This is a genomic window from Holdemanella hominis (assembly GCF_014306155.1).
Classification (GTDB): Bacteria; Bacillota_I; Bacilli_A; order Erysipelotrichales; family Erysipelotrichaceae; genus Holdemanella; species Holdemanella hominis.
In genome coordinates, this window is the sequence record NZ_JACRWH010000010.1 from 1 (window position 1) to 46,910 (window position 46,910).

At 34.8% G+C, this 46,910-nt stretch carries 47 protein-coding genes and 1 pseudogene; 42 read left to right on the forward strand and 6 right to left on the reverse strand.

Features of this window, described 5'->3' with window-relative positions; all coding sequences use genetic code 11:
* Positions 1 to 209: 209 nt before the first annotated feature.
* On the reverse strand, positions 210 to 953 hold the full coding sequence (locus H8911_RS04090) for a DeoR/GlpR family DNA-binding transcription regulator (RefSeq protein WP_186998791.1): 744 nt from the start codon (positions 951 to 953) through the stop codon (positions 210 to 212).
* Between the two features lie 140 nt (positions 954 to 1,093).
* On the opposite strand from H8911_RS04090, the gene H8911_RS04095 reads away from it, so the two are divergent.
* From H8911_RS04095 to H8911_RS04165, 16 genes and pseudogenes are all read left to right on the forward strand, one after another.
* Positions 1,094 to 1,762: a transaldolase family protein gene (locus tag H8911_RS04095; protein ID WP_186998792.1), complete on the forward strand. Its 669-nt coding sequence runs from the start codon at positions 1,094 to 1,096 to the stop codon at positions 1,760 to 1,762.
* Positions 1,763 to 1,884: 122 nt separating this feature from the next.
* Positions 1,885 to 4,437: an ATP-dependent Clp protease ATP-binding subunit gene (locus tag H8911_RS04100; protein WP_186998793.1), complete on the forward strand. Its 2,553-nt coding sequence runs from the start codon at positions 1,885 to 1,887 to the stop codon at positions 4,435 to 4,437.
* A gap of 818 nt (positions 4,438 to 5,255) precedes the next feature.
* A pseudogene (locus H8911_RS12370) lies at positions 5,256 to 6,255 on the forward strand (reverse transcriptase domain-containing protein).
* A gap of 145 nt (positions 6,256 to 6,400) precedes the next feature.
* Positions 6,401 to 7,135 carry an NAD-dependent protein deacylase gene (locus H8911_RS04110; protein ID WP_117924202.1) on the forward strand — a complete coding sequence of 245 codons (735 nt, stop codon included), beginning with the start codon at positions 6,401 to 6,403 and terminating at the stop codon, positions 7,133 to 7,135.
* Positions 7,136 to 7,179: 44 nt separating this feature from the next.
* A complete protein-coding gene (gene epsC / locus H8911_RS04115; protein ID WP_117924200.1) occupies positions 7,180 to 7,719 on the forward strand; it encodes a serine O-acetyltransferase EpsC in 540 nt (179 codons plus the stop codon).
* 8 nt (positions 7,720 to 7,727) lie between these two features.
* On the forward strand, positions 7,728 to 9,035 hold the full coding sequence (locus tag H8911_RS04120) for a hypothetical protein (RefSeq protein ID WP_186998794.1): 1,308 nt from the start codon (positions 7,728 to 7,730) through the stop codon (positions 9,033 to 9,035).
* 575 nt (positions 9,036 to 9,610) lie between these two features.
* Positions 9,611 to 10,567 (forward strand): FHA domain-containing protein, encoded by a 957-nt coding sequence (locus tag H8911_RS04125; protein ID WP_117924196.1) that lies wholly within the window; start codon positions 9,611 to 9,613, stop codon positions 10,565 to 10,567.
* Positions 10,548 to 11,873, forward strand: coding sequence for a protein kinase family protein (locus tag H8911_RS04130; RefSeq protein ID WP_186998795.1), 1,326 nt, complete (start codon positions 10,548 to 10,550; stop codon positions 11,871 to 11,873). The genes H8911_RS04125 and H8911_RS04130 overlap by 20 nt, the downstream gene beginning before the upstream one ends.
* Positions 11,870 to 13,621: a hypothetical protein gene (locus H8911_RS04135; RefSeq protein WP_186998796.1), complete on the forward strand. Its 1,752-nt coding sequence runs from the start codon at positions 11,870 to 11,872 to the stop codon at positions 13,619 to 13,621. Before H8911_RS04130 ends, H8911_RS04135 begins: the two co-directional genes overlap by 4 nt.
* A gap of 98 nt (positions 13,622 to 13,719) precedes the next feature.
* Positions 13,720 to 16,818 carry an FHA domain-containing protein gene (locus H8911_RS04140; RefSeq protein WP_186998797.1) on the forward strand — a complete coding sequence of 1,033 codons (3,099 nt, stop codon included), beginning with the start codon at positions 13,720 to 13,722 and terminating at the stop codon, positions 16,816 to 16,818.
* Positions 16,819 to 16,849: 31 nt separating this feature from the next.
* Positions 16,850 to 17,017, forward strand: coding sequence for a hypothetical protein (locus H8911_RS12375; RefSeq protein WP_222620943.1), 168 nt, complete (start codon positions 16,850 to 16,852; stop codon positions 17,015 to 17,017).
* 2 nt (positions 17,018 to 17,019) lie between these two features.
* Positions 17,020 to 17,313 carry a WXG100 family type VII secretion target gene (locus H8911_RS04145; protein WP_186998798.1) on the forward strand — a complete coding sequence of 98 codons (294 nt, stop codon included), beginning with the start codon at positions 17,020 to 17,022 and terminating at the stop codon, positions 17,311 to 17,313.
* Between the two features lie 12 nt (positions 17,314 to 17,325).
* On the forward strand, positions 17,326 to 17,610 hold the full coding sequence (locus tag H8911_RS04150; RefSeq protein WP_186998799.1) for a WXG100 family type VII secretion target: 285 nt from the start codon (positions 17,326 to 17,328) through the stop codon (positions 17,608 to 17,610).
* Positions 17,603 to 17,776 carry a hypothetical protein gene (locus tag H8911_RS04155; RefSeq protein WP_154555723.1) on the forward strand — a complete coding sequence of 58 codons (174 nt, stop codon included), beginning with the start codon at positions 17,603 to 17,605 and terminating at the stop codon, positions 17,774 to 17,776. The genes H8911_RS04150 and H8911_RS04155 overlap by 8 nt, the downstream gene beginning before the upstream one ends.
* Positions 17,763 to 18,557 carry a hypothetical protein gene (locus H8911_RS04160; RefSeq protein ID WP_186998800.1) on the forward strand — a complete coding sequence of 265 codons (795 nt, stop codon included), beginning with the start codon at positions 17,763 to 17,765 and terminating at the stop codon, positions 18,555 to 18,557. Before H8911_RS04155 ends, H8911_RS04160 begins: the two co-directional genes overlap by 14 nt.
* 12 nt (positions 18,558 to 18,569) lie before the next feature.
* Positions 18,570 to 18,842 carry a DUF4176 domain-containing protein gene (locus tag H8911_RS04165; protein WP_117924795.1) on the forward strand — a complete coding sequence of 91 codons (273 nt, stop codon included), beginning with the start codon at positions 18,570 to 18,572 and terminating at the stop codon, positions 18,840 to 18,842.
* 23 nt (positions 18,843 to 18,865) lie between these two features.
* On the opposite strand, the gene H8911_RS04170 is transcribed toward H8911_RS04165, so the two are convergent.
* Both H8911_RS04170 and H8911_RS04175 read right to left on the reverse strand, forming a co-directional pair.
* Positions 18,866 to 19,765: a peptidylprolyl isomerase gene (locus H8911_RS04170; RefSeq protein ID WP_186998801.1), complete on the reverse strand. Its 900-nt coding sequence runs from the start codon at positions 19,763 to 19,765 to the stop codon at positions 18,866 to 18,868.
* Complete coding sequence (locus H8911_RS04175) at positions 19,765 to 20,790, reverse strand: peptidylprolyl isomerase (protein WP_117924791.1); 1,026 nt, start codon at positions 20,788 to 20,790, stop codon at positions 19,765 to 19,767. Before H8911_RS04175 ends, H8911_RS04170 begins: the two co-directional genes overlap by 1 nt.
* A gap of 132 nt (positions 20,791 to 20,922) precedes the next feature.
* On the opposite strand from H8911_RS04175, the gene sufC reads away from it, so the two are divergent.
* Genes sufC through H8911_RS04215 form a run of 8 tightly spaced genes read left to right on the forward strand, consistent with a single transcriptional unit; the run spans position 20,923 to position 27,756 of the window.
* Positions 20,923 to 21,738 (forward strand): Fe-S cluster assembly ATPase SufC, encoded by an 816-nt coding sequence (gene sufC, locus H8911_RS04180; RefSeq protein WP_117924789.1) that lies wholly within the window; start codon positions 20,923 to 20,925, stop codon positions 21,736 to 21,738.
* Positions 21,731 to 22,504 (forward strand): SufD family Fe-S cluster assembly protein, encoded by a 774-nt coding sequence (locus H8911_RS04185; RefSeq protein ID WP_186998802.1) that lies wholly within the window; start codon positions 21,731 to 21,733, stop codon positions 22,502 to 22,504. Before sufC ends, H8911_RS04185 begins: the two co-directional genes overlap by 8 nt.
* The gene (locus tag H8911_RS04190; protein ID WP_186998803.1) at positions 22,491 to 23,732 is read left to right on the forward strand and encodes an aminotransferase class V-fold PLP-dependent enzyme; all 1,242 of its coding nucleotides are present in this window, start codon (positions 22,491 to 22,493) and stop codon (positions 23,730 to 23,732) included. The genes H8911_RS04185 and H8911_RS04190 overlap by 14 nt, the downstream gene beginning before the upstream one ends.
* Before the next feature lie 15 nt (positions 23,733 to 23,747).
* On the forward strand, positions 23,748 to 24,194 hold the full coding sequence (sufU, locus tag H8911_RS04195) for a Fe-S cluster assembly sulfur transfer protein SufU (RefSeq protein WP_117924783.1): 447 nt from the start codon (positions 23,748 to 23,750) through the stop codon (positions 24,192 to 24,194).
* Positions 24,178 to 25,590: a Fe-S cluster assembly protein SufB gene (sufB, locus tag H8911_RS04200; protein WP_370633230.1), complete on the forward strand. Its 1,413-nt coding sequence runs from the start codon at positions 24,178 to 24,180 to the stop codon at positions 25,588 to 25,590. The genes sufU and sufB overlap by 17 nt, the downstream gene beginning before the upstream one ends.
* Entirely contained in the window at positions 25,583 to 26,080 is a 498-nt protein-coding gene (locus H8911_RS04205; RefSeq protein ID WP_186998804.1) for a 5-formyltetrahydrofolate cyclo-ligase, read from the forward strand. Before sufB ends, H8911_RS04205 begins: the two co-directional genes overlap by 8 nt.
* Positions 26,077 to 26,697 carry a GDSL-type esterase/lipase family protein gene (locus H8911_RS04210; protein WP_186998805.1) on the forward strand — a complete coding sequence of 207 codons (621 nt, stop codon included), beginning with the start codon at positions 26,077 to 26,079 and terminating at the stop codon, positions 26,695 to 26,697. Before H8911_RS04205 ends, H8911_RS04210 begins: the two co-directional genes overlap by 4 nt.
* Before the next feature lie 15 nt (positions 26,698 to 26,712).
* On the forward strand, positions 26,713 to 27,756 hold the full coding sequence (locus tag H8911_RS04215; RefSeq protein ID WP_186998806.1) for a hypothetical protein: 1,044 nt from the start codon (positions 26,713 to 26,715) through the stop codon (positions 27,754 to 27,756).
* Here the strand turns inward: H8911_RS04215 and H8911_RS04220 are convergent.
* Together H8911_RS04220 and H8911_RS04225 are read right to left on the reverse strand one after the other, a co-directional pair.
* On the reverse strand, positions 27,753 to 28,223 hold the full coding sequence (locus tag H8911_RS04220; protein WP_117924775.1) for an HD domain-containing protein: 471 nt from the start codon (positions 28,221 to 28,223) through the stop codon (positions 27,753 to 27,755). The genes H8911_RS04215 and H8911_RS04220 overlap by 4 nt on opposite strands.
* 57 nt (positions 28,224 to 28,280) lie before the next feature.
* The gene (locus tag H8911_RS04225) at positions 28,281 to 28,493 is read right to left on the reverse strand and encodes a cold-shock protein (RefSeq protein ID WP_117924773.1); all 213 of its coding nucleotides are present in this window, start codon (positions 28,491 to 28,493) and stop codon (positions 28,281 to 28,283) included.
* Between the two features lie 215 nt (positions 28,494 to 28,708).
* Here H8911_RS04225 and H8911_RS04230 point away from each other — a divergent pair, with 215 nt between their 5' ends.
* From H8911_RS04230 to H8911_RS04285, 12 genes are all read left to right on the forward strand, one after another.
* Entirely contained in the window at positions 28,709 to 28,852 is a 144-nt protein-coding gene (locus H8911_RS04230; RefSeq protein WP_186998807.1) for a hypothetical protein, read from the forward strand.
* A 131-nt stretch (positions 28,853 to 28,983) separates the two neighbouring features.
* A complete protein-coding gene (locus tag H8911_RS04235) occupies positions 28,984 to 30,672 on the forward strand; it encodes an IS1634 family transposase (RefSeq protein ID WP_186998808.1) in 1,689 nt (562 codons plus the stop codon).
* 151 nt (positions 30,673 to 30,823) lie between these two features.
* Complete coding sequence (locus tag H8911_RS04240; protein ID WP_117924771.1) at positions 30,824 to 32,266, forward strand: leucine-rich repeat domain-containing protein; 1,443 nt, start codon at positions 30,824 to 30,826, stop codon at positions 32,264 to 32,266.
* A 100-nt stretch (positions 32,267 to 32,366) separates the two neighbouring features.
* On the forward strand, positions 32,367 to 32,783 hold the full coding sequence (locus H8911_RS04245; protein ID WP_186998809.1) for a hypothetical protein: 417 nt from the start codon (positions 32,367 to 32,369) through the stop codon (positions 32,781 to 32,783).
* A complete protein-coding gene (locus H8911_RS04250; protein ID WP_186998810.1) occupies positions 32,767 to 33,081 on the forward strand; it encodes a PadR family transcriptional regulator in 315 nt (104 codons plus the stop codon). The genes H8911_RS04245 and H8911_RS04250 overlap by 17 nt, the downstream gene beginning before the upstream one ends.
* A 1-nt stretch (position 33,082) precedes the next feature.
* Positions 33,083 to 33,970 (forward strand): DUF1700 domain-containing protein, encoded by an 888-nt coding sequence (locus H8911_RS04255; RefSeq protein ID WP_186998811.1) that lies wholly within the window; start codon positions 33,083 to 33,085, stop codon positions 33,968 to 33,970.
* Complete coding sequence (locus H8911_RS04260) at positions 33,963 to 34,433, forward strand: hypothetical protein (RefSeq protein ID WP_186998812.1); 471 nt, start codon at positions 33,963 to 33,965, stop codon at positions 34,431 to 34,433. Before H8911_RS04255 ends, H8911_RS04260 begins: the two co-directional genes overlap by 8 nt.
* Before the next feature lie 195 nt (positions 34,434 to 34,628).
* Entirely contained in the window at positions 34,629 to 36,224 is a 1,596-nt protein-coding gene (locus H8911_RS04265; RefSeq protein ID WP_186998813.1) for an ABC1 kinase family protein, read from the forward strand.
* Positions 36,225 to 36,235: 11 nt separating this feature from the next.
* Positions 36,236 to 36,730, forward strand: a complete 495-nt coding sequence (lspA, locus tag H8911_RS04270; protein WP_117924757.1) for a signal peptidase II — start codon at positions 36,236 to 36,238, stop codon at positions 36,728 to 36,730.
* Positions 36,712 to 37,626, forward strand: coding sequence for an RluA family pseudouridine synthase (locus tag H8911_RS04275; RefSeq protein ID WP_186998814.1), 915 nt, complete (start codon positions 36,712 to 36,714; stop codon positions 37,624 to 37,626). The genes lspA and H8911_RS04275 overlap by 19 nt, the downstream gene beginning before the upstream one ends.
* Positions 37,626 to 38,105, forward strand: a complete 480-nt coding sequence (locus H8911_RS04280) for a deoxycytidylate deaminase (protein WP_222620944.1) — start codon at positions 37,626 to 37,628, stop codon at positions 38,103 to 38,105. Before H8911_RS04275 ends, H8911_RS04280 begins: the two co-directional genes overlap by 1 nt.
* A gap of 32 nt (positions 38,106 to 38,137) precedes the next feature.
* Positions 38,138 to 38,617, forward strand: a complete 480-nt coding sequence (locus H8911_RS04285) for a diguanylate cyclase (RefSeq protein ID WP_186998815.1) — start codon at positions 38,138 to 38,140, stop codon at positions 38,615 to 38,617.
* Positions 38,618 to 38,653: 36 nt separating this feature from the next.
* On the opposite strand, the gene rnhC is transcribed toward H8911_RS04285, so the two are convergent.
* Positions 38,654 to 39,502, reverse strand: a complete 849-nt coding sequence (rnhC, locus tag H8911_RS04290; RefSeq protein WP_186998816.1) for a ribonuclease HIII — start codon at positions 39,500 to 39,502, stop codon at positions 38,654 to 38,656.
* 63 nt (positions 39,503 to 39,565) lie between these two features.
* On the opposite strand from rnhC, the gene H8911_RS04295 reads away from it, so the two are divergent.
* Genes H8911_RS04295 through H8911_RS04320 form a run of 6 tightly spaced genes read left to right on the forward strand, consistent with a single transcriptional unit; the run spans position 39,566 to position 46,641 of the window.
* Positions 39,566 to 41,878: an endonuclease MutS2 gene (locus tag H8911_RS04295; protein ID WP_186998817.1), complete on the forward strand. Its 2,313-nt coding sequence runs from the start codon at positions 39,566 to 39,568 to the stop codon at positions 41,876 to 41,878.
* Between the two features lie 8 nt (positions 41,879 to 41,886).
* The gene (gene uvrC, locus H8911_RS04300) at positions 41,887 to 43,644 is read left to right on the forward strand and encodes an excinuclease ABC subunit UvrC (RefSeq protein WP_186998818.1); all 1,758 of its coding nucleotides are present in this window, start codon (positions 41,887 to 41,889) and stop codon (positions 43,642 to 43,644) included.
* A gap of 35 nt (positions 43,645 to 43,679) precedes the next feature.
* Positions 43,680 to 44,720: a D-alanyl-D-alanine carboxypeptidase family protein gene (locus tag H8911_RS04305; protein WP_227402459.1), complete on the forward strand. Its 1,041-nt coding sequence runs from the start codon at positions 43,680 to 43,682 to the stop codon at positions 44,718 to 44,720.
* A gap of 8 nt (positions 44,721 to 44,728) precedes the next feature.
* Positions 44,729 to 45,196 carry a metallophosphoesterase family protein gene (locus H8911_RS04310; protein ID WP_186998819.1) on the forward strand — a complete coding sequence of 156 codons (468 nt, stop codon included), beginning with the start codon at positions 44,729 to 44,731 and terminating at the stop codon, positions 45,194 to 45,196.
* A 16-nt stretch (positions 45,197 to 45,212) separates the two neighbouring features.
* Positions 45,213 to 45,887: an LbetaH domain-containing protein gene (locus H8911_RS04315; protein WP_186998820.1), complete on the forward strand. Its 675-nt coding sequence runs from the start codon at positions 45,213 to 45,215 to the stop codon at positions 45,885 to 45,887.
* A 52-nt stretch (positions 45,888 to 45,939) separates the two neighbouring features.
* Positions 45,940 to 46,641 (forward strand): biosynthetic peptidoglycan transglycosylase, encoded by a 702-nt coding sequence (locus tag H8911_RS04320; RefSeq protein WP_186998821.1) that lies wholly within the window; start codon positions 45,940 to 45,942, stop codon positions 46,639 to 46,641.
* The last annotated feature ends 269 nt before the right edge of the window (positions 46,642 to 46,910 follow it).

The window sequence follows — 46,910 nt, forward strand, 5'->3', positions numbered from 1 at the left end:
AATCATGCAATCTAATTTTGCATTGTTTCTGTTAGTCATAGCCATTGTGATATCCTCCATAAACCCTCTATAATTATATCATTTTTGGCATAATAAATGGCAGAAACGTCGACTATTTTGGGTTTATGAAGTACGTTTCTGCCACAGATATTCTATCAGATTTTAAAAAGACTGTCGACAGTCACTTTGTCAACAGTCTGAAAGCACATTTAATGTGCTTTTATTATGTTTTCGTGTTTTATAGTATCATCTAGTTTATTATCGGTGATAATCATGTCAAAATCATCAATATTGGCTATTTTTGACATATACTTCTTATGGAATTTTGTATGGTCTGCCATACAAATTTTTTTATTGGAAGAATCAAGAATCGCTTTTTTAACTAAAGCATCACTCATGCTGGGAATGGATACGCCATAGTCTAAGTCAAGGCCTAATACGGAAATAAAGGCTTTATCGATATAATAGTTTTGAAAGAATTGAATGGTGCTTTCAGATAGAGCTGCCTGAGTTACAGGATTATAGGTGCCTGGAGCCATAATGATTTTCGCCTTGGTATTTCGATCTACATATTGAAGAATCTTCCAGAAATTTGTAAAGATTGTGATTTTTTTATGGTGTATACGTTTAAAGAGCTCAAGGCAGGTTGTACCACAATCCAAATAGATAGAATCTCCATCTTGAATGAGTGTACTAGCATAAATCGCGATTTCTTTTTTATCCGATTGTGACATACCTTCTTTGATTTCAAAGGAAGGTTCAGTTGAACTAGACTCATTGAGTGTGGCTCCTCCATAGCGCTTTGTGGCGAGTCCTTGGTTTTCTAGACTATCTAAATCTCTTCGTATGGTCATTAAGGAAACGGAGTATACTTTTGCGAGTTCACTTACTTGTACGGTTTTATCTTTTTTTAGTTTTTCATAGATTTCATATCTTCTTTGTGTTGTGTTCATAATTCTATTAAAGCACAAAAAGAAACAGAAGGGAACATGTTTATTTGTGTTCTTTTGAAATAAATTGTTTGATGTGAAAAGGTTATTGAATCAAAATTTTTCTGGTGTTAGTATACAGATGAACTTAAGGAGGATCTATTATGGAATTAATTATCGATTCATCAAATATTGAACAAATTAAAGAACTAAATGAGTTATTAACAATTACGGGTGTTACGACAAACCCTACAATATTAACAAAATCGAATAGAGAAGCAATGGATGTAGTAAAAGATCTTTGTGAGGTGTTGAGCGAAGATCAATTGTTGTTTATTCAAACGGTACAGACCTCTTTTGAAGGTATTATGGAAGAGGCAAAAATGATTTCTTCCATTCGTAATAAAAATATGTATGTAAAGATTCCGGTTACACATGAGGGCTTAAGAGCTATTAAAGAATGTAAAAAGTTAGGAATTCACACATTGGCTACTGCCATTTATACAGCGGATCAGGCTTTTTTAGCTGCAATGGATGGAGCTGAATATTTAGCACCTTATACAAATCGAATGTGTAATTATGGAGATGGTGTTCAGAATGTAAAAGACTTGATTGAAATGTTGAGAGTGAATCATATGCCGGCTAAAGTGATTGCGGCAAGCTTTAAAAATACATATCAAGTACATGAATTGATCAAGGCTGGAATTCAAGCTGTAACTGTTCCTTGTGATGTTTTATATCAAATGATTGATCATCCAGGAACAAAGATTGCGGTGGGTGAATTTAGCGTAAATTGGCAAAGAGCTTATAATCGTAATACATTGGAAAAGTAGAGAAATCTACTTTTCTTTTTAAAAAATAATTAGCACTTAAGTGTTGACAGTGCCAAAAATGGTGTTATACTATCATTAGCAATCACAAAGAGTGAGTGCTAAGCGCAAGGAGGTGCTTATTTATGAATATCGATCAAATGTCAGAGCGTTTGCAGAAGATTTTAATGGATGCCATTAATTTGGCAAAATCCAACCAACATCCAAGTGTGGATACTGTGGATATGTTGGAAACGATTTTTAAGGATGATGTATTGGACGGCTTGTTTGAGCGTATCGGCTTGGATAAAGGTCGTGCTTTACAGATGGCTCAACAAGAATCTAATCGTGTCGCAAAGAGCTCAACAAGTAATATAAATTTATCCAATGAAGTGCAGAAGTCGTTTGAAGATGCGCAAAACTGGGCGAGTCAACATGATGAAACTTATCTTTCAGTAGCTAGTGTATTCTTAGCTCTATTGTTTAATCGTTCTTATATTTCTAAAGAATTGGTAAGAACTTTTAACTTGAATAAGGATGCTTGCTACAAAGCTGAATTAGAGCGTCGTAATGGTAAAAAATTTGATACGCCAAATTCAGAAGAGAATGTAGAAGCTTTAAAGAAATATGGTCGTGATCTAGTTCAGGATGTGCGTGATGGTAAGATTGATCCAATTATTGGACGTGATGATGAAATTCGACGTGTTATGCAGATTTTATCTCGTAAGACAAAGAACAACCCTGTTTTGATTGGTGAACCTGGTGTTGGTAAGACAGCTGTTGTTGAAGGGATCGCATGGCGTATTATGAAGGGGGATGTGCCTGAGTCATTAAAAGAGAAACGCTTGATTGAATTGGATATGGGATCTTTGATTGCCGGTGCTAAGTATCGTGGTGAATTTGAGGAGCGTTTAAAATCCATTTTGGATGAAGTTAAAAAATCGGATGGACAAATCATCTTGTTTATTGATGAAATTCATAACTTGGTTGGTGCAGGTAAAACCGAAGGTAGTATGGATGCGGCTAACTTATTAAAGCCAATGTTAGCGCGTGGTGAACTACATTGTATTGGTGCAACAACTTTCAATGAATATCGTAAATATATTGAAAAGGATGCCGCTTTAGAGCGTCGTTTCCAAAAAGTACAAGTTGCTCAGCCAAGTGTAGAGGATACAATCAGTATTTTGCGTGGATTAAAAGATCGTTTTGAAAGTTATCATGGTGTACGTATTTTGGATGAAGCTTTAATTGCGGCAGCTACTATGTCCGATCGTTATATCACGGATCGTTTCTTACCAGATAAGGCAATTGACTTAGTGGATGAGGCTTGTGCTACGTTAAAGGTTGAAATGGAAAGTATGCCTCAAGAGTTGGATGAATTACAGCGTAAGATTTTACAACTTCAAATTGAAAAGACTTCTCTACAAAAAGAAGAAGATAAAAGGGCTATTGAGCGTCGTGAAGAAATTGAAAGTGAATTAGCTTCTTTACAATCAAAGCGTGATGAAATGCATTCTAAGTGGGAAGACGAAAAACATGGCTTGGCTAATGAAAAAGAGGATAAACAACGTTTGGAGAAAGCTCGTTTGGATTTAGAGCAAGCGCGTAATGAAGCTCGTTACGAAGATGCTGCTAAACTTCAATATGGCACGATTCCAGAATTAGAGGCTCGTATTCAAAAAGAGCAGGCAAGTCAAAAAGAGGATGCTTTGATTCAAGAAACGGTCAATGAAGAATTGATTGCGAAAATCGTTTCTAGATGGACAGGCGTTGAAGTGACTCGTTTGGTTGCCTCTGAAAGAGATAAATTATTGAATTTGAAGGAAGAACTTGAAAAACGTGTTGTTGGTCAAAATGAAGCTCTAGAACTTGTAACAGATGCAATCTTGCGTTCTAAAGCACAGATTCAAGATGAGAATCGTCCAATTGGATCGTTCATGTTCTTAGGTCCAACTGGTGTTGGTAAAACGGAGGTTGCCAAGGCTTTGGCTGAACAGTTATTTGACGATGAAAGACATATTGTGCGTATTGATATGAGTGAATACATGGAAAAACACAGTGTGGCACGATTAATTGGTGCACCTCCTGGATATGTAGGATACGATGAGGGAGGTCAATTAACGGAAGCTGTTCGTCGTAATCCATATAGTATTGTCTTGTTTGATGAAATCGAAAAGGCGCATCCAGATGTATTCAATGTGTTACTTCAAATTCTTGATGATGGTCGTATTACAGACTCGAAAGGTGTTACGGTAGATTTTAAGAATACAATTATTATCTTAACATCTAACTTAGGTAGCCAATATGCCTTTGAATCTGGTGATGTACATGATAAATATATGGAAGAAGTAAAGCGTCACTTTAAACCAGAATTCATTAACCGTATCGATGAAATTATTGTGTTCAACGCATTAGATGATTCGGCCTTTATTAAGATTGCCCACAAGTTTGTCGGCTTGCTACAAAAACGTTTGGCTGAACGTGACATTACATTGAATGTAAGTGATGCTGTATACAATCAGATCGCAAAGATGGGGGTAGATCCTGTATATGGTGCTCGTCCTATGAAGCGTTATATCCAAAGAAATCTTGAGACACAGATTGCCAAGGAAATGATTAAGACTGGCGCTATGCAAGGGGATGTAATCCATGTAGATTGTCAAAATGGCGAGTATACATTTGATATTCAAGGAAGATAATGAATTATCTTCCTTTCTTTTCTTATTTAGAGGTATAATAGTTTCAGGAAGTGTGCGCCAGTTCGGTGCCAAATATATAACTGGTGGGAATCCAGTCTGGTAAAACCTAGCAAGTTGCCAGTACCAAGTCCTTGGAGCACCAAAGGCTAACAACGGTGTTTAAGCGTAGGACAGGGAACAGGAACGCCGTAATGCGTAAGCGTGAAGTGATTGAGCTCCGTTAGAATTATCGATTGTGTGGGGTGGTCTACTACTTTCTTGGGTCACCAACAAGGATTAGTCGCTAAAGCGAGACTATGAAAACACACCGGAGTCCTAGAGCACGGCATACCTGATATTGTTATATTTGAAATACCTGGGAGGCCTGGATGGTTCTGTACATGAGACAGTAGGGAGTATCGGTCAATGCAATGATGAGTATGAACGAAGACCATTGAGGAGTCGGATTCGTCTATAGTACCATGGAAAGCAGTAATGACGCTAGAGGGAAGGGACGGACAATAAGTTGCTTTTGCAATCAAAACATAGAAAGCACAGGAGGCAAGTAATCTATGGAAAAAGAGAAAGCAGAAATAGCCAATCTCGTAGCAAGATATGACAGAGTACAGTCGTTAATGAAATATGTAAACAATGACACACTCAAGGAATCCTACAAAAAGCAACCGAAAGGAAAAGCGGTTGGAGTTGACGGGGTAACCAAGGAGCAATATGGAGAAAACATAGACGAAAATATTGAAAATCTGTTAATCAGAATGAAGAAATTTTCTTATAGGCCTTATCCAGTGCGCAGAGCCTTTATACCGAAAGGAAATGGGAAAATGCGCGGACTAGGCATTCCATCATTTGAGGATAAAGTTGTGCAAGGAGTCTTCAAGGAGATTCTAGAGGCAATCTATGAACCCAAATTCAAAGATTTCTCTTTTGGGTTTCGTCCAAACAGGAGTTGTCACGATGCAATACAGAGAGTGAACAAACATATCATGGCTAATAAGGTTAATTACATCTTAGACGCAGATATTAAAGGATTCTTCGACAACATCGACCATGATTGGATGATAAATTTTTTAGAGCATGACATAGCAGACAAGAATTTTATCAGATACATCAAACGATTTCTGATTGGTGGAGTTATGGAAGATGGTAAAACGACTGGCTACAGATTCAGGAAAAGTACAGGGAGGATTAATATCACCAGTACTGGCAAATGTGTATCTACATTATGTACTTGATACATGGTTCGATTATGTAAAGAAACGTGAATTCAGGGGCGAAATGTATATGGTACGCTATGCAGATGATTTTGTATGTCTGTTTCAATACGAGAATGAAGCGCAAAAGTTTTATCAGCTTTTAATAGAGAGACTAAAGAAGTTTGGTCTTGAAATTGCAGAAGATAAAAGCAGAATACTACCCTTTGGCAGATACAAGGGAACAAAGGAATCCTTTGATTTTCTTGGATTTACACATTACAATGCGAAAAGTCATTGGGGCAAATATTGTGTACTGCATAGAACAAGCAAGAAGAAGTTGAAAATGAAAAGAGAAGCCATTAAGAGATGGTTATGGGAACATATGCACGAAAGCATTAAGGATACCATTGAAGCGTTGAATGTGAGATTAACAGGACATTACAGATATTATGGAATTTATGGTAACTATGTCGGTCTACTAAAGTTCTATAAATATGTTCTAGTAGAATTGCGTAAAAGCAAGAGATGCAGAGACCAGACTAACTGGTTAACTTGGAATAAATATATAAATATCCTAAAGATACATCAACTGGAGTGTCCTAAGATATATTTAAATAGTGCTTATTAGGTGAATAATTTGTTGAAGAGCCGTATGCCTTAATAGGGCACGTGCGGTTCTGTGAGGGGCTTTTGAGACTTGAACCTCTCATCGCGAAATTATTTTATATTGATGAAAGGGGTGAAGGTCGAGACAAAGTCTACTCGACGATGTTATGTCTTTAAAAGATTGGATTCAAGAAAGTCATAATATAGTATTTTTTGGTGGTGCTGGTGTGTCTACAGAAAGTAACATTCCAGATTTTCGTAGTGATAATGGATTATATAAAAAGAAGTATCCATATCCGGCTGAGATTATGTTGTCACATAGTTTTTATTTAAGTCATCCTAAAGAATTCTTTGATTTTTATTTTAATCAGATGATTTATCCAGATGCCCAACCTAATAAGGCGCATCATGCTCTTTCAAAGCTTGAAAAAATGGGAAAGCTAAAAGGGATTGTGACACAGAATATTGATGGCTTACATCAGATGGCAGGTTCTAAAAAGGTCTATGAATTGCATGGAAGTGTTTTAAGAAATACTTGTACGCATTGTCAAACAAAATATTCTCTAGAGGATATGATGAAACTAAGAGATAATGAAGGTATTCCTAGATGTAGCAAGTGTGGTGCCATCATTAAGCCAGATGTTGTTTTGTATGAAGAAGGCTTAGATGAATATACATTGTATTCGGCTATTCATGCGATTGAGCAGGCAGATCTTTTAATTGTAGGTGGTACAAGTCTTGTCGTATATCCTGCGGCTGGTTTAATTAACTATTTTCATGGCAAACATTTGGTTTTGATCAATAAAGACAGTACAAATATGGATTCAAAGGCGGATCTTGTTATTCATGATTCGATTGGTAAGGTTTTAGATGATTCACTATGTGAAGTTTATGTGAAATAAACACTAAACTTGAAATTTAGACATAAATAAACTAAAATTTTATCATGTCAGAAAGAAACAAGAAATCTTTTATCCGTGATGGATTATATAACATAGAAAGAACAATGCAGTTAGACCCAGCAGCACATTCAAAATGGGAAGTGTTTTGGTTGTATCCACATATTAAGGCAATTGGTTTACATCGTATTGCTCATTGGTTTTGGGTGCGTAATCATACATTTATTGCGCGTTGGGTAAGTAATCGAGCAAGGCATTGGACAGGAATTGAAATTCACCCTGGTGCTGTGATTGGTCGTGGTTTGATGATTGATCATGGTATCGGAGTTGTGATTGGTGAAACGGCAATTATCGGGGATGATTGTCAGCTTTATCATGGTGTCACACTTGGTGGTACAGGAAAGCAACATGTCAAAAGACATCCAACTTTAGAGGATGGTGTATATATTGGCTGTGGAGCAAAATGTTTAGGAAATATCACTTTGAAAAAGGGATGTCGTGTAGGGGCAAATGCGGTCGTCTTAGAAGATGTTCCTGAAGGGGCAACTGCAGTAGGAATTCCTGCAAGAATTATAGAGAAGAAATAGGTGGTTGTATGTGGAAATATCGTTGTAAATCCCATTTAATAGCTTTAGTTGTAGCTTTTTTAGTTGGACTTTGCTTATGTGCGGTTGTATTTGCGAGTGGTATCGATATGAGTTCGGATATGTTGTCGAGTTCATTAAGTTCTGTACCAGGTGTAGATACAGAATCACTGAAACAGGTTTTAACGTATCTGCAAAATAATATGTGGATCTTATATGTAGGTGATGCCTTATTGATTTCAGGAATCATCAATATCATTTATATTGGACAATATGTAACAGCGCGATTCAACATCAGCCCATGGATCGTTATGTGTTTGATTTTCTTTTTACCTGAATACATGATCTATATTGGTGCCATTTTGGTTGTGCCTGCATTTGTTGTATGTATTTATGGAATGTTAAGTTTGCGCAAAAGCATTTCGAAAGAACGTCGCGAATTTAATTTTACAAGCGACGATGAATTGGTTCGTATATATAAGATTCATCATGAATTGGATGAGTCTTATAAGGATCTCGCAAAGACTTGTCGTAAAAATGTTCGTAAATTAACAGGTATTTATGCGTTAGGCATTGTTGCCTTATTTGCAATTTTAATTGCCGTAAATAATATGATGCTTCTAGCTGTATTATTGATGTTCTACTTATTTGCGTTTAATTTAGTGTTACGTTATCGTGCTGTATCCCTTTTACCAATCACAAAATTATTATATGAAGATTGTAATCCTGAGGCTTGTGCGAGTGCCATTATTTACTATTGCACAAATTCAAAGGGACATACGCGCTTGAGCCAGCATACATTGCTTGCACAATGCTTGATTTATTTAAATGATGCTGAACTTGCTCAAGATGTATTGATCAGTTATCCGCGTAAGGATGCTGCGAGTTCTTTACAATATTGGTCATTGATGTCGTATATTTATTATATGTTGAAGGATGAAGAGGCTTTATCTCGTTGTAAAGAAGAGGCGCAAAATATTCGTCTTCATTATGGACGTGCTGGTGTCATGATTCAAAGTGAAGAAATGGCGGCCATTGAAAATAAGATTCATCTTATGGATGGGGATTTGAATACTTGTAAGAAATATTATTTACAAGGTCTACAAAGAGCGAATTTTCCTTTCCAGCAAGTAGATTCATGTTACTATATTGCTTTGATCTCCTTTGTAGAAGAAGATTATAAATTGGCTCGCTTATATTTTGAAAAAGTACTTGAGCTTGGAAATCGTATGTATTTTGTGAAAAAAGCGAAAAACTACTTAGATAAGATTGAAAAGATCAATCCTGAAACATCCAGTGATGAAGTAGAATATTCGTAGTAAATGAAAAATAGATTTCGCAAAAGCCAGTAATGTGGCCAAACATAAATGTGAACACAAAACTCAATCCAATGTTGATAAAAAACAGGATTGAGTTTTTATTTAAGTGAACCGGAATATAAAGAAACCATTCAAGGATAAAACAGGCTACAAAAAGAATGGAAAGCCATACGTGAAGGTCTTTTAAAAGTGTTATATCGTTATAGGGAATACTACATGAAAGAATCATGCCTAAACAGATTAAGACATGATTTTTTTTATTGTAATTTACGTTATATTTTTCCCATATTTTTTTTGAATAATAATAAAATCCAATTGCCGAACTAAACGCCCATAGAAATAAATATATGGGGTGATGTAGTTGATTTCCTATATACGTCTGATTGTCATAGAAGATGTCAATCCAGCAAAATGGAAGGAAATTCAGGATGGTTTGAATTAAATAAACGTGAATATATGTTATAAATTTCATCATTGTTTCATTTTAGACAAAAAAACTCAAAAAATCAAAAAAATAATGAAAGTTTTCTGGAAAAAGTATTAAAAAAAACGTTTAAGAGTATGGAGGTGATGAGATGTCCGAATGGATTGAACAAGATCACATGGATGACAATCACTTGTATGTTCATTTGAAAAATCCAGAATTACTCGACCTATCCATTTTTGATCGATTATCGAACGATGATTTTTGTCTGCCTTGTATGTTGACAAACGAAAAAACGGCATCGATGGTGTATGCGATAGAAGGCTATATTCCTTTACATGATTTTTTAAGTCAGTATGTGTTTGAAAAAGAAGAAGGCTATATATTCTTGCATCAGTTATTTGAACAAGCCATCGCATCCAATCGCAATAAACCAGTTCTATTTGATCCAGACTACGTATTTGTCTCTAGTTTTGGAGATCGCTTTGCGTTTGTCGTGGTGCCCATTCAAATATCGAACTGGATGTTTCAAAAGGATATGTCAGAAAAATGGGTGGAGTATATCGCAAAAACGATGCAGACTACAACCGCTTTTGAAATTCCTGGATTTTTATTGAAGTTTTTAAAGAGTGCTGAGTTTAGTTTACCCAATCTTGTCTTAGGTCTGGATAATATACGAAATTTATATTATCCGAAAAAGCTATTTTTCTTTAAAAACAAGAGAATGCAGACATTTAAAGTCAAAGAACCCATACAAGCTTTCCATAAAGAGAAGCCTGTTGAATCTGTTTTGGAAGAAAAAACACAGCTTTTACAAGTAAAAGTAGATTTTTATGCCTACCTATTATGCGATCAGGAAAAATATGCATTGTGCAATGAAATCAATCTAGTAGGAAGAGCGATGGTATGTGATGTCCGTATACAGGATGCGAGTATATCTTTAAAACATGCCAAGATCGTATGTGAAAATGATCGGTACTATATACAAGATCTAAAGAGTACGAATAAGACGTATCTGAACGAAAAAGAAGTGAAACGCAAGATGCGATTAAAAGATGGAATGACGATAAGATTTGGTGATGTCGTGTGTGAATTTAAAGAACAATAGATATAAGGTCGTACATACCTATAATGCCAATGTTTATCGTGTTATGGATGAATTTAGTACATGTGTTTATATTTTAAAAATCTGTCCAGATTATGAAACAGAACGATATAAACATCAATTTAAAACAGAGATCAATGTGCTCTCTAACTTAAATTCGATCCATGTCCCTAGTTTGATCACTTGTTTTGAAGAAGACTTTGCACAATGTTTTGTCGAAACGTATATTCCAGGAATCAACGCAAGACAATACTTTCAAAACCATCGTTGTTTATTCAAAAAGTATCGTTTGCTAATTGATGTTTTAAAAGTCTTGCAAGACCTGCATCAGATTGGCTATCTCTATATTGATTTAAAACTTGAAAATATTATTTATTATCAGAACCATTTTTATTTAATTGATTTTAACGCATGTATTGAAAATCACTCACATGTGGCAGTGATGGCTTCAAAATCCAATTGTGCACCTGAATTATTAACATTGAGTGAAAAGGATATTCGTTGTGATATCTATGCACTTGGTTCTTTGATTCAAGAACTTTTCGGCATAAGTATGATGCCCATAGTTCTTTTGTGTCATCAAAAACAAGAGCGAAGAATATCTCGATTATCTACATTTAAGAACTTGATTTTTATACATATCATCATTCGAATCTTGCTTGTACTTTCTATATGTATTCTGTCTGTCTTCAGTACAAGTCCAAAAAGTGTCTTTGATGCGTACTACACCCATCATCAAATTGCCTTATTTGAAAAAGCGTATAAAGAGTCTGATAAACAAGATCGTTTATATACGTGGATCTCTAATGGATGGATCTTGGATGAAGTATATGTCAATGAACAAGCATCTTTATTTTTAATGGAGGAGGCAATAGCAACAAAAGATGCTACTTTGATTCGATATGTATATGATCGTGTTTCTTTAAATAAATGGCCAGAGCTTCAAGCACTTGTGCTGGTGTATTTAAATCCGGATGCCGCACATATTGATACGTGTGTTAAGCTGGTTAATTCAAATAACTTGCTTCTAAAAGATAAATTGAACGTGTTAAATCAATGTCTTCAGTTTGGTCTACATAAAGAAATCAAAATTTCGATTCAACCGATTAAAGACTGGATTGAAAGTATAAGTCCAGAGACATTAAAAACGTATCAAGCCGAATTTGAAAATCTAGGATGTAATTACTTGGAATATGTACTTTTATTACGAAATAAGGAGAGTGAAAATATGGAAATTCCAGTGGTTTTTATTGACAATTTAAAAAGTGAAAGATGGAAAGATCTTTATGAATTTTGGAGGAGTTTATGATTTCTCTACAAGATGTTGAATATACAGATTTTATATATTGGCAGGAAACAGAAAACTTTATAAATGGTGTGGCCTCTGCGACCGGGAATATTGAGTTGTTCTTTGATGAAAAAGTGGATCGAGATTCCAGTTTAGTTATTTATGATGGCAAAGAAATTGATTTAAACAACGAACATACTTTTATCGATATTCAAAAAGAAGGAATCACACAGCTTGTATATATTTTAAAAGATGTAGATGGCTATGCGTTACAGGAAGGTGAAAAGACAATTCTATTAGATACGACAATGCCAGATATTGTATTTAATACAAATAATCAAAAGATTCTGGATGTACTTCCTTTAGAAGATAAAGAAACCGTTCATGTAAAGATATTCGAACAAAATTTGAAAAGTATTGAGGTTTATTTAGATGATGAACAAATGGATTGTGAAGAACTTGAATTTGATGTGGATGTTACATCCAAAAATCAATCTTTACGAATAATCTGTACAGATATTGCACAAAATAAGTTGGAAAGAGAAATTAAAATTTTACCTATTAAATATCCTGAATGTTTATTAAATTCTGTCGTGTACACAAAAGAAAATCATTCTAACATGCAATTTGAATCTGTATGTAAACAGGCTTTTAATCTGCATGTGTATTGTGATGGTATATATTACTATTCACTTGATTTAGAAGACAAAAATCAAGTGTTGATTGATCATTCAAAAAATGGAAAGTATACATTTGAGTTAGAACATAAAGAGTATCCACAATTTAAAAAAAGTATCGAAGGCTCTATTGAATATTCCAATATTTTGCCAATAATCACATTAACTCCTTCAAGTAAGCTATCTAATGAGGATGTCATTGTGAAAGCAATCCGTAATGTATCTAAATTAGAAATAGGATATATAGATGTGGATCTCAATGGTATTAAAACGCGCTATGCGCTCAATGAAACGATTCATTTACCGGCCATACATAATCAGGATGTCATCTATTGTGTGAGTGCGTATGCCAAAGATATATATGGACATGAGGTAAGTGATCAAATTTATGTTCAAATCGATAAAAAAGCCCCTTCAAGTCAGTTGTTTATGAATAATGAAAGGGTTGTGGATCGCATGAATATAAAGAAACGCCCCAGCCTAGAATACAAGTATGATGCTTCAAATGCGTATATGCGGGTGGAATACTATTTAAATGATACTTTCATGGATATGGATTTTGAGAAAGTCTTTAATCGTATGGTCAAAGATGATGTATTAAAAATTGTGACATATACAAATGATGTGCTGATGAACCTAGAAAAGAAAGAATATGAATTTGTATTTAGTCCCGATAAAGAGATTGAAATGGTTTCAAAAAGTGAACAAGTTCTAGAAAAAGATGAAGTGGTTGAATTTGAACGTGTCTGGGTTGTAAATGACGATAATGAAGTGGTCTTAAAAAAGAATAAGAAACATATTCAAAAGGTTTCTAAGCCCAAAATTCACTATACGCGTAAAAAGAATAAGGTACAAATATGGTCTGAAGATAAGATCGAGTATGTTTTAGTCAATGGTAAGCGTGTACAGATTGAAAAAGATGTGATGGGACATGATTTTGTCGAGATTTCATTAAAAAAGAAAAAGACCTCAATTGAGGTAAAGACAAAGCATCGCAAAGTATTAAAAAAAGAAGAAATCAAAAGGTCAGCTGTGAGAATCACCTCTATACAGAAAATAAGAATGTGGCTCAAACAAATCTTTAAATTATGATCAAACTATGGCTATACACAGACAAATCCTGCCACTACTTTGACTTGAACTGCGCAAAGTCATTTTCAAAGTACTTCTTTGAAAAAAGAAGGAATGGTGTGTGTATTGTATGGAACCAATCTAAAAAAATATTGAGATATGGTGAATCGTGTATTCTAGATGAAGTTTTATTTTATTTAGAAGAAATAGAAAGTACAATGTGCCATTTTCCAATTTCTAAAAAGATAATGGTGGGAAGAAGTGAAGCATGTGATATTCAATTATGTACAAACGGAGTGTCTAGGTATCATTTTCAAATTGAAGAAGGTGTATTACAGGATTTTGATAGTTTAAACGGTACGTATGTCAATTCGAAACGAGTTAAAAGATGCAGCCTTTGTATGCAGGATGAAATCGTGTTTGCGAACATTCGCATGATTTATTTTAAAGATTATGTACTTTTGGATATGGTCAACAATCCTTATAGTAATGTAGAGCTAGATCGTAAAAATGCAACATATTATCCGTACTGTTTAAATATTGAAATGCCAAAGGTTCAAAAATTTGATATTCAGATGCCACAAATTATGCGTACAGTTCAAAAACAAAGTCTATTTAGTGCGATAGGACCGAGTTGTATGATCGCAAGTTCTGGTTTTGTCTCCTCCATTTTGATTGGATATCTTCAAAAACAAAGAATAGAATCACTCTTCACAAGTATGATCAGCTCTTTGACAATGGCATTTACTTTTATGGTGTATGGCCTTTACAACCGGAATTATCAATACAAATTAAGTGTAAAAGAGAGCAAAAAAAGTATCGATATGTATAATGCCTACATAGAGAAGATGTATGAAAAGGGTGTTATATCTAAAGGTACATTTAAAAAACAGATGGATGAATATATTACTAAATATATCGATACATACCAACACGAAAACAGAGATGTGATTTATGTAGGGTGTGCATACAATGCATGGTGCAAAATAAGTTATCGTGAAGTTTCGTATGAATATGCACTTGATGAGTTGATGCAAAAAAGAGAACAGTTAATCTCAAACTTAAATCAATTTGTACAATTTCCTATATTTTTAAGACAAGGCGAAGCTTGTTGGATTCAAGGAGATGTGAAGTCAAGTGTTATTTTATTTGAAAATTATTTGTGGTATTCCAAACAAAAACGTAAATGGGTATGGCTTCAGGAGTTTGATGGAATGAAACAAATTCTTTTAAATCCCTATTGTGCTATTTGTGAAAAAATCGATGCCGATACAATAGTCGTTGATATAGAAGGAAAATATCTTCCTAAGTCGTATTATTGTTTGATTTATGTGGGAAAACAAAAACCATCTTTCCATTATGACTACCAAATTGAAACAATTGCGATAACAGAATTAGGCTTGGATCGAAAACGATTTGTATTGCGGAATGAAGATTCAAATTTCTATGATCAACTAATCAAAATAGGTCCTGTTCGAAAATCTGAGTATGTAATGAAAGTTCCAGTAGGTATTGATGAGTCCCAACAAATTGTTGTTATGGATTTTCAAGAGTATGGGCCTCATGGCTTAGTTGCAGGAATGACAGGTTTTGGCAAGAGTGAATTTATTAGTTTTCTTTTGATGATGCTGATATGGCATAATACGCCTCAACAATTTCAATATATATTGATTGACTTTAAGGGCGGTGCCTTTGGACAACCCTTTTATGAATTTGCGCATTGTGCAGGAATTGTGACCAATTTAGATGCACAATCTATGGAACGTTTTTTTCAGAGCATGAATTATGAATTGGAGAAAAGACAGCGCTTGTTCTTAAAAGAAAAAGTATCGGATATTCATTCCTACAATAAGATCTGTACAATGTCACATTTATGGATCTTTGTGGATGAATTTGCCCAACTAAAAATGCGATTTCCACAATTTATGTCACAACTGCAGGAAATTGCTCGAATTGGAAGATCACTAGGCATCCATTTGGTTTTAAGCACACAAAAACCTTCTGGCATCATTGATGATCAAGTTTGGTCAAATACAACTTGGCGAGCTTGTTTTCATGTGAGTAGCGTACAAGATAGTCGAGAAATGCTTCAAAATGAAACGGCGTATCATTTAAAAAATCCAGGAGATATGATTCTTCAGCACCAACAAAAGAATCAATCTTGTCGAAGTTTTTATTTACAAAGTTCAATAGATGAAATATGTTGGCGTGAAATCAATGAGAAAAAAGAAGTACTGCATTCAAAACATCATGCGGGTAAGCGTGTCATGGATGTATTAAAGGATCAAATTCATGATTTAAAGGAAGCAAGAGAATGGGTGTTGTTGCCTAAAGATATTCCTGAATATGTATTTGGTGTGTTAGATCTTCCTTTTGAACAAAGACAATGTGAAATTGAATTTATGTCAATACAGTTGTTTTATACAAAAAGTCTAGATATTGTATATCGTTTGATCAAATATTTTGAAAATGAAACGATCTATGTCTATGGAACAAATATGTTGGATTCCTATGTAGATTTTAGTTTCTTTCAATCTCGCTATTTTTCAAAGATTCATGAAGGTGTTTGTATCATTTTCGAAGATGAGAATTTGAATCTTTCTGAATTGGATGAACATGTAATTTCGTTTGTGGTTACGAATAATGAAACCACAAATTTGAAATGGATCTTAAATAAGTATGTATTTGATATAGAGAGTTTAGATGATAAACGGATATTCTTTGACACCTACCATCTGCCTTCGTATCTAAATATGACGCTGTATCACAATGCATATGTTGAAATTTTATATCGAAAGATAAAAGAAACAGATCTTAAATCAAGGGCTACAAAATCGATGATATTTAATAAGGATAAAAATTGTATTGGTTTTGAATGTAAAGGCGATCGACCGGTTTTTATGGATGAAACAAAAAAGTTATTCATTTTATATATGCATACGGATTATGTGCATGAAGTAAATCGTATATGTGAGAGTTTAGCACATTTAAAAATTACGAGTGATTGGAATCAAGAGAGTGATGTATATGTCGTGTGTGTAGATGTGAGTTTATTGAATAAGGATGCATTTCAAAAGAAACTATACAATGCTCAAATTGTATGGGTTGGTTATGGTTTAAAAGAATATGGATATATGTTACAGCGAAAGCTTCCATATGAACATTTTGATTGTGTCTTTTTTAAAGATCAAAATGAAGGGGTTGGTATTTGTGAATGAGGTTGGTATATATTTGTCACTTGATCTAAGAATGGTATATGTATCTCAATTGTATGTTGTAAAAATGTTTTTGAATGAGTTTTTAGGTTATGAAATACAGTATGTGTTTAATGTGACAGGAAATTATTTTTTAGATTTAAATAAAACGTTTCAAGAAAATCAAATCGCTTATGGCGATATCTTAATCTACGGGAGGTAAAAATGAAAATATCAGTGGATTATTCCGAAGTATATCAGGCAAGTGTCTATGTGAAAAACAAAGCGGATAGCTATAATGATCTAATTCAGAATCTTTATAAAAAAGTGGAGCAGATGCAAAGTATCTGGCAGGGGGTGGATCATTTAGCTTTTCAAAATCAGCTAGAAGAATTTAGACCTTCATTAAAAGAAATGTATCAAGTAATTCTAGAATACAGCAATGTATTGAAGCAGACAGCTTCGGTTTACGAACAGCTTCAACAAGATCGTGTTGCACAAGCTAGATTGTTGTTGTAGAAGGAGAAAAGTATGGCACAAATTCAAATATCAAGTGAAGATGTAATGGCATATTCTAAGCAGGTGGATACGTATGCCAATGAGATTCGAACTGTATTTAACGAAATTGAATCCAGAATGTATTATGTGGAATCTATTTGGCAATCTCCAGCTTCGAAATACTTTATGGAACAATTTCAAACTTTGAATCCAGCAATGATGTCGTATTTAGATACGTTAGCACGCTTTTCTACGTATTTACATCAAACCGCAAATCTATATCAGGAAAACGAACAATCTTTGATGCGTTATGAATGAGATAAATTTCTACAATGCCTTGTCTAGTGATTTAAATGCGTTGTTAAATCAGACAAAAAATATTGTATCGAATGAAGAGTTTGTCTATGTGAATCAAAAGGTCAGTCGAATTCAATATTTAATTCAAATTCAGATGCAGGGGATTATGAATCGTGAACGGCGATAGTATAGCTTGTCAAAATCTAAGTCTTGAATATAAGGCGCTCGCTTCTAGGCCTCTATCTTCAAAAGATCCGACAATTAATGAAAGGCAATATCGCATCGCAAAAGAAATAATGGATATTGCGAATTATTTATCGAAGAGCGCATCTTTAATTGAGTCTTGCGAGCACAAACAAAGTGCTTGGAAACCTGGAAAGGTGAATTTGATCAAGTATACAAACTTGAATTTAGTTTCACAATTGACAAAACAGAGTCGCTATTCGTATGGTTCGATTCGTTATACAAAGTCATTTAAAGAATGGAATAAAAATTACACAAAGCCTTATTTCCATGTAGGGGCCAATGCCACACTTCTTGATGGAGAAATTAAATCGAGTATCAGTGCAAGAATATGGAAGAACAAGAAATTTGATCCGCGTATAGTATTAAATGCAGAGTCAAGTCTAGCGTTATTATCTTCTACAGTAAATGCGCGTATTGGAAATTCAAAAGTCTATGCGAGCGCTCGAGCAACAGGGCAAGTTGGTGTTGCGTATGCGACTTGTAAAGCTGCTTTTTCTAGGAAAGAACAGTCGTTTGAAGCTGGAGTTGGTGTTGCTGCCTTACGAGGCGAAACACGTTGTGTATTGAACATTCTTGGGGCGAAAGTCACTTTAACAGCACAAGGAAGTGTAGGTAGTGCAGAGGCCAATTTCTCTTATCATTTTTCTAGCAGGGAGTGGGAAATCGGCTCAAAACTTGGCTTTATTGCGGGACTGGGCTTTAAAATCAACGTAAGTTATTAGAAAGGAGTCGGCATGAAAGATTTATTACCGATTGGCAGTGTTGTCACTTTAAAAGAGGGGACAAAGAAGTTAATGATCATGGGGCGTCTTCAACAAAATATGAAGACAAAAAAACTCTATGATTATGCGGGATGTTTATGGCCAGAAGGCTATATGGATAAGGAGCATTGTTACGTATTTGATCATGAGGATATAGATTGTTTATTTTACATAGGGTTACAGGATATAGAAGAATTTAATTTTCGATTTGAACTGGATGAAATGATGAAAAAAATGGGCCACTAGACTATTGTCTAATGGCCTTTTATTTAGTCGTCTGATTCAGATAAATCTGGTCTAGAAACTAGATATTCAGGATTGTTTGCCTTTAAATTATTGAATACATCTTGATCGTGTACTTCAAAATTATATTTCTTTAAATAATAAACAAGACAAGCTTTTGTGACGTCATCATCACTGTTCAATGTTGTATATACATCATCTTTAATGTCTTTATATGTATTAGATACTAATACGGCAACATATGCATATGTTGTTCCACTGCTTTCGTTTGTGAAGACTTCGTCAATGACTCCGGCTTTTTTTGTCTTTGACAATGTATTGATCAAACGAGTTGATAAATCCGTTGTCTTTGTCGTTACCAATGTTTCTTTTCCAGAATATTTTGCAGAATCAACCATGTATTGTTGAGCTACTTCTTCTGGATCTGTTCCGTTCTTTAATGCCTTCAAAGCTTTTTTAGCAGTTGCCTTATTCTCACATTGAATGATACGAGCTTTACTTGGTTTATATGTTTTTTGGATGTCTTTCTTTGCGTCTGTGAAGTATTTTTCGGTTAATTCACTTGCTTGTAAACTTGGGATTAGAACTTTATTCATATATTGTGTGCTGTTTTTATATCCCAATGATTGAATTTGTTCATCAAAGTTTCCCATGTTTTCTTTGTAGTTGTTAACTTGTTCTTGTGCTTTTTCCTTCATTTCCTTTGTAACTTTGACTTCTTGTTTGTAGATAGCCTGTTTTACAAGTTCCATTGTAAGATCTGTACCAGTAGATATTTTTAACAAATCATATTCATCACCCTTAGTGTATTTTGTGTCACCAATAGTCATAATTGTTTCATCTTTATCCTTAATAGTTGCGGTTGCTCCAGAGCATCCTGTCAACATCATGGCAGCACATACGAATAATATAGGTGTCTTTTTCATTATTGATCACCTCCATAAGTTGTTTTTACATAGCTGTCGAATTTTTTCTTTGTGTCTTTATCGTTGAATTTAATATCTAATTTTTTTGCATACGAATCTAAAATCTTGTATGAAAGAGAAGAATCGCTGTTTAAGATGGCATACAATGCTTGGTTTGAAACGGTGTCACTTTTTGCGTTAAAAATCTTCTTTGAATTTGTTTCTTTTACATATACCTTATATAAGCTTGTTCCACTTGAACTTGTAACTGTGATCCAGTCACTTGTTTCACCTTTTTTAAGGCCGATTGCAGCTGTCACTACATCAGCAGGAACAGTTGATGTTGAATTTGAGCCTGAACTTGTTGAGTTTGAATCTACATATCCTGCAAATCCATTTTTATTAGCGGTATTTGAATCTTCAGAGAAGGCTTTAGCGACATCCGCAAAGCTTTCTTTTTCTAAAGCCTTATCAATATTACTTTTCTTTTTAGTTTCTGTTTCTGTTAGATTATCGGCATCACTAACATCCATTTTAATAATGGATACGGTTCTTGGGCTTTTATCTTCCCAAGCTTTTTTCACTTCATCAAAATGTTTAGTGATATATTTTTTATTCATTTCTTTTTCTTTTACACTTGTTAAGCAATAATCATTAAGTTCTTCATAGGATGCATAACCATATTTGGCAAGCTCTGTTGTTAGTGTAGATTCATAGTCATCACTTTGACTAGATGCGTTAGATTTAATATTAGACTCTAATGTGCTTGCCTGTTTCTTTAAATCTTTTGTAGTTTTGATAGATTGATCGATAACGGCATTTTTATACATATTGTAGATAGTAGAGCCATCATAAGGTGTGGATTCATCATATAAATCATCAGCGGTAATGTCATCCTTATTAATAGAAGCAATAACTTGTTCATTGTTGGTTGTTTTTGCGGAAACATTATCTTTATTGGTGTCGTAGATGAAGTAGCCAATAAAACCAATAATGATGATGGCAATAAGTACAACAAACCAGTTATTTCGTAAAATATCAGTCATAATTAACCTCCTTGAGAATGTCTTTTCAATTATACGAGATATCTTTTTAAATTGCAATGAAGGCTCGAGATGTATTAATTGAGATTTTAATAATTATTTGGTATTATATTGCAGTGAAAAGAGGTAGAAGGTATGGCAGATTTGGTCATTAAGGATCTTCATGTATCCGTGGAGAATAAAGAAATTTTAAAAGGGTTGAGCTTAACTGTAAAATCAGGTGAGCGTCATGCTCTAATGGGACCTAATGGAAATGGTAAGTCTACATTGCTTGCAGCCATTATGGGTAATCCAAAATATACAGTTACATCTGGTTCGATTACATTAGATGGAAAGGATGTACTACAAATGTCAGTCGATGAAAGAAGTAAGGCAGGACTTTTCTTGGGTATGCAATATCCTAGTGTTGTTTCTGGTGTTACAAACTCTGACTTTTTAAGAAGTGCAATCAATGCGCGTTTAGAAAAACCAATCTCATTATTTAAATTTATCAAAGAAATGGATAAAGCTATTGAACAATTAGAAATGAAACCAGACTTGGCTCATCGTTTCTTAAATGATGGTTTTAGTGGTGGTGAAAAGAAACGTAATGAAATCGTTCAAATGATGATGTTAAAACCGGCAATTGCGATGTTGGATGAAATTGACTCTGGACTTGATGTCGATGCATTGCGTATTGTTTCTGATGCCATCAACCAATGTCAGCAACAAACAGATCTTGGTTTATTGATCGTATCTCACTATGCACGTTTCTATGAATATTTACAGCCAACACATGCTCACGTATTAATGGATGGACAAATTGTTGTATCTGGTGATGCAAGTTTAGTTGAAAAAGTTGACCAGGATGGATATGAATGGATTGAAAAAGAGTACCACGTAACCGCAAATAAAGAAGAAGATAAACAACCTATTTCTTTAGGTTCTTGTGGAGCTAAAAAATATGCTTAATCACAAGGAAGTACACAATAGCGAAACTTTAAACATTCAAATTGATCGTCATGATCAAAAATCATATTTAATTGAATTGAGTAAAGATTGTACAAAATTTGATTTGAATGTGGAGTGTTTAGAAAATTCTTTTTCAAAATTCTTTATTTTAAACCATGCTGAAAGTGCGTGCGAATTAAACATTAATATGGTACTTAAACAAGATGCCAACTGCCAAATGGGTGTCTTGGATCTAGAAAAAAGCCCATTGAAATGGAATCACTATGTGGATCTAAAAGAGCAGGGTGCTGAATATGAAATTTTAAGTGGTCAATTATGTCAGGAACACATCGAAAAAGTATGCGATATGGAAGTAAGACATAATGCGCCTCATACAAATGGTCAAATGAAAAACTTTGCCGTTTTATTTGATCATGGACAATATCAAATGGTTGCCAATGGAAACATCAAAAAAGGATGTTTCGATGCTCAGTCTCATCAGGCAACGCGTGTATTAACTTTGGGTCAGGGACATAAGACAAAAGTTATTCCACTATTATTAATTGATGAAAATGATGTAAAGGCAAGCCACGCTCTAACAATTGGACAGCCAGATGCTGATCAGCTATATTATCTACAGTCTCGTGGATTGAGCACAAAACAAGCTGTTGGATTGTTAAGTGTTGGTTATTTCTTGCCAGTTATTGATTTAGTAGAAGATGAAGAATTGAAAGATAGTCTTCGTCAAGAAATGGAAAGTAAGGTTGGATTATATGGACATCAGTAAAATTCGTAAAGATTTTCCGATTTTAACGCGTAAGATGTCTGATAAACCTCTAGTGTATTTAGATAATGGGGCTACGACATTAAAGCCTCAACCCGTGATTGATGCCGTAGTGAATTATTATACATACCTTGGTGCTAATGCTCACCGTGGTGATTATGAAATGAGTGCACAGGTCGATGCGGCTTTTGAAGGGGCTCGTGTTCGTACTCAAAAATTCTTAAATGCGAAACACAAAGAAGAAATCGTTTTTACTTCAGGCTCGAGTGAAGGTTTGAATCTTGTAGCTATGATGGTTACAGAACAGCTTTTACATGAAGGTGATATCATTTTAAGTGACGAAAGTGAACATGCCTCAAGTATCTTGCCTTGGATGCAGGCGGGAAAGAAAAAAGGGACTAAAATCGATTACATTCCTTTGGATGAAGAGGGTAAGATCACAGTTGAAAACTTTAAACGTGTCTTAACTGATCAAGTTAAAGTTGTTGCGATGGCGATGGTTTCTAATGTTTTGGGTTTTGTGGCTCCCGTTAAGGAAATCGCCAAGATCTGTCATGAACGAGGCATTTTGTTAGTGATTGATGGAGCGCAGAGTACTCCTCATTTAAATATTGATGTGCAGGATTTAGATTGTGATTTCTATGCATTTAGTGCTCACAAGATGTGTGGTCCTACAGGCGTAGGTGCTTTATATGGCAAGAAAAAATGGTTGGATCAACTAGAACCAATTTTCTATGGTGGTGAAAGTAATGCGCGCTTTGACAAGTCTTGTTCATTAACTTTAAGGGAAACGCCATTAAAGTTTGAATCTGGAACACAACCAATTGAAGGTGTAATTGGTATGGCAGCTGCCATGGATTATTTGGATGCGATTGGAAAAGAGAATGTTCATGCGCATGAAGTAGAATTAAAGGAATATTTCTTAAAAAAAGCAGAAGCTTTAGGGAATATTGTTGTATATAACGAAAATGCGAAGAGTGGAATTGTGACATTTAATGTGAAGGATAAAGATCAAATGATTTTTGCACAAGATGTCGCTAGCTATTTAAATACATTTGGCATTGCCGTTCGTTCAGGACAGCATTGTGCTAAATTACTTCCGGAAGTGTTGAAGACTCCGGGTACTTGTCGTGCAAGTTTCTATTTGTACAACACAAAAGAAGAAGTCGATCAATTGATTGATGCTTTGAAGAATGCGACAGTGGAAAACTGTGTCAGCATTTTCTTTTAGGAAGGAAGCTTAATTATGTCAAATATTGATCCAATGTTGATGCGCCAGATTATTATGGATCATTATGACTATCCTCGTAATAAAGAATTGACAAAAGACAATGGTTACATGTCACGTCATATGGCGAGTGATTCTTGTATTGATGATATTACGGTGCAGACAAAAATTTCAGATGGAAAAATTGATGATATTCGTTTTGATGGGGTTGCCTGTACAATTTCAACAGCTTCGACTTCAATTATGTCTGAACTATTAATAGGAAAGACAACAGAAGAAGCAAAAGAAATTATGGACAATTATTTCAAAATGATTGATCAAAAAGAATATGATGAAGATGTTTTAGATGAGGCCATAGCGTTTCAAAATGTTGGAAAACAAGCCAATCGTATCAATTGTGCCACAATTGGATGGAAGGCTATGCGTGAAATGATTAAGGAAAGTGAGGATGGAAAAGATGAGTAACGAAAAAGATATCACACTTTCTAGTGAATATGAATATGGTTTTCATGATGAAGATGTCAGTGTTTATAAAACCCAAAAGGGATTGAATGAAGAAACAGTTCGTACGATCTCTAAAATCAAAAATGAGCCTGAATGGATGTTGCAGCTAAGACTTGATGCATACCATTCTTTTGAAAAGCAACAAAATCCAAATTGGGGTCCAGATTTAAGTGAAATCAACTTTGATGACTATACATACTACATCAAACCAAGTGATAAGCAGGAAAAGTCATGGGATGAAGTTCCAGATACGATTCGTAATACGTTTGATAAGCTAGGAATTCCGGAAGCGGAACAAAAATTCTTGGCCGGTGTATCTACACAATATGAGAGTGAAGTTGTATATCACAATATGTTAGAGGAAGTGGAAGAGAAGGGTGTTATCTTCTTGGATACGGATTCTGCATTAAAGGCATGTCCAGATTTATTAAAGGAATATTTTGGTAAACTTGTTCCTTATACAGACAATAAATATGCAGCTTTAAATACAGCAGTATGGTCTGGTGGATCCTTTATTTATGTACCGAAGGGTGTGAGGTTGGAAAAACCACTTCAATCCTATTTCCGTATCAACTCCATGCAGATGGGACAGTTTGAAAGAACGTTGATCATTGTAGATGAGGGTGCTGATGTACATTATGTAGAAGGATGTACTGCACCAACGTATTCAAAAGATTCTTTACATGCGGCAGTTGTAGAAATTTATGTACATAGGAATGCGAAGTGTCGTTATTCAACGGTACAAAACTGGTCAAGCAATATCTTGAACTTAGTGACTAAGCGTGCAAAAGTATTTGAAAATGGACACATGGAATGGATTGATGGAAATGTTGGTTCCCATGTAAATATGAAGTATCCAGCTTGTATTTTGGCTGAGCCATACGCAAAGGGAACAACGATTTCGATTGCGGTAGCCGGTGAAAACCAGATTCAGGATGCAGGAAGTAAAATGATTCATTTAGCTCCTCATACTTCTAGTACAATTATTTCTAAATCTATTGCACGTAATGGTGGTGAAGTAAACTATCGTGGTTGGGTAACACATTCTAAAAATGCAGCATATGCCAAGAGTAAAGTAGAATGTGATACTCTGATTTTAGATAAGAAATCACGTAGTGATACAGTTCCGATGAATGTATCTTATAATGATACGTCTCAAATTGAACATGAGGCGACAGTTTCAAACATTAGTGAAGAACAATTGTTCTATTTAATGTCTCGTGGTTTAACCCGTTCTCAAGCTACGGAAATGATCGTTATGGGATTCTTAGAACCATTTACGCGTGAACTTCCAATGGAATATGCGGTTGAATTGAATCAAATGTTGAAACTGGATATGAGTGACAGCATTGGATAAGCGAAAGTTGTGCATTCAAAGGCGTAGTTCATTATCAAATTCAAAAAGATTTGAAAAGGAAAAGGCAATCACTAATTGTGTTTTGCCTTTTTTAAAAGGAAAAATAGGAACATATATTCCAATTCGAAATGAAGTGGATGTATATGCAAAGTTTCGTGATGAATTTGATTTATATATACCTAAGACGTTAGATGATACTACGATTGCCTTTTATTCGGATTACGAAGAAAAAAGTAAGGGTCCATTTTCAACAATTGAACCCATTGGGATGCATGAGGTAAAAGATTTAGATGTGATTCTAGTACCGATCGTTGGATTCTTTGGTACGTATCGAATGGGGTATGGAAAAGGCTATTATGATCGGTATTTAAGTAAAAGTTCTGCATTGAAGATTGGGGTAGCATTTGATGTGCAGGAAATGGAATTTGATGTAAAACCAACCGATGTAAAGTTAGATATGATCATTACAGAATCGAGGATATTACGATGAAGATATTATTTTTTGGGGATAGTAATACGTGGGGCTATGATGCCAAAAATGCGTCTAGACAACCAAATCGTTTTACGCAGCTTGTTAAAAAGGTATTTAGTGAACATGAAATTATTGAGGAAGGCTTATGTGGTCGAACATTGTGCTTGGATGATCCGTATGATGCAGATCGTAATGGAGCTAAAATGATTTCGATGGTTTTAAAAACGCATGCTCCCATTGATGTTGTGTTTATTATGTTGGGAACGAATGATGCGAAGCGCCAATTTTCAACGAATTCCATTTCTTTAGAGAAAGGGATTCGTACTTTGATGTATAGAGCTTTAAATCCGGAAAACTATCGTGATGGATCTAAACTACCTAAATTTTTTGTGGTGTGTCCACCTAAAATGAATGTGGATGGCTTAAAGAATGAAAGAACAGTCAGTAATTTTGGTCAAGCTGGATTTGATATCTTAGCGAATACAAAGCCATACTTAGAAAAAGGTTGTTCTGGTTTGAATGTAGAAGTGATTGATACGAGTGCTGTAGCTGGAAGTTTGGATGGAATCCATATGGATGAGAAGGGTCATAAACTTGTGGCGGATGCCTTGATATCTATGATTAAAGAATTATAAGAAGGGAGATCATCAATGAGTGCTTATACAAATGGTTTAGCGTTATGGAAGCATTTTGAAGAAAAACAGGGTGCAATTATTAATTGTTTAAAGGCCGAACAATATGAGGAATTAAACGAATTGATTCAAGAATTGGATGAAGAGGTAATGGAAATTAGTGGTGCCCATTTCTTTGTCGAAAGCTTTTATGATTCTTTTGAGATGACCTTTGACACAGGTCCAAATAAGACAACGCAATATTTGTGTCAGATGCTTTGTGACATTGCACCTAAGAGTGTGAAACAAAAGTGGATCATGAATGCGACTTTACCGCCTATGTCGCAAAAGGCGATTCAGGCCATGGTTCAAATCAAAAATGAGGAATATACTTTAGCAGATTTTCATGTATTCTATCAAATTGAAAATGATATGTTGGATTGTAAAGTATATTGTCCTGGATTTAATTTGATTGGTAATCCGGAAAATAAAAAAGAAATGAGTATGTATCTTATGGAGCTTGCGATTGGCCAGCTTGCGTATGAGGCATATATTTGTCGTGTTGATTTTATCGATACGCCAGACTCAGATATGAAGTTCTGTCAAATGATTGATTTTTATGAAGTGATTATGGCTCTTGTTGAGAAGAATCATTGGAAAGTATATGATAAACCAATTGATATTTATTCGGTATATCAGCCAATTCAGGATTTTGCGCACGATGCCTTAAGAAAAGATATGAAGCTTATTTTTACTACGCATCCTTTATTGGTGGAACAAACGATTGAGGAAAAGGAAGAAGTGCTTGCAGATCTATCGAGTAAAGATGGTGAGTTTGGCTATGTGTATTATTCGAATCCTTTCCATAATAAAGAAGATGCTTTGTATCGTCAGAAATTATCGAAACAATTGGATGAAACTATTTCTAAGGTGCATGCAGGTAAAGTGGTTGGGGGAGCTATTGGTAAGAGCTTTTCCTATATTGACTGGATTGTGTATGATAAAGACGTATTTATGAAGGTGTTTAACCAATTAAAAAAACAGCTCGATGCGAGTGTCGAACTGTATTATCAAAAATTTTAATGACTTTGAATGTCAGCGCAAGCGTTAAGCAGGCGCTGTCTTTTCATTCCTGTGATTTCTTTTTCGGGATTTTCTAAGAAACGAGCTAATACGTCAGCGTCTTTTAAGGCTTCACAAAGTGGTGAGTCAAAAGATTCTTTTTTGGAATGTTGACGAATCGCATAAGTAATATCATCTATTTCTGTAGTTTTAAATAAGCCACTTTCTTTTAAGTACTTATAGGCGTGAAGACTTGATAATTTAGCATGTTGAGAATGTGGGCAGTTATCAATAAATTGAGCGTAGTCATGAAATAGAGCAGCTACTTTAGCTCGTTCTAGATTTGTGCCTCTTGCCATGGCAATAAATGTAATGGAAAGGTCCACACTAGCTGTATGGGTAAGGGCGGATACTTTTAAATCTTCATTATAAATTTTGGCATATTGAGAATATACATATTCTTTTACTTTTTCATATCGCTCTAACATAAAATCCCTCTCTTTCATGAAAAAAGCGCACATTGTGCGCTTGATTCGAACAAATTTCTACGCAGCTGTATCTACAACTGTGACATTGTTAGCCTGTTGTCCACGATTGCTTTCAACAACGTCATAAGTAACAGTTTGTCCTTCTTCTAAAGTTTTAAATCCTTCAGAATTAATTGATGAGTAGTGTACGAATACATCTTTTCCATCTTCACTGGTAATGAATCCATAACCCTTTTCAGCGTTAAACCATTTTACTTTACCTGTGCTCATGCCTATACCTCCTGGACTAAGCCAATATCCTTTGACCGTTAAAATAGAAAGTATTTGCATACAATAGCATTTATCACAATCAGAATACGAGTCTAATCCTTAACTGCTTTCATTTTAGCATTTTCTAACAACATTGTCATTAAAAAAACTATTTTTATATAGTTATTATGTTATATTTTGATTATAATGAATATATAAAGGAGGGCATTTGTTTTATGCTTATTCAAGATGATGCGTTACGTAGTGTAATTGCGCGTACTTTGCGTGTTAAAGAAGAAGAACTAAACGAAAATTTGATGAAGGAATTGATCCATTTAGAAGTACACCCGTCTTTAGAGGTTTGCACCATGAATGTTTAGAGGCTATTCTGAGAAAAAGTTGAGATTCTCCAGTATTTATCGTTGTTTTTTGTGCTTTAAATTTATTTTATTTTTTTTATTTATTTGGTATAATTATGGTGTAAATGTGTAATGTTTGGAGGACACTTTCTATGGCCTATTTTCTTAAAAAAACAAAACGAAATAACAGACTTTATCTTTCCATCTATGAGAGTTTTTATTCTCCAGAAACCAAGAACACTCGACATAAAAGTTTTCGTAAAATCGGGTTCGTTGATGCTCTTATCGAACAGGGTATAGATGATCCAATCTCTCATTTTCAGAAAGAAGTCAATGAACTGAATTCTAAACGGGAGACAGAAAAATGTCGCATCAACTTTCAACAGATTTCTGACGTTTCACCAGAACTATGTCTGGGTTATGTGCCAATTGCGAAAATCTTGAACATACTGGATGTAAAAGAACATTTTGGGTATTTAAGTTCTTCAAGGAAGTTCGAGTTCGATGTATATGATGTCTTTTCCGCTCTTGTATATGCTCGTGTTGTTGCGCCTTTATCTAAACATCAGACTTTTCATGATATTCTTCCAAAGCTATATGTTCAAAAAAACTTCAGTTATGATCAACTCCTAGAGGGCTTGGAATTTATGGGCGAAGAATATGAGAAACTGGTTGAAATACTAACCGTTGCGACTGATGACAATTTTATTCTGGATTCCAGCCGTTCTTATTTTGATTGTACAAACTATTACTTTGAAATCGATAAGGAATCTACTCTTCAAAAAAGAGGGCCTTCCAAAGAAAATCGAAAGGACCCTATTGTGGGAATGGGCCTTCTTTTAGACGCACAGATGTTACCAGTCGGCATGAAGATATTCCCAGGCAATGAATCTGAAAAGCCGGTCATGCGTGATCTAATCCACGATTTGAAATCAAGAAACAATATCAAGGGCCGTACCATCCAAATAGCTGATAAAGGCCTTAACTGTGCTAAAAATATTATTGAAGCTATTGATCATGGAGATGGCTATCTGTTTTCGAAATCTGTAAAAACCCTTCCTGAAAGAGAAAGGCAATGGGTTCTTCTTGATGACGGATTCGAAACAGTGTTTGATCAGAACGGAGAACCTGTTTATAAAATCAAGGAATGCATCGATACGTTTACCTATTCATACAAGGATGATTACGGAAATGTCATAACTCGTAATATAAAAGAAAAAAGAACAGTTACCTATAACTTCAGTCTCGCGAAGAAGAAACTGATGGAAATCAATAGAATGATTGAAAAAGCCAAGGCACACCGTGCATGCCAGGCCAAAAAAGAAGAATATGGTGAATCATCAAAATATATGCAGTTTCTAGATGATCAGGGAAAAAGTATAAAACCCCAGCTAAATCAAAAAGCTATAGACAAAGACAAAGAACTAGCCGGATATAATATGCTCGTAACATCTGAAATCAATATGTCATCAAAAGACATATACAATGCTTATCATCAGCTTTGGCAAATTGAAGAATCCTTCCGCATCATGAAGTCCGAACTTGATACACGTCCAGTCTATCTACAAAAAGAAAATCGAATCAAAGGGCATTTCTTCATCTGTTACACAGCCGTGTTATTATCACGAATCCTTCAATTCAAGATTCTGGAAAATAAATACTCAGCAAGTACAATATACGATTTCATGAGAAAATTCCGAGTTGTAAGAATCAACTCAACCAGATTCATAAATCTATTAACCAGCAAAGAATTCGTAACAGATCTATCCAAAAAATTAAATCAACCAATAACAAATTATTATCTAACAGATAAACAAATAAAAATGATGCATACTCGATAATCAAATATCGAGTGTTGCACCATTTTTTACTATTCAACCTCTAAAGTCAGGTAGCATTTTCTAACAACATTGTCATTAAAAAAACTATTTTTATATAGTTATTATGTTATATTTTGATTATAATGAATATATAAAGGAGGGCATTTGTTTTATGCTTATTCAAGATGATGCGTTACGTAGTGTAATTGCGCGTACTTTGCGTGTTAAAGAAGAAGAACTAAACGAAAATTTGATGAAGGAATTGATCCATTTAGAAGTACAAGATCATGAAATAGAGAATCTAGAAGGTTTGCAGTATGCGGAAAATCTAGAAACTTTAAATGCGAGCAATAATAAGTTGCAGACATTGGATCCAATCAAAGATTTACATAATTTAGTTTGTTTAAATGTTTCTCGAAACCAATTAAGAGATTTGCAGGCTTTACATGGTTTTAGACAACTAAAAAAATTAAATATCTCAAGAAACAATTTATATACAATGGATATTTCAAGTATTGCTGCTATGATTGATTTGGAAGTATTGAATCTTTCCAAGGCGAAAGTTGATAGTTTGATTTATTTAGAGCACTGTAAGAAGTTAGAAGAGGTTCATATCAATACTGAAAATGGTCCTTTTAGTTATGCCATCTTAGGTGTGCTTAAAAAATTAAAGAAATTGGATATGGGTGGTATGCGTTTATTCAATATTGAAGATTTAACATATCTTTCTAATGTTGAAGAATTGGATTTAAACACAAACTTAATGTCGGATCTAAGTCCATTGTTGTCAATGAAAAATTTAAAGAAATTGAATGTATCTAACTGTCCATATTTAAAGGATTATTCTATGCTCAAGGAATTTTCAAATCTTAAATCTTTGAATATTTCTTATAATGAACCAGAACACTTTACATTCTTGAAGGAATTAAATCATTTAGAATCTTTGTCTATGGAGCAGACTGGATTTAAGGACATGTCTTTATTGAATAACTTGGGTGATTTAAAAGAATTGAATGTTTCAAAAAACCGCTTGAAGAGTTTAGAAAAATTCGCAAATGTTGAGCATTTGGAAAGTGTAGATGCGAAGTTCTGTCAATTAACAGAGATCAATTTTTTAAAGAATGCGAATCAATTGAAGCATTTAAATTTATTCACAAACCGCATCAAGGATATACGTATTTTAAAGGATGCCAAAGACATGGTGTATTTGAATGTGGGTCGTAATAATATTAAGGATATTACTTGTTTAAAGGATATGAAACAATTGGAAATCATTTCTTTGGAAAACAATAATGTTAAAGATTTGACACCATTAAAAGAATTAACAAACCTTTGCGATGTGGATCTATACAACAATGTCATTGAGGATTTAACACCATTAGAACATTTAGAGTTTATTTCTTATTTGCGTTTGGATCACAATGCGATTACAGATTTAACTCCATTATCTAAACTTAAATATTTACGTTCACTAACTTTGAAGGCAAACTACATTACAGATGTAACTCCATTAAAAGATCTAGAATTATTAGAAGCTTTACGTTTGGATGATAATCCAATCCAGGATACAAGCGTACTTGAGAGTATGGAGTTCTACGAAAAATTTACGAACTAACATAAAGCCCCTTGTTTAAAGGGGCTTTTACTAAATATATAGCACAGTACTTGACAATCTAAGGTAGTGTGCATATCATAATAGTGAATGAGGTGATATTATGAAGCCTAGAGCGGTCATTTATTGTTCTAAGCATGGCTCGACAAAAGAATATGTGCAGTGTTTAGGTAAAAAAAAGAATCTTCCTGTGATTACGATTGACCATATTTCGGGATACTCTTTCCAAAATATTCCAGTGTATTTTTGTGGTTGGATTCGTAATGGAAAAATCATGGGGTTGAATAAAGCTTCGAAATTATTTATGTGTGTTCAAGTAATTGGTGTGGGTGCCATTGAATATAATGAGGCGTATGAATTGAAGTTAAAATACAAGAATGGGATTGTGAATCCAAATTTTAAGTATGTACAGTCGATTCGTAATCTTTCATTGACAACTTTGGAAAAGATGTATGTAGATGTGTTTCAGCCATCATTAATGGGAAAGAACAGGGGTGAAACGCATGAATACTCAATTTAAAAAAGGTGTTTTAGAGTTGATTGTATTAAAGGCTATTGTATCGGATGATCTATATGGGTATCAGCTTGTGTCTCGTATCAACGAGGTGATTCAAGTAAATGAAGGTACGATTTATCCTTTGTTGAAGCGATTGTCGAACGATCGTTTGTTGGAGTCTTATTTAAAAGAATCTACAGAGGGTCCTCCAAGAAAGTATTATCATATCACAAATTTAGGACTTGAAAGATATGATGCATTATTATCGGAGTGGACGGATTTTTCAGATAATGTAAATGCATATTTGAAAGGAGTGGAGTAGAGTGTTAAAAAAGGAATTTTTGGATGTTTTAAATCAAAAGTTATCGTTGATTAGCGATAAAGAAAGAGAAGACATCCTATTAGAATATGGAACATACATTGATGACAAAATTGCCAGTGGTGTTGCTGAAGAAGAGGCGGTTGCTGGTTTTGGCGATGTGGATGAGTTGGTAAAAGAAATTTTAGATGCTTATAAGATCAATACGGATTCGATGGATCCATTTTCAAATCGTGCAGATAAAACGATTGATAAGGTGTATGTGAAGGTAGAGGAATTATTTTCTAAGTTAGGTAATTTTTCGATGAATGAAATTTTTCACATTTTATTTGATGCGATTGTTTTAGTGTTGATTATGTTGATTGGAAAAGTCATTGTGGTTGATATATTATGCCAATTCTTATTGTCGATGATTTTTTCGTTCTTTGTCGGATTCTATATGATCACAGATTTTATGCTGAGTCTATGTCGCATCCTATATTTATGTTTAGCCATTTATTTCTTTGTGAAAGTTATGGCTAAAAGAGTGGAACGTTATCGTTTGCATGCGCATAATGTCGGTGTGATGGATGATATCAAAGATACTTGGAATGATAATATTAAATCGAGTGATTTGCCTCCAACGCCTGAACGTCCTTTGTATCACGAAAGAAAGCCAAGACATCTTGAATCCGATGTCTTAAAGGTGATCTTAGTCTTGGCTATGATACCTGTAGCTTGTGTTTTGATTGGCAGTGGTATTGGTTTAGTGGTGTTAATTTATGTCAGTGCTATGTATGCCACAACAAGCGCTGGGTTATATTGTATGGATATTGCCTTTGTGTTAGGAAGTTTGGCAATACTATTGATGTTAGTTCGTGCTTGGCCTAAGAGGGTGGATACAAATGCGTAAGTTAGGTTTATTACTTGTTGTTTCAATCTTATTATTTGTGTTTGGTTGTGGAACTTTTGTATATGAATTGAGTCAAATTAGTCCAAATCAAATTGATTTGTCAAAAGAAACGCAGACTATGACAACGACAATGCCAGATAGCTGTCACTTATATACAAAGACGTATTTAAGTTCGGTTGGCGATGTACGTGTAGTTGTGGATGAAATGGTGGAAGATGATCAATTGCCAGATAATTCATTGGTGATCACATATCCTAAAATGCTTCATGTTGTGCAGGATGAGGATAAATTAGATTTGCAGATGGATGATTATGAGATGTCAAAGAATCTTCAAACCATATTTAATACGTTTAAATCAAAGCGTTATGATGAGTATTGTGCAAAGAATGGTGAAATTCATGTGAGTATTCGTTATGGCAAGAGTTTAAAGGATAAAATCACATTCGTCGATGACTACTATTAAGGAACAGTTTATACTGTTTCTTTTTGATTTTTAACAAGTGTGTTAAAATACTGTTATGGTGAAAAATAATAGAGACTGGAGTCATTTGTTGAGAATGATTCTGGTGGGTGATAAAAAGAAGTCAAATTCGCTAAGGAATTTAAAAAGGGGTAAAGTGACAAATACGCCTTTACGTAGAAAGCAGGATGTGAAACGATGAGTGATACGAATACGATGTCAACGAGTGCAAGGTTTGCGCAGATTGTATCTATATTAAGAAAGCATCATATCCAAAAGGGAATGGATCCCGTTAAGTTACGTATGATACTTGAAGACTTGGGTCCTACTTTCGTTAAGATTGGACAAATTATGTCGACAAGACAGGATCTATTTTCTGAGCGTTATTGTAAAGAGTTGATGAAGCTTCGCTCGCAGGCAAGTCACATGCCTTTTTCTATGGTTGAACAAATCATTCAAGAGACGTATGGCGATTTATTTCAAGAAGAGTTTGAAAGTATTGATGAGGTTTGTCTAGGTTCAGCATCTATTGCGCAGGTGCATGCAGCTACTTTGAAGTGTAAAAAACGAGTTGTACTTAAGATTCAGCGCCCTAAGATCTATGAGTGGATGGAACGTGACGTGGCCTTGTTAAGGAAGGCTGTTAAGATATTGAATCTTTCAGATATTGTATCAAGCGTAGTGGATCTAGATATGGTCATCGATGAATTTTGGACAACCGCAAAACAGGAGATGGATTTTACGATTGAAGCGCAATTTGCGAAACGCTTTAAGAATGATTATAAGGATTGTAAGTTTATTGATGCGCCAAAGATTTATGATGAATATACAAGAAAGAATATTCTTGTGATGGAATATGTAGATGGCATTGAGATTAGTGATTCAAAAAAATTAGATGAACTGGGCTATGATCGTAGTGAGATAGCGGATAAATTGGCATTTAATTATATTTCACAGATTATTGAGAATGGTTTCTTTCATGCGGATCCGCATTCGGGAAATCTAAGAATTCGTGATAATCAAATCGTATGGATCGATTTTGGTATGATGGGCACTTTAGATGCGAATGAACGTGAAACGATGAAGGAGGCTGTTCGTGCAATTGCCTTGAGGGATACACAAAAATTAGTGGATTGTATCTTGATGATAGGGGATTGTAAAAAGGAGATTGATTATACGGCTTTTTGTGCGGACATGGATCGTTTTGTGAATCAATATTTGAGTGTTCCATATTCAGAGATCGATGTCGCCAAACTGATTCAGGATATGTTTTCGATTTGTCATGTATATTCGATTTCTTTGCCTAAAGGCATTAGTATGTTAGCTCGTTCTATGATGACGATTGAAGGAACGTTAACTGCTTTAGATTCGAATATGAATACGATGAAGATTGCGATGAGTCATAAGACAAGTTTGACAAAAATTGATTGGGAGAAAGAAATAAAGTCGGGATTTAAGCGTGGTATTGATGCGCTTTCTCGTTCGGTTGATATTCCTGTGCAGGCAAGCGATGTGTTGAAGATGGTTCAAAGAGGACAGATCAAGGTCAATTTGAATCTAATGGGTTCTCAAGCTCCACTTGCGAAGATTGATCAGATGGTGAATCGTTTGATTGTATGTGTGTTGATTGCCGCTTTGGTTATGGGTTCAAGCTTGATTTGTACGACAAAGATGAAGCCGATGATTATGGGAATACCAGCACTTGGATTTTTTGGATACATCATTGCGATTGGGATGAGTGTATGGTTGTTTTTTAAGATGTTATTTTTGCATCGAAAAAACAAGTCATTTTAAAGGGGAAGTATATGAAAAAAGGTAAAACTACAGTGGCTTCACTATTGATTGTGTTGGTCACTTTGGGATTGGATCAATGGACAAAGTGGGCTATTGAGAAGTCTATCGCATTAAATGATTCGGTTGAAATGATCAATCATTTCTTTTATTTGACATATGTTCGAAATACAGGGGCAGGTTTTAGTATGTTTGCGGGAGCTGGAATGGGTTTCTTTGCCACACTTACCATTATTGCCTTAGTAGGTATGGTATATATGTTTTTTAAAACGAATGATTCGCGTTATCAGATTTGTTTATCTTTAGTTTTTTCGGGAGCTATTGGAAACTTTATCGATCGTATGACGCTAGGTTTTGTAAGAGACTTTTTTAGTTTCTATATTTTTGGCTATCCATTTCCCGTATTTAATGTAGCGGATATCTGTATAACAGTGGGTATCGCATTAATATTAGTAAGTATGTTTATAGATGATAAGAAGGAGCAAGAGAGATGGAAACAAGAATCTTAAAGATAGATGGAGATACTAAATTGGATCGTTTGGATAAGGTTCTTGCGGAAAAATTGGATTTTTCACGTAAGAGAATTAAGGATTTATTGGACGAAGGAAATGTCTTGGTCAATCAAAAGGTGATGAAGGCAAGTTATAAAGTTAGCGTAGGAGATGAAATCGCGGTTTCTATTCCTGAACTAGATTCCACGGAAGTTCTTCCTGAACCAATTGATTTGAATATTGTATATGAGGATCATGATATTATTGTGATCAATAAGTCAAAGGGCATGGTTGTGCATCCAGCTCCTGGTCATTATTCTGGGACTTTAGTGAATGCGTTGTTGTATCATTGTAAAGATTTGAGTGGTATTAATGGGGTGATGCGTCCAGGTATCGTACATCGTATTGATAAGGATACGTCAGGATTATTGGTTGTTGCCAAGAATGATGTGGCCCATGAATCTTTAAGTCAGCAATTACAGGATAAAACGTGTCATCGTGAATATGTAGCTATTGTACATAATCCTTTTACGCACGAGCATGGTACGATTCATGCACCAATTGGTCGTGATGAAAAGGATCGTCAGAAAATGGCGGTTACCGCAAATAATTCGAAGGATGCGATTACACATTTTACAGTATTAGAAAACTTCAAGAAATTTGCGTATATCAAGTGTCAGTTAGAGACAGGTAGAACACATCAGATTCGTGTTCATATGCAGTATATTGAACATCCAATCGCAGGAGATCCCAAGTATGGTCCTAGAAAAACAATTCAGGCCAATGGTCAGTTGTTGCATGCATGTGCGTTGGAATTTGTGCATCCTACGACAAAGGAAAAGATGCGTTTTGAGATTGGTTTAGAACCTACTTTTGAAAGAGTTTTAAATGAACTTAGAAAAGGGGAAGAATAATGCGTGATGATGTATTAAGTTGGAATCAATATTTTATGGGCATGGCTCATTTGAGTGCAAAGCGTTCAAAGGATCCAAATACGCGTGTAGGAGCTTGTATAGTCAATCCTCAAAAAAGAGTGGTTGGACTTGGATACAATGGTTTTCCTTATGGTTGCGAAGATGAGGAGTTTCCTTGGGATCGAGATGGTGAATTTCTCGAGACTAAGTATCCCTATGTTGTGCATGCTGAATTGAATGCAATCTTAAATAGCATTCAAGACCTTCATGGTTGTACTTTATATGTATCGTTATTTCCTTGTAATGAATGTGCAAAGGCCATTATTCAGGCTGGTATTTCTTGCGTAGTATATGAAAGTGATAAGTATGATGGAACTGAAGGTAATATTGCGAGTAAGCGAATGTTTCATGAGGCGGGAGTAAAGCTTGTACAGCTTCCTTATGAGATTGATGTAGAAACAAAAATCAGTGAGCGTTAAGTCATCCAATTAGATGACTTTTTATTTTAGTTATGGTAAATGAAGAGGATGCTTTTGCGAGTGTTTTGACACTGAAAAAGAATTATATGGTCATGGTCATCTGTGAAATATTGATTCTCTTATTGTATTGTGGATTCTATATCACAATAGTTCGTAGAATTTCTAAAAAATCTGATGAACTTAATGAAGATTTAAATGGACTTAAAGAAATTAATGATAAAATAGGACATATCGCAGGTGATACACTCATTATTACTGCATCATATGCTCTACAAGAAATCTTCTTAGATAATTCCTATCGTGTAGGTGGAGATGAGTTTGTGGTCATTGGACAAGATGTATCCGAACTCTTATTCTTTGATCAATATGCAAAATTACTTAAACGAATGAAAGAATTAGAAATCAGTGTTGCGACAGGTTGTGTGTGGAAAGAAACTTGTTCAAATCTATCTGAAACTTTACAAGAAGCGATCAAAAGATGTATGAAGATAAAGAGTGATATTATTCTTTAGTTGAAAATGATCGAAGAAGACAAAAAAGATTGGAAATTAAACTCCAATCTTCTGTGTGTTTTTGAAATGAAGCTTTGCCACTTGGTAAAGCTTTTCTTTTCCAAATTTTTGTACGAATTTCTTGCCGCACACATCCACCTTGCTTCCGGCACCTTTCTCAAATTTAAAATCATATTTTTCTTCCATAAGATCCCACGTTTCTAGAAAGGCATTTCTTGCCAGGATACTCGCACAAGCTACTGCTAGGTATTTGTTTTCGGCCTTGGTCTCAAAAGTGATACCTCTAATGACTTCAGGAAAGCCTTGTAAGTAGCGATAGTAACTTTTTTCTTGCACAAACTGATCAATAACAATCTGCTTAGGAAGCGTATATCCTTTATGCACCAAATTTACATAAGCCTGGTTATGCAGGCGACACTTCATATCCACCATATTACAAGTATCATGCATGTCATTATATTTTGTATTGGGAACAATCAAAATACTATGTGGACACACTTCCTTGATGATAGGTGCAAGCTTACGAATCTTAACATCATCCACCTGCTTTGAATCTTGAATGCCAAGATGTGCAAGTTTTTTTCGAGCCTCTTTTGTGACAATACAGCTAGCCACTACAACTGGACCAAAATAATCACCAGTACCCACTTCATCGCTGCCCGCTTGATCTTGTGCTTCACTATTTGTTTGTTTTGGTTCTAACCAAGAAAGATCGGCTCCCTGAAATACAACTTTACCACTTGTATATGCCGTAATCGAACATTCTTTCGTCTTGATTTGATAGTACGTATACTGTGGTGTACTTTCTTTTAATATAAAAGGAGATAATCTATTTTTTAATTGAAAGATCTCTTCTTTTGTCATATTCTTTGTCAATGTTGCCATTTTAATCACCTTATTTAGTTTACCATAAATTTTGTGTTAAAATAGGTGAGAACGGAGTATTTTATGGAACAAAATTTTAGAAACGAATTAAACCAGGCTATTGATTTTTCAAGTGTATTAACACAGGTTTCTGCATTTTCTAGCTTTTCTTGCGCCAAAGAAAAAATTTTAAATGCGTTACCTGTATTTGATAAATTAGAAATACAAGAACAATTAAACTATGCCAAAGAAGCCATTCAGTTTGAACAAGCCGGAGGCTTACTTTCTTTATCAGGAGCGAATGATATTTCTTTACCAGTCTCAAAAGCTTCGAAACAGATGACACTAACAAGTAAAGAATTGATTTCCATCTACCATTTTTTAACGGCTGTTAAACAAGCCAAACAAAGCCTGGATGAATCTGACTATCCAAAACTGACAAATTTAGCTCAATCTATGGATGGATGTACACGTTTGATGGATTCTATCATTTCAAAGATTGATCTAACAGGATCAGTCAAAGAAGATGCGACACCCGCATTAAAAAGTATGCATAAGGCGTTGGTAGATACGCGCTTAGCATTACAATCAAAATCAAGACAGTTTTTAAAGAAGAACAGTTTAAAACTTATGGAAAATATGACGACAACTGTATCTGGACGTGTTGTTGTCTTGGTTCGTGCCCAAGACAAGAATGCCTTTGGCGGTATGATTCATGGACAATCAAGTTCAGGACTCGCCTATTATGTTGAACCATCCAGCTTTGTAGCTGATAATAATGAGATTTCTTCTTTGATGATTCGAATTGAAGAAGAAAAGAAGCGAATCTGTAGGGAATTGTCGATGCAAGTTAAGAAAAATGCGTTGTCTTTAACTTCGGCATTAGAAACATTAACTGTAATTGATGTAGCTTTCACAAAGGCAAAATGGGCAGTGCGCTATGATGGATGCATTCCATCTTTACAATCAAGAGATCACTCTATGTATTTAGAACATGCCAAACATCCTTTGATTGATGAAAAGAAAGTGGTCTGTAACACATATGAATTAACGGATAAACAAGCTTGCCTTATGATTTCAGGACCAAACATGGGAGGTAAGACTGTCACATTAAAGACAATCGGACTCTTTGTAGCTTTGGCCCATGCAGCTTTTCCAGTATTATGTCATAAAGCCATTCTACCATTCTATCAATCGATGTATTTTGACATTGGAGATCATCAGTCCATTGAAAATAACTTATCGACTTTCTCAAGTCATATTTCTCGTCTTTCTCATATTTGTCAGAAGAGTGATGAAAATAGTTTTATCCTATTGGATGAAATTGGAAATGGTACCGATCCATTGGAAGGAGCCAGTCTTGCGGTTGCGATTTTGGAATATTTGATTTCAAAAAGAAGTACGATTATTACTTCAACTCACTATTCGCAAGTAAAAACATATGGAAAAGCGAATGATTCTGTATTAGTATCGAGTGTTGAGTTTAATCCAGAAACATTAAAGCCAACCTATAAATATATTCCTGGTGTATCTGGAGCAAGTTATGCCTTTCATATTGCCAGAGAATACAATTTAGAAGAGTCCATTTTAGAAAGAGCGGATTTTTTGAAGAATGAAAATGAAAAGCAGACAGAAAAAGAATTGGAGAAATTAGAAAAACTTCAAAATGATGTCTTGAAACAAAAGGAGCGTTTTAATCAATTGATTGAAGATGCGCACCGCGTTCAAAAGGAGGCTTACGAAAAAGAAAAAGAAATCGAAAAGCGTAAGGCCCAATTGGATACATCGTATCAGGAACAATTGAATGAGATGCTCGAAAAGAAAAAGGCAGAGGCCAAAGAAATCTTAACTGTGCTTCGTAAAGAAAAGACGGGTAAGCAGCATAAGCAGATTGAAAAGATGCATGAACTGGATCTTTTAAATGAGCATGTTGAAGAAATCGAAGACGATAAGAAAGAATTTAAGGTTGGTGATTATGTAAAAATCACAGGTTTAAATTCGCATGGTGAAATTGTGGATATTCGAAGAAATGAAGCTACCGTTTTAACGAATGGTATGAAGATGAAGGTGAAAATTTCGAAGTTGGAGCCTATGCATAAGCCACAAATCAAGAAAGCAACTTATAAAGCGCATGTAGAATCGGTATCCAGTCGTTTTCCTTTGGAGTTGAATCTAATTGGAATGCGTGTTGAAGAAGGCATTGCTGCTTTAGATAAATATTTAGATCAAGCTGTCGTTAAACACATTAAACAAGTGCGTATCATTCATGGTATGGGTACGGGTGCTTTGCGTACAGCCGTATGGAAGGATTTAAAGAAACAACCAAATGTTTCTAAGTTTAACAGTGCCGGTCCAAGTGAAGGTGGACTTGGTGCAACTATCGTTATATTAAAGTAGGGGATAAAATGAGTGTTTCTAAACATTTACAAGATAAATTAGCCTTACTTCCAGATTCTCCTGGTTGTTACATCATGAAAGATGAAAATCAGAATATATTGTATGTGGGAAAGGCCAAAGTATTAAAGAATCGTGTGCGTTCTTATTTTCATGGTACCCACAACAATAAGACGACGCGTTTAGTGTCGCACATTCGCGATTTTGAATTTATCGTGACAGGCAGTGAAAAAGAGGCTTTATTATTAGAAATCAATTTAATAAAAAAACATACGCCACCTTACAACATCATGTTTATGGATGATAAGACATATCCATATATTGAAATCACAAAAGAGAATAATTTTGTGGTGCGTACAACACGAAATATCAAAAATAAAAAGAGTGAATATTTTGGGCCGTATCCAAGTAGTCAATCGGCTTATGAAATCGTGAAATTAATCAATCAGATCTTTTGCGTACGTAAATGTCGTCATATTCCAGATTCTCCGTGTTTGTACTATCACATGCACCAATGTCTAGGACCTTGTATTCATGAGATTGATCCTAAGGAAAACGAAGTGACGCGTAAAAAAATTAAGAAGTTTTTGCAGGGAGACACCAAAGAGGTGATGTATTCTTTGCAGGCTAAAATGATGGAGGCCAGTGAAAACTTGCAGTTTGAAAAAGCACAGGAAATCTATAATACGATCCAAGCATTAGAGCATGTCATTGAAAAACAGACGATTGACTTTAAAGATCGTGCTAATCGTGATGTATTTGGATATTATGTGGATTCTGGATATATTTCTTTTCAAGGTTTCTTTATTCGTCAAGGAAAATTATTGGAGAGAAATATGTCAATTACACCGTTATATGAAGATGAGATGGATGCCTTTACTAGCTTTATCATGCAGTATTATGAAAAAAATGTGGTGCCAAAAGAAATTTTGGTGCCGTCCGGAACGCCTGTGGATGTTTTAAAGGAAGCTTTAAATACGAATGTGCATATTCCGGTTCGTGGTGAAAAAAAGAAACTGATAGATTTGGTTTATAAAAATGCCAAGGAAGCCCATGAACAGAAGTTTAAACTGGTATTTCGTAAGGATAATGAGTTGCGTCAGGCCAATGAAATGTTGTCAAAAATATTCAATGCGGATATTCATACGGTTGAAATGTTTGATAACTCCCACATCCAAGGTACGTTTAATGTGAGTGGTTTGGTTGTCTTTAAGGATGGCTTACCCGATAAGAATTCATATCGTCATTATAAATTAGATGGGTATCGCAGTGATGTGGACAGTATGAAAGAAGTCATTTATCGAAGATACTTTCGATTGTTGAAAGAACATTTGCCGATGCCAGATTTATTGTTGGTGGATGGTGGTGCTGCACAGATTGCTGCGGCCAAAGAAATTATAGATATGTTGCAGCTTGATTTAAGAGTGGCAGGACTTGTAAAGGATGATAAGCATGCGACAAGAGCGTTGATGGATGTGAATTTAAATGAAATTCAGATTGATTCCAAATCGAGCTTATTCTTCTTATTAACACGTATGCAGGATGAAGTGCATCGATTTGCGATTTCATATCATAGAAAACTTCGAAATCAGTCTATGACAAAATCTGTATTGGATACGGTGAGTGGTATTGGGCCGAAGCGTAAAAAGGAATTGTTGAAGCATTTTAAAAGCATGAAGCAGATGCGTCTTGCGAGTGTAGAACAATTGAGTGAAGTGATTCCAGAAGATGTGGCTAAGATTCTATATGCTCGTTTGCATGAGAAGTAATAGTCTAGTATAATGGGGTGCGTGAGGTACTTATTTTGATTAGTAAAAAAGAATTGCGAGCACGTATTTTATTGATTGTGGTTTGTCTAGCGGTTGGCTTATATTGTCTATATACTATGGATAAATCGTACGATCCTTTAGCTCGATATCCTTATACAACCGATGAAAATCGTGATGTTTTATTAAAATATCTAGATAGTGATGATATTGATTATTTGGTAAATCAACATATTACTCCGGATAAATTTATGGATTTTATAGAGTTGAAAGATTTCGATTTAAAAAATACGTTATATTATAAAGAAGCCAAGGAAACGCAGGATGCAGATAATGAATACATCGTCAATTTTGTGAATCGTTTTCGAAAGAATTTTTCGTATGATTCTTTAAAACAAATGTTGATGCACTATTCATATATTGATTTAACGACGTTCTATGAAAACGAAGCTGTATTATATTCAGATTTAAGATTGATTGCTGATCCAACCAATCCGTATGCTGTATTAAATCAGGAAAATACGGTATATAAGTATATACCAGAAAAGATTACGACATTTAATACTATCTTTGTTCAAATATGTATGGTCGAAGATCTAACGAATATGTTAGATTCGTATGCGTCTGTTATGGATGGTCAGGATCATTTGAATTTGGTCAGTGGTTATTTGAATTATGAACAAATTCTAGATCAATATGTCAATGCATCCAAAGAATATGAGGGTGTTGACCACTATATGTTTAGTGCCGGCAAAAATGAGCAGCAACTCGGGTATACGATTGTATTAGAGGGCCATGATGAATGGATCGATCTATGTAGGCAATATGTCGATGATGAATATGATTATTCAAAAGTCGAAGAAGAACTGTCTGAAGAAAGTAAAAAGCGTATGGAATGGATTGAAGAAAATGCGTATCGCTATGGTTTTGTAATTCGTTACCAACAGGAACAAGAAAAGAAGACGGGACATTGGTATCAGCCTTTTATGCTTCGTTATGTGGGTGTAAAAACCGCAAAATTAATGCATGATAGCGGCAAGGGTATGGAACAAATGTCATTTCCGGATGAATTGGAGTAAAAGACTTTATGAAAATAGTAGTTGTGAGTGATTCTCATGGAAGAAACGATATATTAAAAACAATCCAGGAAAAACATCCAAATGCGAAATTGTTTATTCATTGTGGTGATTTAGAGGATGATCCGATGAATTTTCCAGGCTATATCATTGTGCGTGGAAACAATGATTATTTTGGTCGTTTTGAAAATGAAAGAATCATACCGATTGGTAAACATCAAATTTATGTAACACATTCTCATCGGTTCTCTTATTTTTTAAGAAGTGAGCAACTGGTGAATCGTGCTAAAGAATTGAATTGTGACATTGTATGTTTTGGACATACACACGTATCCTTTTTAGATCGTTTCGATGGTGTTACATTAGTAAATCCAGGATCTTTATCGCATTCTAGAGATGGAAAGCCATGTAGCTATGCGATTTTAGATATAAATGAAGATGACGTTCAGGTTGAATTAAAATTTGAACCTGAGTGGTAAGAAAGAGGGAAGTTTTATGTACAAAATAAGCGAATTATATGATTTAGATCATACTTTGGCAAAAGAATATTTAGCAAAGTTTGAATATCCTTGGCAAGCTTTGTCGGGAATCAAAGACTTGATTTTAGAACTGGGTAAAAACTTAGGAGAAGATTATGTGGAAGTCAAAGAACATGTATGGGTACACAAGAGTGCCAATGTCTTTGAAAGTGCATATCTAGGAGCTCCATGCATCATTGGTCCTGAAACAGAGGTTCGTCATTGTGCTTTTGTGCGTGGAAGTGCTTTAGTGGGCGCAAACTGCGTAGTTGGTAATAGTGTGGAATTAAAGAACTGTATTTTATTTGACAATGTAGAAACACCTCACTACAACTATGTAGGAGATAGTATTCTTGGATATCATTCTCACTTGGGTGCTGGGGGTATCACAAGTAATTTAAAGAGTGCTCGTGACAATATCATCTTAAGAAGAAAAGATGAAAATTATAATGTGGTTGAAGAATTTGAAACAGGATTAAGAAAAATCGGTGCCTTTATGGGTGATTATGTAGAAGTTGGATGTAACTCTGTACTTTGTCCAGGAACGATTATTGGTCCACACACAAATGTATATCCACTATCTCGTGTGCGTGGTCAGATTGCGGCAAATTCAATCTTTAAAGATGATTCACACGTGACTTTAAAGGATTAATCTTACGAACTTGTAATTTTACAAGTTCTTTTTCTTATGTTAATGTTTAGGTATGAAAAAGTTTGTTAAGTTTATATTTAAATTATTATTAATCTTGATTATTGCCTTTGTAGGCATCTTTTTTGGCAAAGGATATTGGGGTTATTTAGAATTAACACAATCTCAATCTGTGGATGATGTGGTAAGTGAAGTCACATCTAGATCTACTTTTGTCGGATATGATGATTTATCACCTGAACTCGTACGGGCAACAGTGGCAATAGAAGATCGTCGTTTTTATGATCATAGAGGCGTTGATTATATTGGGCTTATGCGTGCACTTGTATCCCAATTTGATGATGATCTATTAAAGAGTGGTGGTTCTACGATTACGCAGCAATTGTCTAAAAATTTATATGGTATGTTTGATGGTACGTGGGATCGTAAAAGTACAGAATTATTTGTAGCGCGTTATTTGGAGAAGCATTATTCTAAAAATGAAATCATTGCCCTATATGTGAATGTGATCAATTATGGAAATAACTATACAGGTATCTATGAAGCAAGTTATGGATATTTTGATACAGATCCAGAAGATCTGACTATAGCGCAGGCTTCTTTACTTGCAGGGATTCCCCAATCGCCAAATAATTATGAATTAGTTTATCATTTTGCCCAAGCCAAACAAAAACAATATGCCGTATTAAAGGCGATGGCTGAGTGTGGCTATATTTCAGAGAGTGATATTGCGACATATTATAATGCATCTGTTTAAGGATGCATTTTTTTCATCTTTTCTAAAATAGTTTAATAAATTTCGTATATAAGTATGTAGAAAGTGCCTACTAGAAAAGAGATGCTCATGAGGAGTGCAAATTTATTAAATGATTTCGCCTTTAAATATGTCTTTGGCGAAGATTGTAAAGAGATAATATGAAGTGACCTCCTATTGTCAATACGTGGATTACGACTCATAATTGAATTGATTAAAAACACTTATGGTGTCGATGCCATAACACAATAGGAGGTCACTATGAAAAGTAT

Excerpts from the sequence above, each read along its gene's own strand:
- H8911_RS04260 (WP_186998812.1), top strand. The coding sequence starts at position 33,963 with ATGCGTAAGTTAGGTTTATTACTTGTTGTTTCAATCTTATTATTTGTG.
- H8911_RS04240 (WP_117924771.1), top strand. The coding sequence starts at position 30,824 with ATGCTTATTCAAGATGATGCGTTACGTAGTGTAATTGCGCGTACTTTG.
- H8911_RS04295 (WP_186998817.1), top strand. The coding sequence starts at position 39,566 with ATGGAACAAAATTTTAGAAACGAATTAAACCAGGCTATTGATTTTTCA.
- H8911_RS04175 (WP_117924791.1), bottom strand. The coding sequence starts at position 20,790 with ATGACTGATATTTTACGAAATAACTGGTTTGTTGTACTTATTGCCATC.
- sufB (WP_370633230.1), top strand. The coding sequence starts at position 24,178 with ATGGAAAAGATGAGTAACGAAAAAGATATCACACTTTCTAGTGAATAT.
- H8911_RS04235 (WP_186998808.1), top strand. The coding sequence starts at position 28,984 with ATGGCCTATTTTCTTAAAAAAACAAAACGAAATAACAGACTTTATCTT.
- H8911_RS04095 (WP_186998792.1), top strand. The coding sequence starts at position 1,094 with ATGGAATTAATTATCGATTCATCAAATATTGAACAAATTAAAGAACTA.
- H8911_RS12375 (WP_222620943.1), top strand. The coding sequence starts at position 16,850 with ATGGTATATGTATCTCAATTGTATGTTGTAAAAATGTTTTTGAATGAG.
- H8911_RS04100 (WP_186998793.1), top strand. The coding sequence starts at position 1,885 with ATGAATATCGATCAAATGTCAGAGCGTTTGCAGAAGATTTTAATGGAT.
- H8911_RS04320 (WP_186998821.1), top strand. The coding sequence starts at position 45,940 with ATGAAAAAGTTTGTTAAGTTTATATTTAAATTATTATTAATCTTGATT.
- H8911_RS04185 (WP_186998802.1), top strand. The coding sequence starts at position 21,731 with ATGCTTAATCACAAGGAAGTACACAATAGCGAAACTTTAAACATTCAA.
- H8911_RS04165 (WP_117924795.1), top strand. The coding sequence starts at position 18,570 with ATGAAAGATTTATTACCGATTGGCAGTGTTGTCACTTTAAAAGAGGGG.
- H8911_RS04230 (WP_186998807.1), top strand. The coding sequence starts at position 28,709 with ATGCTTATTCAAGATGATGCGTTACGTAGTGTAATTGCGCGTACTTTG.
- H8911_RS04280 (WP_222620944.1), top strand. The coding sequence starts at position 37,626 with ATGCGTGATGATGTATTAAGTTGGAATCAATATTTTATGGGCATGGCT.
- H8911_RS04090 (WP_186998791.1), bottom strand. The coding sequence starts at position 953 with ATGAACACAACACAAAGAAGATATGAAATCTATGAAAAACTAAAAAAA.
- H8911_RS04170 (WP_186998801.1), bottom strand. The coding sequence starts at position 19,765 with ATGAAAAAGACACCTATATTATTCGTATGTGCTGCCATGATGTTGACA.
- H8911_RS04315 (WP_186998820.1), top strand. The coding sequence starts at position 45,213 with ATGTACAAAATAAGCGAATTATATGATTTAGATCATACTTTGGCAAAA.
- H8911_RS04310 (WP_186998819.1), top strand. The coding sequence starts at position 44,729 with ATGAAAATAGTAGTTGTGAGTGATTCTCATGGAAGAAACGATATATTA.
- epsC (WP_117924200.1), top strand. The coding sequence starts at position 7,180 with ATGTCAGAAAGAAACAAGAAATCTTTTATCCGTGATGGATTATATAAC.
- rnhC (WP_186998816.1), bottom strand. The coding sequence starts at position 39,502 with ATGGCAACATTGACAAAGAATATGACAAAAGAAGAGATCTTTCAATTA.
- H8911_RS04190 (WP_186998803.1), top strand. The coding sequence starts at position 22,491 with ATGGACATCAGTAAAATTCGTAAAGATTTTCCGATTTTAACGCGTAAG.
- H8911_RS04275 (WP_186998814.1), top strand. The coding sequence starts at position 36,712 with ATGGAAACAAGAATCTTAAAGATAGATGGAGATACTAAATTGGATCGT.
- uvrC (WP_186998818.1), top strand. The coding sequence starts at position 41,887 with ATGAGTGTTTCTAAACATTTACAAGATAAATTAGCCTTACTTCCAGAT.
- H8911_RS04225 (WP_117924773.1), bottom strand. The coding sequence starts at position 28,493 with ATGAGCACAGGTAAAGTAAAATGGTTTAACGCTGAAAAGGGTTATGGA.
- H8911_RS04120 (WP_186998794.1), top strand. The coding sequence starts at position 7,728 with ATGTGGAAATATCGTTGTAAATCCCATTTAATAGCTTTAGTTGTAGCT.
- H8911_RS04150 (WP_186998799.1), top strand. The coding sequence starts at position 17,326 with ATGGCACAAATTCAAATATCAAGTGAAGATGTAATGGCATATTCTAAG.
- H8911_RS04215 (WP_186998806.1), top strand. The coding sequence starts at position 26,713 with ATGAGTGCTTATACAAATGGTTTAGCGTTATGGAAGCATTTTGAAGAA.
- H8911_RS04110 (WP_117924202.1), top strand. The coding sequence starts at position 6,401 with ATGTCTTTAAAAGATTGGATTCAAGAAAGTCATAATATAGTATTTTTT.
- H8911_RS04135 (WP_186998796.1), top strand. The coding sequence starts at position 11,870 with ATGATTTCTCTACAAGATGTTGAATATACAGATTTTATATATTGGCAG.
- H8911_RS04265 (WP_186998813.1), top strand. The coding sequence starts at position 34,629 with ATGAGTGATACGAATACGATGTCAACGAGTGCAAGGTTTGCGCAGATT.
- H8911_RS04285 (WP_186998815.1), top strand. The coding sequence starts at position 38,138 with ATGGTAAATGAAGAGGATGCTTTTGCGAGTGTTTTGACACTGAAAAAG.
- H8911_RS04245 (WP_186998809.1), top strand. The coding sequence starts at position 32,367 with ATGAAGCCTAGAGCGGTCATTTATTGTTCTAAGCATGGCTCGACAAAA.
- sufC (WP_117924789.1), top strand. The coding sequence starts at position 20,923 with ATGGCAGATTTGGTCATTAAGGATCTTCATGTATCCGTGGAGAATAAA.
- H8911_RS04220 (WP_117924775.1), bottom strand. The coding sequence starts at position 28,223 with ATGTTAGAGCGATATGAAAAAGTAAAAGAATATGTATATTCTCAATAT.
- H8911_RS04250 (WP_186998810.1), top strand. The coding sequence starts at position 32,767 with ATGAATACTCAATTTAAAAAAGGTGTTTTAGAGTTGATTGTATTAAAG.
- sufU (WP_117924783.1), top strand. The coding sequence starts at position 23,748 with ATGTCAAATATTGATCCAATGTTGATGCGCCAGATTATTATGGATCAT.
- H8911_RS04210 (WP_186998805.1), top strand. The coding sequence starts at position 26,077 with ATGAAGATATTATTTTTTGGGGATAGTAATACGTGGGGCTATGATGCC.
- H8911_RS04155 (WP_154555723.1), top strand. The coding sequence starts at position 17,603 with ATGAATGAGATAAATTTCTACAATGCCTTGTCTAGTGATTTAAATGCG.
- H8911_RS04125 (WP_117924196.1), top strand. The coding sequence starts at position 9,611 with ATGTCCGAATGGATTGAACAAGATCACATGGATGACAATCACTTGTAT.
- lspA (WP_117924757.1), top strand. The coding sequence starts at position 36,236 with ATGAAAAAAGGTAAAACTACAGTGGCTTCACTATTGATTGTGTTGGTC.
- H8911_RS04145 (WP_186998798.1), top strand. The coding sequence starts at position 17,020 with ATGAAAATATCAGTGGATTATTCCGAAGTATATCAGGCAAGTGTCTAT.